Annotated in this window: 40 protein-coding genes, 4 tRNA genes and 1 pseudogene; 26 read left to right on the top strand and 19 right to left on the bottom strand. The window is 62.0% G+C overall.

From position 1 onward, the window contains the following. Nucleotides 1-122 precede the first annotated feature (122 nt). The 5 genes from IFT57_RS26620 to uvrB all read right to left on the bottom strand — a co-directional run bounded on the left by IFT57_RS26620 (nucleotide 123) and on the right by uvrB (nucleotide 4411). Nucleotides 123-198: transfer RNA gene (locus IFT57_RS26620), tRNA-Ala, on the bottom strand. Nucleotides 199-251: 53 nt separating this feature from the next. After that, a tRNA-Glu gene (locus tag IFT57_RS26615) sits at nucleotides 252-327 on the bottom strand. A 43-nt stretch (nucleotides 328-370) separates the two neighbouring features. After that, nucleotides 371-446: transfer RNA gene (locus IFT57_RS26610), tRNA-Ala, on the bottom strand. Between the two features lie 268 nt (nucleotides 447-714). After that, nucleotides 715-2193, bottom strand: coding sequence for a glutamate--tRNA ligase (gene gltX, locus IFT57_RS26605; protein WP_192153212.1), 1479 nt, complete (start codon nucleotides 2191-2193; stop codon nucleotides 715-717). 202 nt (nucleotides 2194-2395) lie between these two features. Next, nucleotides 2396-4411 (bottom strand): excinuclease ABC subunit UvrB, encoded by a 2016-nt coding sequence (gene uvrB / locus IFT57_RS26600; RefSeq protein WP_122479256.1) that lies wholly within the window; start codon nucleotides 4409-4411, stop codon nucleotides 2396-2398. Between the two features lie 287 nt (nucleotides 4412-4698). Here uvrB and IFT57_RS26595 point away from each other — a divergent pair, with 287 nt between their 5' ends. The 13 genes from IFT57_RS26595 to IFT57_RS26535 all read left to right on the top strand — a co-directional run bounded on the left by IFT57_RS26595 (nucleotide 4699) and on the right by IFT57_RS26535 (nucleotide 18668). After that, nucleotides 4699-5895: an amino acid aminotransferase gene (locus IFT57_RS26595; protein WP_192153211.1), complete on the top strand. Its 1197-nt coding sequence runs from the start codon at nucleotides 4699-4701 to the stop codon at nucleotides 5893-5895. Between the two features lie 60 nt (nucleotides 5896-5955). Next, a tRNA-Asn gene (locus tag IFT57_RS26590) sits at nucleotides 5956-6031 on the top strand. A 146-nt stretch (nucleotides 6032-6177) separates the two neighbouring features. Next, nucleotides 6178-7188 (top strand): ligase-associated DNA damage response exonuclease, encoded by a 1011-nt coding sequence (locus tag IFT57_RS26585; protein WP_192153210.1) that lies wholly within the window; start codon nucleotides 6178-6180, stop codon nucleotides 7186-7188. Further along, a complete protein-coding gene (locus tag IFT57_RS26580) occupies nucleotides 7185-8894 on the top strand; it encodes an ATP-dependent DNA ligase (protein ID WP_192153209.1) in 1710 nt (569 codons plus the stop codon). The genes IFT57_RS26585 and IFT57_RS26580 overlap by 4 nt, the downstream gene beginning before the upstream one ends. Nucleotides 8895-9150: 256 nt before the next feature. Beyond that, complete coding sequence (locus IFT57_RS26575) at nucleotides 9151-9933, top strand: transporter substrate-binding domain-containing protein (RefSeq protein WP_122713250.1); 783 nt, start codon at nucleotides 9151-9153, stop codon at nucleotides 9931-9933. A 69-nt stretch (nucleotides 9934-10002) separates the two neighbouring features. Then, nucleotides 10003-10731, top strand: coding sequence for an ABC transporter permease (locus IFT57_RS26570; protein ID WP_122479261.1), 729 nt, complete (start codon nucleotides 10003-10005; stop codon nucleotides 10729-10731). Next, nucleotides 10728-11438, top strand: coding sequence for an ABC transporter permease (locus IFT57_RS26565; protein WP_122479262.1), 711 nt, complete (start codon nucleotides 10728-10730; stop codon nucleotides 11436-11438). The genes IFT57_RS26570 and IFT57_RS26565 overlap by 4 nt, the downstream gene beginning before the upstream one ends. Before the next feature lie 9 nt (nucleotides 11439-11447). Then, complete coding sequence (locus IFT57_RS26560) at nucleotides 11448-12563, top strand: succinylglutamate desuccinylase/aspartoacylase family protein (RefSeq protein WP_192153208.1); 1116 nt, start codon at nucleotides 11448-11450, stop codon at nucleotides 12561-12563. 13 nt (nucleotides 12564-12576) lie between these two features. Beyond that, a complete protein-coding gene (locus tag IFT57_RS26555) occupies nucleotides 12577-13341 on the top strand; it encodes an ABC transporter ATP-binding protein (RefSeq protein ID WP_192049816.1) in 765 nt (254 codons plus the stop codon). Between the two features lie 171 nt (nucleotides 13342-13512). Further along, nucleotides 13513-15285: an N-acetylglutaminylglutamine amidotransferase gene (locus tag IFT57_RS26550; RefSeq protein WP_192153207.1), complete on the top strand. Its 1773-nt coding sequence runs from the start codon at nucleotides 13513-13515 to the stop codon at nucleotides 15283-15285. Nucleotides 15286-15288: 3 nt separating this feature from the next. Beyond that, nucleotides 15289-17031 carry an N-acetylglutaminylglutamine synthetase gene (gene ngg / locus IFT57_RS26545; protein ID WP_122713254.1) on the top strand — a complete coding sequence of 581 codons (1743 nt, stop codon included), beginning with the start codon at nucleotides 15289-15291 and terminating at the stop codon, nucleotides 17029-17031. Between the two features lie 107 nt (nucleotides 17032-17138). Next, the gene (locus IFT57_RS26540; RefSeq protein ID WP_122479267.1) at nucleotides 17139-18329 is read left to right on the top strand and encodes an osmoprotectant NAGGN system M42 family peptidase; all 1191 of its coding nucleotides are present in this window, start codon (nucleotides 17139-17141) and stop codon (nucleotides 18327-18329) included. A 111-nt stretch (nucleotides 18330-18440) separates the two neighbouring features. Continuing rightward, nucleotides 18441-18668 carry a YheU family protein gene (locus IFT57_RS26535; protein ID WP_192153206.1) on the top strand — a complete coding sequence of 76 codons (228 nt, stop codon included), beginning with the start codon at nucleotides 18441-18443 and terminating at the stop codon, nucleotides 18666-18668. A gap of 3 nt (nucleotides 18669-18671) precedes the next feature. Here the strand turns inward: IFT57_RS26535 and csrA are convergent, their stop codons facing one another. Beyond that, nucleotides 18672-18869 carry a carbon storage regulator CsrA gene (gene csrA, locus IFT57_RS26530; protein ID WP_043187251.1) on the bottom strand — a complete coding sequence of 66 codons (198 nt, stop codon included), beginning with the start codon at nucleotides 18867-18869 and terminating at the stop codon, nucleotides 18672-18674. Between the two features lie 218 nt (nucleotides 18870-19087). Further along, a complete protein-coding gene (locus tag IFT57_RS26525) occupies nucleotides 19088-19420 on the bottom strand; it encodes a YnfA family protein (RefSeq protein ID WP_122797270.1) in 333 nt (110 codons plus the stop codon). A gap of 168 nt (nucleotides 19421-19588) precedes the next feature. On the opposite strand from IFT57_RS26525, the gene IFT57_RS26520 reads away from it, so the two are divergent. Beyond that, complete coding sequence (locus tag IFT57_RS26520; RefSeq protein WP_122479270.1) at nucleotides 19589-19747, top strand: DUF3309 family protein; 159 nt, start codon at nucleotides 19589-19591, stop codon at nucleotides 19745-19747. A gap of 102 nt (nucleotides 19748-19849) precedes the next feature. On the opposite strand, the gene IFT57_RS26515 is transcribed toward IFT57_RS26520, so the two are convergent. The 5 genes from IFT57_RS26515 to IFT57_RS26495 form a co-directional block, all read right to left on the bottom strand. Beyond that, complete coding sequence (locus tag IFT57_RS26515; protein WP_122797269.1) at nucleotides 19850-21508, bottom strand: cation acetate symporter; 1659 nt, start codon at nucleotides 21506-21508, stop codon at nucleotides 19850-19852. Further along, complete coding sequence (locus IFT57_RS26510) at nucleotides 21505-21816, bottom strand: DUF485 domain-containing protein (RefSeq protein WP_122797268.1); 312 nt, start codon at nucleotides 21814-21816, stop codon at nucleotides 21505-21507. The genes IFT57_RS26515 and IFT57_RS26510 overlap by 4 nt, the downstream gene beginning before the upstream one ends. 252 nt (nucleotides 21817-22068) lie before the next feature. After that, nucleotides 22069-22923, bottom strand: coding sequence for a glycine betaine ABC transporter substrate-binding protein (locus IFT57_RS26505; protein ID WP_122797267.1), 855 nt, complete (start codon nucleotides 22921-22923; stop codon nucleotides 22069-22071). Between the two features lie 154 nt (nucleotides 22924-23077). After that, on the bottom strand, nucleotides 23078-23857 hold the full coding sequence (locus IFT57_RS26500; RefSeq protein WP_122713261.1) for an ABC transporter permease: 780 nt from the start codon (nucleotides 23855-23857) through the stop codon (nucleotides 23078-23080). After that, nucleotides 23854-24786 (bottom strand): ABC transporter ATP-binding protein, encoded by a 933-nt coding sequence (locus tag IFT57_RS26495; RefSeq protein ID WP_122713262.1) that lies wholly within the window; start codon nucleotides 24784-24786, stop codon nucleotides 23854-23856. Before IFT57_RS26495 ends, IFT57_RS26500 begins: the two co-directional genes overlap by 4 nt. A gap of 385 nt (nucleotides 24787-25171) precedes the next feature. Between IFT57_RS26495 and IFT57_RS26490 the strand changes: the two genes are divergently transcribed. Together IFT57_RS26490 and IFT57_RS26485 are read left to right on the top strand one after the other, a co-directional pair. Beyond that, nucleotides 25172-27619 carry an acyl-CoA dehydrogenase gene (locus tag IFT57_RS26490; protein WP_192153205.1) on the top strand — a complete coding sequence of 816 codons (2448 nt, stop codon included), beginning with the start codon at nucleotides 25172-25174 and terminating at the stop codon, nucleotides 27617-27619. 72 nt (nucleotides 27620-27691) lie between these two features. Then, nucleotides 27692-28102: a PA2817 family protein gene (locus IFT57_RS26485; RefSeq protein WP_192153204.1), complete on the top strand. Its 411-nt coding sequence runs from the start codon at nucleotides 27692-27694 to the stop codon at nucleotides 28100-28102. Between the two features lie 77 nt (nucleotides 28103-28179). On the opposite strand, the gene IFT57_RS26480 is transcribed toward IFT57_RS26485, so the two are convergent. Then, nucleotides 28180-32286, bottom strand: coding sequence for a Tc toxin subunit A-related protein (locus IFT57_RS26480; protein WP_192153203.1), 4107 nt, complete (start codon nucleotides 32284-32286; stop codon nucleotides 28180-28182). Between the two features lie 36 nt (nucleotides 32287-32322). After that, nucleotides 32323-37548 carry a Tc toxin subunit A gene (locus IFT57_RS26475; RefSeq protein WP_192153202.1) on the bottom strand — a complete coding sequence of 1742 codons (5226 nt, stop codon included), beginning with the start codon at nucleotides 37546-37548 and terminating at the stop codon, nucleotides 32323-32325. A 372-nt stretch (nucleotides 37549-37920) separates the two neighbouring features. On the opposite strand from IFT57_RS26475, the gene IFT57_RS26470 reads away from it, so the two are divergent. Further along, the gene (locus tag IFT57_RS26470) at nucleotides 37921-38886 is read left to right on the top strand and encodes an aliphatic sulfonate ABC transporter substrate-binding protein (protein ID WP_192153201.1); all 966 of its coding nucleotides are present in this window, start codon (nucleotides 37921-37923) and stop codon (nucleotides 38884-38886) included. A gap of 114 nt (nucleotides 38887-39000) precedes the next feature. On the opposite strand, the gene IFT57_RS26465 is transcribed toward IFT57_RS26470, so the two are convergent. From IFT57_RS26465 to IFT57_RS26445, 5 genes are all read right to left on the bottom strand, one after another. Further along, nucleotides 39001-39306 carry an addiction module antidote protein gene (locus IFT57_RS26465; protein WP_192153200.1) on the bottom strand — a complete coding sequence of 102 codons (306 nt, stop codon included), beginning with the start codon at nucleotides 39304-39306 and terminating at the stop codon, nucleotides 39001-39003. Further along, nucleotides 39303-39602 carry a type II toxin-antitoxin system RelE/ParE family toxin gene (locus tag IFT57_RS26460; RefSeq protein WP_192153199.1) on the bottom strand — a complete coding sequence of 100 codons (300 nt, stop codon included), beginning with the start codon at nucleotides 39600-39602 and terminating at the stop codon, nucleotides 39303-39305. Before IFT57_RS26460 ends, IFT57_RS26465 begins: the two co-directional genes overlap by 4 nt. Before the next feature lie 98 nt (nucleotides 39603-39700). Further along, nucleotides 39701-40267 carry a manganese efflux pump MntP gene (gene mntP / locus IFT57_RS26455; RefSeq protein WP_122797263.1) on the bottom strand — a complete coding sequence of 189 codons (567 nt, stop codon included), beginning with the start codon at nucleotides 40265-40267 and terminating at the stop codon, nucleotides 39701-39703. Between the two features lie 226 nt (nucleotides 40268-40493). Continuing rightward, nucleotides 40494-41618: an acyl-CoA dehydrogenase family protein gene (locus IFT57_RS26450; protein ID WP_192153198.1), complete on the bottom strand. Its 1125-nt coding sequence runs from the start codon at nucleotides 41616-41618 to the stop codon at nucleotides 40494-40496. A 159-nt stretch (nucleotides 41619-41777) separates the two neighbouring features. Continuing rightward, on the bottom strand, nucleotides 41778-42671 hold the full coding sequence (locus IFT57_RS26445) for a LysR family transcriptional regulator (RefSeq protein WP_122713268.1): 894 nt from the start codon (nucleotides 42669-42671) through the stop codon (nucleotides 41778-41780). Nucleotides 42672-42765: 94 nt separating this feature from the next. Between IFT57_RS26445 and IFT57_RS26440 the strand changes: the two genes are divergently transcribed. From IFT57_RS26440 to IFT57_RS26400, 9 genes and pseudogenes are all read left to right on the top strand, one after another. Next, nucleotides 42766-43389 (top strand): cysteine dioxygenase family protein, encoded by a 624-nt coding sequence (locus IFT57_RS26440; protein ID WP_122797260.1) that lies wholly within the window; start codon nucleotides 42766-42768, stop codon nucleotides 43387-43389. Further along, the gene (locus tag IFT57_RS26435) at nucleotides 43386-44969 is read left to right on the top strand and encodes a rhodanese-related sulfurtransferase (RefSeq protein WP_192153197.1); all 1584 of its coding nucleotides are present in this window, start codon (nucleotides 43386-43388) and stop codon (nucleotides 44967-44969) included. Before IFT57_RS26440 ends, IFT57_RS26435 begins: the two co-directional genes overlap by 4 nt. Before the next feature lie 114 nt (nucleotides 44970-45083). Beyond that, nucleotides 45084-45878, top strand: a complete 795-nt coding sequence (locus IFT57_RS26430) for a class II aldolase/adducin family protein (protein ID WP_192153196.1) — start codon at nucleotides 45084-45086, stop codon at nucleotides 45876-45878. A gap of 64 nt (nucleotides 45879-45942) precedes the next feature. Further along, nucleotides 45943-46716 (top strand): annotated as a pseudogene (locus tag IFT57_RS26425) (ABC transporter permease); the annotation flags it as partial. Between the two features lie 4 nt (nucleotides 46717-46720). After that, entirely contained in the window at nucleotides 46721-47512 is a 792-nt protein-coding gene (locus IFT57_RS26420; RefSeq protein ID WP_122797257.1) for an ABC transporter ATP-binding protein, read from the top strand. Nucleotides 47513-47590: 78 nt separating this feature from the next. Beyond that, nucleotides 47591-49243: an ABC transporter substrate-binding protein gene (locus IFT57_RS26415; RefSeq protein WP_192153194.1), complete on the top strand. Its 1653-nt coding sequence runs from the start codon at nucleotides 47591-47593 to the stop codon at nucleotides 49241-49243. Continuing rightward, the gene (locus IFT57_RS26410) at nucleotides 49240-50199 is read left to right on the top strand and encodes an ABC transporter permease (RefSeq protein WP_192153193.1); all 960 of its coding nucleotides are present in this window, start codon (nucleotides 49240-49242) and stop codon (nucleotides 50197-50199) included. The genes IFT57_RS26415 and IFT57_RS26410 overlap by 4 nt, the downstream gene beginning before the upstream one ends. Nucleotides 50200-50219: 20 nt before the next feature. Then, nucleotides 50220-51191 (top strand): ABC transporter permease, encoded by a 972-nt coding sequence (locus tag IFT57_RS26405; protein ID WP_192153192.1) that lies wholly within the window; start codon nucleotides 50220-50222, stop codon nucleotides 51189-51191. Continuing rightward, entirely contained in the window at nucleotides 51188-52807 is a 1620-nt protein-coding gene (locus IFT57_RS26400) for a dipeptide ABC transporter ATP-binding protein (RefSeq protein ID WP_192153191.1), read from the top strand. The genes IFT57_RS26405 and IFT57_RS26400 overlap by 4 nt, the downstream gene beginning before the upstream one ends. Nucleotides 52808-52879 lie beyond the last annotated feature (72 nt).

The following is a 52879-nucleotide window of genomic DNA, read 5'->3' as shown; positions in this document are numbered from 1 at the left end:
CCCCTGTTACCGCCGTGAAAGGGCGGTGTCCTAGGCCACTAGACGAAGGGGACATACCTTCTACCAAGATCAGTCTGGAACTGATCGGCTTGCTGTCAGCGCGTGACATCAAGCCTGGAATTTGGTGGAGCTAAACGGGATCGAACCGTTGACCTCTTGCATGCCATGCAAGCGCTCTCCCAGCTGAGCTATAGCCCCGAATTTATCGCCCTGCGGCGGAATGCCGACTTCACCCGGCATTTCTGTACAACTGGCGTCCCCTAGGGGACTCGAACCCCTGTTACCGCCGTGAAAGGGCGGTGTCCTAGGCCACTAGACGAAGGGGACGCAAAACCTTCAGTCAAGCCCGCTGATGCGGGCTCCGGCAAATTGGTGGAGCTAAACGGGATCGAACCGTTGACCTCTTGCATGCCATGCAAGCGCTCTCCCAGCTGAGCTATAGCCCCAAACAGTGTGTTGCTGTGTGGACGGGGCGCATATTAAGACGACCTCGCCAGGGTGTCAAACTTATTTTCAGAATTATTTGGAAGTTTTTTATCGCTATTACAGGGACTTACCGGATATGCGCGGTTTGAGCGAAGGGCGACGCGGCTTGCGCCGCTGCTACAGGGGGCGTGGGGTGTCTGATGGACGGGTGGTGTGGCCGGACGCGGCTTGCGCCGCTGCTACAGGGGTGTGATGTAGCAGCGCCGTTGGGGTGGCGGATAGCTGCGGTCAGGCGATTGCAGCCAGGAGCTTTTCCCATTCCTTGTTTTCTTTCTTGGAGACGCCGCCGAGCAGGTCGAGGGCTTGGCGCAGACGGAAGCGGGTCAGGTCCGGGCCGAGGATTTCCATCGCATCGAGGACGGACACCGAGCTGGCTTGCCCGGTGATCGCGGCGAACATCAGCGGCATGGCGTCGCGCAGTTTCAAGCCGAGCGACTCGACCACCGCTTGAATGGTTGCGGTGATGCGTTCCTTGTCCCACTGCCGCAGGCTTTCCAGCTTCCACAGGATCAACTGCATCAGTTGCCGCACCTGGTCCGCTGAGAGCTTCTTGCTTTCGAACAGGCGCGCATCCAATTGCAGGCCACCGGCGAAGAAGAAGCCGCCCAGCGGAACGATCTGACTGAAGGTTTCCACCCTGCCCTGCACATGCGGCGCGATCTTCATCATGTAGTCAGGGTTGAACGCCCACTGCTGCACCCGTGCGGCAAACTCCTGCACCGGCAATTCGCGCAGCCACTGGCCGTTGAGCCACGAGAGCTTCTCGATATCGAAGATCGGACCGCCCAGGGATACGCGGGAAAGATCGAAGTGCTCGACCATTTCAGCCAGGGAGAATTTTTCGCGCTCGTCGGGCATCGACCAGCCCATGCGCCCCAGGTAATTGAGCATGGCTTCCGGCATGAAGCCCATGCGCTCGTAGAAGGTGACCGAGGTCGGATTCTTGCGCTTGGACAGCTTGCTCTTGTCCGGATTGCGCAGCAGGGGCATGTAGCACAGTGCTGGTTGCTCCCAGCCGAAGTATTCGTAGAGCTTCATCAGCTTGGGCGCCGAGGGCAGCCATTCTTCACCGCGCAGCACGTGGGTGATGCCCATCAGGTGGTCATCGACCACGTTGGCCAGAAAGTAGGTGGGCAGACCGTCGGTTTTCATCAGGACCTGCATGTCCATGCGGTCCCACGGGATTTCGACGTCGCCGCGCAGCATGTCGGGGACCACGCAGACGCCTTCGGTGGGGACCTTCATGCGGATGACGTGGGGCTCGCCTGCCGCCAGGCGACGCTGGACTTCCTCGGCCGGCAGCAACAGGGCGCGACCGTCGTAGCGCGGGGTTTCGCCGCGAGCGGTTTGTTCGGCGCGCATCTGGTCGAGTTCTTCGGCCGTGCAGAAACAGGGGAATGCATGACCCATGTCGACCAGTTGCTGGGCGTACCGCTTGTAGATCTCGCCCCGCTCGCTCTGCCGGTACGGGCCGTGGGGCCCGCCTACGTCCGGGCCTTCGCTCCACTCGATGCCCAGCCAGCGCAGGGCGTCGAAGATCTGCTGCTCGGATTCGCGGGTCGAGCGCAACTGGTCGGTGTCTTCGATGCGCAGGATGAATTCGCCGCCATGCTGTTTGGCAAAGCAATAGTTGAACAGGGCGATGTAGGCCGTGCCGACATGAGGGTCGCCGGTGGGCGATGGGGCGATACGCGTACGAACGGTCATGGAGGGTCTCGAGCAGGTTGAATCGAAACGCCGATGTTAGCAGGGCTTGGGGGCAAGGCTCCAGAATCGTGTGGCGGTGGGGGTGAGTGCATGGCTTGAGGTCTGCGGTGCGGCCTTCGCGGCCGCCGACCGCTCCCACAGATCGCGTGGGTGCAGATCTGTTGTGGGAGTGGTCAGCGGCCGCGAAGGGAGCGACGCGGTGTCAGACCTTGAGCAGGCGTTCACGCAGCTTGCCGATTTCGTCGCGCATCTGTGCTGCCGCTTCGAACTCCAGGTCCCGCGCCAGCTGGTACATCTTCTCTTCCAGCTGCTTGATACGCTTGGTGATCTCGCTCGGCGAGCGCAGCTCGTTCTCGTAGCGTGCGTTCTCCTCGGCAGCCTTGGCCATGCCCTTGCGCTTCTTGCTGCGCGAACCCGGCACGGTGGCGCCTTCCATGATGTCGGCGACATCCTTGATCACGCCCTTGGGCACGATGCCATTGGCCTCGTTGAAGGCGATCTGCTTCTCGCGACGGCGCTCGGTTTCGCCGATGGCACGCTCCATCGAACCGGTCATGCGGTCGGCATACAAAATGGCACGCCCATTGAGATTTCGCGCGGCACGGCCAATGGTCTGGATCAGCGAGCGGTCGGAGCGCAGGAAACCTTCCTTGTCGGCATCCAGAATCGCCACCAGCGAGACCTCGGGCATGTCCAGGCCCTCGCGCAGCAGGTTGATCCCCACGATCACGTCGAACGCGCCCAGGCGCAAGTCGCGGATGATCTCGACCCGCTCCACGGTGTCGATGTCCGAGTGCAGGTAGCGCACCCGTACGTCATGGTCCGCCAGATAGTCGGTCAGATCCTCGGCCATGCGCTTGGTCAGCACGGTGACCAGAATGCGGTCGTCAGTGGCCACACGCTTGCGGATCTCGGACAGCAGGTCGTCGACCTGGGTCAGCGCGGGCCGCACTTCCACCTGGGGGTCGACCAGACCGGTCGGGCGCACCACCTGCTCGATGATGCGGCCCGCGTGCTCGGCCTCGTAGTTGCCGGGGGTAGCGGAGACGAAGATGGTCTGCGGGCTCACCCCTTCCCACTCGTCGAAACGCATGGGTCGGTTGTCCAGCGCCGACGGCAGACGAAAGCCGTACTCGACCAGGGTTTCCTTGCGCGAGCGGTCGCCCTTGTACATCGCACCCACCTGCGGGACGCTGACGTGGGACTCGTCGATGACCAGCAAGGCGTCGGCTGGCAAATAGTCGTACAACGTGGGCGGCGCGGCGCCTGAAGGGCGTCCGGAGAGGTAGCGCGAATAGTTTTCGATGCCGTTGCAATAGCCCAGCTCGAGGATCATTTCGAGATCGAAGCGGGTGCGTTGCTCCAGCCGCTGGGCTTCTACCAGCTTGTTCTTGTCGCGAAAGTAGTCAAGGCGCTCCTTGAGCTCCTCCTTGATGCCCTCCACGGCGCCGAGCAGGGTTTCGCGCGGGGTCACGTAGTGGCTCTTGGGATAAAAGGTGAAGCGCGGCAGTTTGCGCGTGACCTCGCCGGTCAGCGGGTCGAAGGCAGCAATGTTCTCGACTTCGTCATCGAACAGCTCGATACGGATGGCTTCAAGATCGGATTCGGCAGGGAACACGTCGATCACGTCGCCGCGTACACGGAACGTGGCGCGGGCGAAGTCCATCTCGTTGCGGGTGTATTGCAGGTCGGCCAGGCGACGCAGCAGTGCGCGCTGGTCGAGCTTGTCGCCACGGTCCACGTGCAGGACCATTTTCAGATAGGTTTCAGGGCTGCCCAGGCCGTAGATGCACGACACCGTGGTAACGATGATGGCGTCCTTGCGCTCGAGCAGCGCCTTGGTGGCGGACAGGCGCATCTGCTCGATGTGATCGTTGATCGAGGAATCCTTCTCGATGAAGGTGTCCGACGACGGCACATAGGCTTCGGGCTGATAGTAATCGTAATAGGAGACGAAATACTCGACGGCGTTGTTTGGAAAGAACGCCTTGAACTCGCCGTACAGCTGAGCTGCCAGGGTCTTGTTGGGCGCCAGCACCAGTGTCGGACGCTGCACCTGGGCAATCACGTTGGCAATGCTGAACGTCTTGCCCGACCCGGTTACCCCCAGCAATGTCTGGTGCGCCAGGCCCGCCTCGATACCCTCCACCATCAAGCGAATGGCTTCTGGCTGATCGCCAGCAGGTTCGAAACGGGTAACGAGTTGAAACTCGGACATGCCACACCTCATGAGTCGCGCCAGCCGGACATTTCCGACTGTATTTATAGACAGTACTTAACCCTAGTTTGCGCCTGTTCCTACGAGTTTCAAGGGCAAGGCCCAAGCCCCCCAGTAATCGCAGGACCAATTGTCAAAAATAAATCGGCAAAAACAGGTAAAACCAGGTGCAACCTGTCGCCCCGTCAGTCAAGCGTCTTTATACTGACTTCCCACTCGTGCACCGCTTCGCGCAGCATGGATGAAGCGTGCATCCTTTCTCACTCCCGATCAGAGCTACGGTAAAAATGAGCCTGTTTTCCGCTGTCGAATTGGCACCCCGCGATCCTATCCTGGGCCTCAACGAAGCATTCAACGCCGACACCCGCACCGACAAGGTGAACCTGGGCGTGGGCGTGTACTGCAACGAAGAGGGGCGAATTCCCCTGCTGCGCGCGGTGATCGAAGCCGAGACCCAGCGCGTTGCACAGCACGCCGCGCGTGGCTATCTGCCTATCGACGGCATCGCCGCCTACGACAAGGCCGTACAGACCCTGATGTTCGGTGCCCACTCGCCGCTGCTAACCGCAGGCCGCGTGGTCACCACGCAGGCCGTTGGCGGTACCGGCGCCCTGAAGATCGGTGCAGATTTCCTCAAGCAGCTGTCGCCCGATGCGGTCGTCGCGATCAGCGATCCGAGCTGGGAAAACCACCGTGCGCTGTTCGAAGCCGCAGGCTTCGGCGTCCGCAACTACCGTTACTATGATGCGACCAGCAACGACGTTAACCGTTCAGGCATGCTCGAAGACCTCGACGCCCTGCCCACTGGCTCCATCGTCGTGCTGCACGCGTGCTGCCACAACCCCACCGGGGTCGACCTCAACGCGGCGGACTGGGTCAACGTGCTGGATGTGGTCAAGCGCAAGGGCCATGTGCCGTTCCTCGACATGGCCTATCAGGGCTTCGGCGACGGCATCCAGGAAGACGCAGCGGCGGTGCGCCTGTTCGCCGAGTCGGGCTTGAGCTTCTTCGTCTCCAGTTCGTTTTCCAAGTCGTTCTCGCTGTATGGCGAGCGGGTCGGTGCGCTGTCGATCGTCACCCAGTCCAGCGATGAGAGCGCGCGCGTGCTGTCGCAGCTCAAGCGGGTCATTCGTACCAACTACTCGAACCCGCCGACCCATGGCGCAATGATCGTCGCCAACGTGCTCAACAGTCCCGAACTGCGAGCCATGTGGGAAGCCGAGCTGGGCGAGATGCGCCAGCGCATTCGCGGCATGCGCCTGCAAATGGTCGAAGGCCTGGCTGCACAGGGTGCCAACCGTGACTTCGCCTTCGTCGCCCGCCAGGCTGGCATGTTCTCGTATTCCGGGTTGAGCGCCGAGCAGGTCGGTCGCCTGCGCAGCGAGTTCGGCATTTACGCGCTGGATACCGGGCGCATCTGCGTAGCCGCCTTGAACCAGAGCAACATCGACGGCGTGATCAAGGCCATCGTCAAGGTGCTGTAGCATCCTTGCTAAGGGGAAGGCTTGACTTCCCCTTAGCAATCAGTAACATACGCAGCAGATTCCGCGATAGCTCAGTTGGTAGAGCAAATGACTGTTAATCATTGGGTCCCTGGTTCGAGTCCAGGTCGTGGAGCCAGACACTGAAAAACAAGCCCCTCATCGCAGGGGCTTTTTTTCGCCCGGACGCTGGCCTTCTCGCAGCAGTCGTCGAGGCGTTTGCCTTCGAACTTTCCCCCGCCCTACCCCCTCATAACAACACACCCATCACCTGGCCGACCTGCCATGGATCTTGTCGTCGCTCGTCCCGAAGGTCTGTATTGCACCGCCGGGGATTTCTATATCGATCCGTGGAAGCCCGTCGAGCGCGCGGTGATCACCCATGGTCACGGCGACCACGCGCACACGGGCAACGAACACTATCTGGCCGCAGCACCCGGCGAAGGCATCCTGCGCACCCGCCTAGGCCAGGACATAAATCTGCAATTGCTCGAGTACGGCGAAGTCCTGCAGCACAACGGGGTGACCTTGAGTTTCCATCCGGCCGGGCACGTACTGGGCTCGGCCCAGGTTCGCCTGGAATACAAAGGTGAGGTGTGGGTAGCCTCGGGCGACTACAAGGTCGAGCCAGACGGTACGTGCGCGCCCTTCGAGCCGGTGCGCTGTCACACCTTCATCACCGAATCGACCTTCGGCCTGCCGATCTATCGCTGGCAGCCGCAGGCCGAGATCTTCGCGGAAGTGAACCAGTGGTGGCGAGCCAACGCCGAGCAAGGCAAGGCCAGCGTGTTGTTCGCCTACGCCTTCGGCAAGGCCCAGCGCTTGCTGCATGGGATCGACGCGAGCATCGGACCGATTCTGGCCCACGGTTCGGTGGAGCCATTGAACCGGGTGTACCGAGATGCTGGCGTGTATATCCCGGAAACCCAATACGCCGGGGACTTCAAGAAAACCGACCCGGCGTTGCGCAATGCGTTGATCATCGCCCCGCCCTCGGCTGGGGGCAGCACTTGGATGCGCCGCTTTGGTGAGTACAGCGATGCCTTCGCCAGTGGCTGGATGCGCCTGCGCGGCACCCGCCGCCGGCGCGGTGTGGACCGTGGCTTCGTGCTGTCCGACCACGCCGACTGGCCCGGCCTGCTGTGGGCCATCGAGCAGACCGGGGCCGAGCGGGTCATGGTCACCCACGGCTCGGTAGAGGTGCTGGTGCGTTATCTGCGCGACATCGGTCTGGACGCTCAGGGGTTCACCACCGAGTACGGCAACGAAGAGGAACCCCAGGAGGCCGCGTCTTGAAAGCTTTCGCGCAGTTGTATGCCAATCTCGATGAAACCACCTCGACCAATGCCAAGCGCCAGTTCCTGGAGGATTACTTCCGTCAGGCGCAACCGGCAGATGCCGCCTGGGCAGTGTACTTTCTGTCCGGCGGCCGTCCTCGGCAACTGGTGCCGACCAAGATCCTGCGCGAGCTGGCGATCAAACTGGCGAACGTGCCCGAATGGCTGTTCGCAGAGAGCTATCAGGCCGTCGGTGACCTGGCCGAGACCTTCTCGCTGTTGTTGCCCGAAGCCGAGCAAAGCAGTGACGAAGGCCTGGCCTGGTGGCTGGAAAACGCCCTGTTGCCCCTGCGCGGGCTGCCACCCGAAGAGCTCCACACGCGCTTGCCGCCGTTGTGGGCGCAGTTGGATCGGGCCAGCCTGATGCTCTGCCTGAAGCTGATCACCGGCAGCTTTCGCGTCGGTGTGTCGAAGCTGTTGGTCACCCGCGCGCTGGCGCAGATGGCCGGTATCGACAGCAAGCGCGTGGCCCAGCGCCTGGTGGGCTACACCGATCTGTCGCACCGTCCGGTCGCCGAAAGCTACCTCAAGCTCATCGCCCAGGAATCGGCTGACGAACATGCCCAAAGGGGTGGCCAGCCCTACCCGTTTTTCCTCGCCCACTCTTTGCAGCAGCCGGTCGATCAGTTCGACACCTTGTTGGGCCCCAGCAGCGGTTGGCAGGTGGAATGGAAGTGGGATGGGATCCGCGCCCAGCTGGTCAAGCGCGACGGGCGTCTGTGGATCTGGTCGCGCGGCGAGGAACTGGTGTCGGATCGCTTCCCGGAACTGCACTCGCTGACCGCGAGCCTGCCCGATGGCACGGTCATCGACGGCGAGATCGTGGTCTGGAAGACGCCGCCACCGGCCGATGTGGCACCGGAAGATTTCAGCCTGGACGACGCATCGAGCGCGTCGGCCGATGCGCCCGCCGTGCAGCCGTTCGCCCTGCTGCAGCAGCGCATCGGCCGCAAAACCTTGAGCAAGAAGATCCTTGAAGAGATTCCGGTGGTGGTGCTCGCCTATGACCTGCTCGAATGGGCAGGGGAAGACTGGCGCAACCGCCCGCAGCACGAACGTCGCACCCAGATGGAACAGGTCATCGCGCAGGCCGCCGACCCCGTATTGCGTCCGTCGCCAGTCTTGACCGGCGACGATTGGCAAGACCTGGGTCGACAGCGTGAAGCGTCGCGTGCGCTGGGTGTGGAAGGCATGATGCTCAAGGCCCGCGACTCGCTGTACGGCGTTGGCCGCACCAAGGACATGGGCACTTGGTGGAAATGGAAGGTGGATCCGTTCAGCGTCGACGCGGTGTTGATCTATGCCCAGGCCGGCCATGGGCGTCGGGCGAGCCTGTACAGCGACTACACGTTCGCCGTGTGGGATGGCCCACCCGAAGCGTCCGAGCGAACGCTGGTGCCGTTCGCCAAGGCCTATTCCGGATTGACCGACGAAGAGATGCGCAAGGTCGACGCGATCGTTCGCAAGACCACCGTGGAAAAATTCGGCCCGGTACGCAGCGTGACCCCGACGCTGGTCTTCGAGTTGGGCTTCGAGGGCATTGCCCTGTCCAAGCGCCACAAAAGCGGTATTGCGGTGCGCTTCCCGCGCATGTTGCGCTGGCGTCACGACAAACCGGTGGCTGAAGCCGACAGCCTGGCGACCCTCCAGGACCTGTTGGCCTGACCGTTCTGAATGCACCGCCGAGGTGCATTTTTTTGCCGTGGATTATTTCAGGGCATTGCTGTACCAATGACGCGCGGCACGGACATCCACCCGGAGTCAGGCCCTGGCGAAACTTGCTGCCACGCGACACAACCTTGCTCAGAGCGGTCTGCACTGGGACTATGGTGCGGAAATTGCTATCAAAATGATGTCTGGCACTCGCCGGTAACGCACATCGCCCTCACCAACGCATTCAACTGGTTTTAAGGACTGCACGATGAAAAAAGCATTGCTGACCCTTTCTGCTCTGGCCCTGGCGTTTTCGGCCGGCAGCGCAATGGCCAAGGAATACAAGGAGTTGCGCTTCGGGGTCGATCCTTCCTACGCACCGTTCGAATCCAAGGCCGCCGACGGCAGTCTGGTGGGTTTCGACATCGATCTGGGCAATGCCATCTGCAAGGAACTGAAAGTGACCTGCAAGTGGGTCGAAAGCGATTTCGACGGCATGATTCCGGGCCTCAAGGCGAAGAAATTCGATGGCGTGATTTCCTCGATGACCGTCACCCCGGCGCGGGAAAAAGTCATCGACTTCTCCAACGAATTGTTCTCGGGCCCGACTTCGTTGGTGTTCAAGAAAGGTGCAGGCCTGAGCACAGACCTGGCCTCGCTCAAGGGCAAGACCGTGGGCTACGAGCAAGGCACCATTCAGGAAGCCTACGCCAAGGCCGTGCTCGACAAGGCTGGCGTTAAGACCCAGGCCTATCAGAATCAGGACCAGGTCTACGCCGACCTGATTTCAGGTCGTCTCGACGCGTCCATCCAGGACATGCTGCAGGCCGAGCTGGGCTTTCTGAAATCGCCACAAGGTGCTGGCTATGAAGTCAGCGAGCCGATCGACAGCGAATTGTTGCCGGCCAAGACGGCCGTGGGTATCGCCAAAGGTAACAAGGAACTCAAGGCGTTGATCGATAAAGGTATCAAAGCGTTACACGATGATGGCACCTACAGCGAAATCCAGAAGAAACACTTCGGTGAGCTGAACCTGTACAGCGGCAAGTAAACCGCCGCGGTGACAGCGCCCATTCCCACTCGGGGATGGGCGTTTTTTTGATCGGCAAAGGCCAGATTCATGTTCGATGACCTTTTGCAGTACCTCGGGTTGTCTGCGTTCAGCTTGAAGGGCTTCGGCCCGTTGCTGCTCGAGGGCACCTGGATGACCATCAAGCTGTCCCTGCTCTCGCTGCTGGTCAGCGTGGTGCTTGGCCTGATCGGCGCCAGCGCCAAGCTGTCCGGCGCGGCGGCGCTGCGCGTGCCGGCGCAGCTCTACACCACCCTGATCCGCGGCGTGCCCGACCTGGTGCTGATGCTGCTGATTTTCTACAGCCTGCAGACCTGGCTGACCGGTATTACCGAAGCGCTGGAATGGGACTACATCGAAATCGATCCTTTCGCCGCCGGGGTCATCACCCTGGGCTTCATCTACGGCGCCTATTTCACCGAAACCTTTCGCGGCGCCATGCTGGCAGTACCGCGCGGGCAACTCGAAGCGGCTACGGCCTATGGTCTCAAGCGCTCGCAGCGCTTTCGCTATGTGGTGTTTCCGCAGATGATGCGCTATGCCCTGCCCGGTATCGGCAATAACTGGATGGTCATGCTCAAGGCCACTGCGCTGGTGTCCATCATCGGCCTGGCCGATCTGGTCAAGGCCGCCCAGGACGCCGGCAAGAGCACCTATCAACTGTTCTACTTCCTGGTGCTCGCCGCGCTCATCTATCTGCTGATCACCAGTGCCTCCAATATCGCCCTGCGCTGGCTTGAACGACGCTACAGCGCGGGCACCCGAGAGGCCCTGCGATGATCGAGCTTCTTCAAGAATACTGGCGACCGTTCCTCTACTCCGACGGGCAGAACATCACCGGCCTGGCGATGACTCTGTGGCTGCTCACTGCCGCCCTGGTGATCGGCTTCGTGTTCTCGGTGCCGCTGTCGATCGCCCGGGTCTCGAATCGGCGCTGGGTACGCTGGCCGGTGCAGTTCTACACGTACCTGTTCCGCGGCACCCCGCTCTATATCCAGCTGCTGATCTGCTACACCGGCATCTACAGCCTGGAGGCGGTGCGCGGGCAGCCCCTGCTCAACGACTTCTTCCGCGACGCGATGAACTGCACGGTGCTGGCATTCGCGCTGAACACCTGCGCGTACACCACGGAAATCTTCGCCGGGGCCATCCGCAGCATGAACCATGGCGAGGTCGAGGCGGCCAAGGCCTACGGCCTCAGCGGCTGGAAGCTGTACGCCTATGTGATCATGCCGTCGGCCTTGCGCCGGTCGTTACCCTACTACAGCAACGAAGTGATCCTCATGCTGCACTCGACCACGGTGGCTTTCACTGCCACCATTCCGGACATTCTCAAGGTCGCGCGTGATGCCAATTCGGCGACCTTCCTGACCTTCCAATCCTTCGGCATCGCCGCGCTGATCTACCTGACCGTCACCTTCGCTCTGGTCGGACTGTTTCGCCTGGCCGAACGCCGCTGGCTGGCCTTTCTCGGCCCGACGCACTAGGACCTGAACATGCAACACGACATTCATGAACTGCTGGCCCCGCTGCCGGGCACCGCGCGCCAGATCCACAGCTTCAGCTACGGCCCGACCGGTGCCGGCAAGGTCTACATCCAGGCCTCGCTGCATGCCGACGAGCTGCCGGGCATGCTCGTCGCCTGGCACCTGCGCCAGCGTCTGGCGGAACTGGAAAGCGCCGGGCAACTGCGCTGGCAGGTCGTGGTGGTGCCCATCGCCAACCCGGCCGGGCTCGACCAGATCGTCATGGACACCCCCATGGGCCGCTACGAGCTGGAAACCGGCGAGAACTTCAATCGTCGTTTCGTCGACTTGGCCGATCAGGTCGGTTGCGCCGTCGAGAGCCTGCTGGGCGATGACGTTGCGCGCAATACCGCGCTGATCCGCACGCACCTGCGCGATGGGTTGAACCGGCTGCAGCCTGCCACCGCCCTGCAGTCGCAGCGCCTGACCCTGCAGCGCCTGGCGTGCGACGCCGACATGGTGCTGGACCTGCACTGCGACTTCGAAGCAGTGCAGCATCTGTACACCACGCCCGAGGCCTGGCCGCAGGTGGAGCCGCTGGCGCGCTATCTGGGCGCCCAGGCCAGCCTGTTGGCCACCGATTCGGGCGGGCAGTCGTTCGACGAGTGCTTCAGCCTGTTGTGGTGGCAGTTGCAGCAACGCTTTGGCGAGCGTTTCCCGATCGCCATGGGCAGCTTTTCGGTCACTGTCGAGTTGCGCGGCCAGGGCGACGTCAACCATCCGATGGCCAGCGGCGACTGCCAGGCCATCCTCGACTACCTGGCCAGCGTCGGTGCCATCGACCGCCAGCCGGCCGCGCTGCCGACGTTGCTCGCCGCGGCAACGCCGCTGGCTGCCGTAGAACCAGTTACAGCGCCAGTGGGTGGGCTGCTGGTGTACAGCGCGGTGCCCGGACAGTACCTGGAAGCCGACCAGTTGATCGCCGAGATTATCGATCCGCTGACCAATACGGTCACCCCGGTGCGCAACCGTCAGCCGGGCCTGATGTACGCCCGCTCGCTGCGCCGCATGGCCACCACCGGCATGCTGGTGGCCCATGTCGCGGGTACCCAGGCCTGCCGCAGCGGCTATCTACTCCAACCTTGAGGACGTGTTGCGCATGTACAAACTGACCATCGACGGCCTGCACAAGAGCTATGGCGACAACAAGGTACTCAAGGGCGTCTCGCTCAAGGCCAGCACGGGTGACGTGATCAGCCTGATCGGCGCCAGTGGCTCGGGCAAGAGCACCTTCCTGCGCTGCATCAATTTTCTCGAGCAGCCCGACGACGGCGCCATGAGCCTGGATGGCAAGCCGATCCAGATGATCAGCGACCACGGCGGCATGCGGGTCGCCGACGCCGACGAATTGCAGCGCCTGCGCACGCGTCTGGCGATGGTGTTCCAGCACTTCAACCTGTGGAGCCACATGACCGTGCTCGACAACATCACCATGGCGCCGCGCCGGGTGCTGGGCATCGACAAGGACGAAGCGCGGGCGCGGGCGTTGCGCTACCTGGACAAGGTCGGCTTGCCCGAGCGGGTTGCCAGCCAGTATCCAGCCTTCCTCTCCGGTGGCCAGCAGCAACGCGTGGCCATCGCCCGCGCCCTGGCCATGGAACCGGAAGTGATGCTGTTCGATGAACCGACCTCGGCCCTGGACCCGGAGCTGGTGGGTGAGGTGTTGAAGGTGATCAAGGGCCTGGCCGAGGAAGGCCGTACCATGATCATGGTCACTCACGAAATGAGCTTCGCCCGCGAAGTCTCGAGCCAGGTGCTGTTCCTGCATCAGGGGCTGGTCGAGGAAGAAGGCCCGCCTGCACAAGTGCTGGGAAGCCCGAAAAGCGAGCGCCTGCGGCAGTTTCTCAGCGGAAATCTGAAGTAGTTGCTGTGCATTGCATTCATATGGGAGCGGGTTCTACCCGCGACTGCGTCTTCGGACACATCTCCTCCTTATAACCGATCGTTCTAAAACTCTCGCTACCCGCTCCGGTCAGTTTCATACCTGGCCGAACTTAACTCGGCCGTTCCCCAACGGAAAAACCGGTAAGGACTTATGTGCGGATTAGCTGGTGAGTTGCGCTTCGACTTTCAACCTGCGGACCTTGCGGCCGTGGAACGCATTACCCATGAACTGGCCCCACGCGGGCCGGACGCCTGGGGTTTTCAGGCGCAAGGGCCGATTGCCCTGGGCCATCGCCGCCTGAAGATCATGGACTTGTCGGACGGCTCCGCGCAGCCGATGACCGACGCCCAGCTGGGCCTGAGCCTGGCGTTCAACGGTGCCATCTACAACTTTCCCGAACTGCGCAGCGAGCTGGAGGCCCTGGGCTACAGCTTCTATTCCGGTGGCGACACCGAGGTGCTGCTCAAGGGCTACCATGCCTGGGGCGAAAAACTGCTGCCTAAGCTCAACGGCATGTTCGCCTTCGCCATCTGGGAGCGCGACACGCAACGTCTGTTCATTGCCCGTGACCGTCTGGGCGTCAAGCCTTTGTACCTGTCGCGCACCGACAAGCGCCTGCGCTTCGCTTCGTCCTTGCCGGCGCTGCTCAAGGGTGGCGACATCAGCCCGATGCTCGACCCCGTGGCGTTGAACCACTACCTGAACTTCCACGCCGTGGTGCCTGCGCCACGGACGTTGATCGCGGGCATCGAAAAGCTGCCGCCAGCGACCTGGATGCGCATCGATGCCAACGGCAAGACCGAACAGCAGACGTGGTGGACCTTGCCCTACGGGCCGCATGCCGACGAAGCCAACCTGACCCTGGAAGACTGGCGCGACCGTGTGCTGGAAAGCACCCGCGAAGCGGTTGCCATTCGCCAGCGCGCCGCCGTGGATGTGGGCGTGCTGCTGTCCGGTGGCGTCGATTCGAGCATGCTGGTAGGTCTGTTGCGCGAAGTGGGCGTGAAGGATCTGTCGACCTTCTCCATCGGCTTCCAGGACGCGGGCGGCGAACGTGGCGACGAGTTTCAGTATTCCGACCTGATCGCCAAGCATTACGGCACGCAGCATCACCAGTTGCGCATCCAGGAGCGGGAGATCATCGAGCAACTGCCCGCCGCGTTCCGCGCGATGAGCGAGCCAATGGTCAGCCACGACTGCATCGCTTTCTACCTGCTGTCGCGGGAAGTTGCCAAGCATTGCAAGGTGGTGCAGAGCGGCCAGGGCGCCGACGAACTGTTCGCCGGGTACCACTGGTACCCACAAGTGGACGGCGCCAGCGATCCCTATCAGGCCTATCGCGATGCGTTCTTCGACCGCAGCTACGACGACTACGCCGCAACCGTCGCGCCCAAGTGGTTGACCGCCAACGATGCGGCGGGTGACTTCGTGCGCGAGCACTTCGCCATGCCTGGCGCCGATGCAGCGGTGGACAAGGCCTTGCGTCTGGACAGCACGGTGATGCTGGTCGACGACCCGGTCAAACGCGTCGACAACATGACCATGGCCTGGGGCCTGGAAGCGCGCACGCCGTTCCTGGACTATCGCCTGGTCGAGCTCTCCGCGCGGGTTCCGGGCAAGTTCAAGCTGCCCGATGGTGGCAAGCAAGTGCTCAAGGAAGCGGCGCGCCTGGTGATTCCGAGCGAAGTCATCGACCGCAAGAAAGGCTATTTCCCAGTGCCCGGCCTCAAGCATCTCGAAGGCGACACACTCAACTGGGTGCGCGACTTGCTGCTGGACCCCAGCCAGGACCGCGGCCTGTTCAACCCGACCATGCTCGACCGTCTGCTGACCGATCCGCAAGGCCAGCTCACGCCGCTGCGCGGCTCCAAGCTCTGGCAGCTGGCGGCGTTGAACCTGTGGCTCAGCGAACAAGGACTCTGATCGATGAAAGCTCATGCCACGGCATTCAACCAGCGCTTGCAGCGCGGCCAGTCGCCGTCCTACGAGCGCTTGCAGGCGCGGCTCGCCGAAGAAGGCCATAGCGACGACCTGCAACAACGACCGTTGCACTGCGGCTGGGGCCGTGTGCTGATCGGGCATACCTACCCCGATCCGCAAGCGCTGGCCGCCGAACTGCTCAACGAACAACCGGGTGAGCGCGACATTGCCCTGTACGTTGCCGCGCCGCAGCAGGTCTTGGCCCATGCGCCGCAGCAGCTGTTTCTCGATCCGTCCGATACGCTGCGGCTGTGGTTCAGCGATTACCGACCCGCGCAGCGGGTGTTCCGCGGGTTCCGGATTCGCCGGGCGCAAAGCGATGGCGATTGGCAGGCCATCAACCAGCTTTACCTCAAGCGCAAGATGCTGCCCATCGACCAGAGTCTGCTGACCCCGCGTCACCAGGGCGGGCCGGTGTACTGGCTTGCCGAAGACGAAGACACCGGCCAGGTGATTGGCAGTGTCATGGGCCTCAACCATGCCAAGGCCTTTCGCGATCCGGAAAAAGGCAGCAGCTTGTGGTGCCTGGCCGTCGACCCACGTTGCACACGCCCAGGTGTGGGCGAAGTGCTGGTGCGTCATCTGGTCGAGCACTTCATGAGCCGTGGCTTGGCCTACCTTGATCTGTCCGTGATGCACGACAACCGTCTGGCCAAGAACCTCTACGCCAAGCTGGGCTTTCGCAACCTGCCCACCTTCGCCATCAAGCGCAAGAACGGCATCAACCAGAAACTGTTCCTGGGCCCCGGTCCGCAGGCCGATTTCAATCCCTACGCGCGGATCATCGTCGACGAAGCGTTTCGCCGAGGTATCGATGTGCAGGTGGACGATGCCGAGGCCGGTCTGTTCACCCTGGTGCACGGTGGCAGGCGCATTCGTTGCCGCGAATCACTGTGCGACCTGACCAGCTCGGTGAGCATGACCCTTTGCCAGGACAAGAGCCTGACCCACAAGGTGCTCAGGGCCGCTGGCCTGAGCCTGCCGGCGCAACAGCTGGCGGGCAGTGCCGACGACAATCAGGATTTCCTCGACGAACATGGCCGAGTGGTGGTCAAGCCGCTCGACGGTGAGCAAGGCAACGGTGTGGCCGTGGACCTGAGCACACTCGACGAGGTGCAGCAGGCCATCGAGCACGCTCGCCAGTTCGACAGCCGGGTTTTGCTCGAAAGCTTCCATGAAGGGGTTGACCTGCGCATCGTGGTCATCGGCTACGAAGTGGTTGCGGCAGCGATTCGCCGGCCGGCGCAGATCATTGGTGACGGGCACACCGACATCGGCACGCTGATCGATGTGCAGAGCCGCCGTCGCCAGGCAGCGACTGGCGGAGAGAGCCGGATTCCGCTGGACCAGGAAACCCTGCGCACCGTGCAGGCCGCCGGTTTCGACATGCACAGCATTCTGCCCAGCGGCCAGACGCTGACGGTGCGCAAGGCGGCCAACCTGCACACCGGCGGGCATCTGGAGGACGTCACGCAGATTCTCCACCCGGTACTGGCCGACGCAGCGGTACGTGCCGCTCGCGCGCTGGACATACCGGTGGTGGGGCTGGACCTGCTGGTGCCGGCCGCCGACCAGCCGGAGTACGTGTTCATCGAAGCCAACGAGCGCGTGGGCTTGGCCAACCACGAACCGCAACCGACGGCAGAGCGCTTCGTCGATCTGCTGTTCCCCCACAGCCGCCCCAGGTAAAAGCCTGCATGAAGCCTGCCGGGGTGACCTGTGCAGGCTCGGCGCTGAAACGCTACCGGGATCGTGACGAAGCGGTCCCCATATCCCTATCCACCTCAGGAGTTTCCATGACAGCCAAAATTCCCGAACCGGATATCCAGTACTTGCAGAAAGTGCTGCTGGAAATGCTCGCCATTCCCAGCCCTACCGGGTTCACCGATACCATCGTGCGCTACGTCGCCGAACGTCTCGAAGAGCTGGGCATTCCCTTTGAAATGACACGCCGCGGTACCATTCGCGCGACTCTCAAAGGTAAGCAGAATTCACCGGACCGCGCCGTGTCTGCGCACTTGGACACCATTGGCGCCAGCGTACGGGCGGTGCAGGACAACGGTCGCCTGTCGCTCGCACCTGTGGGCTGCTGGTCGAGCCGCTTTGCCGAGGGCAGCCGGGTGAGCGTTTTCACCGACAGCGGCGTGATCCGCGGCAGCGTGCTGCCACTGATGGCCTCCGGGCATGCCTTCAATACCGCCGTCGACCAGATGCCGGTGACCTGGGACCATGTCGAGTTGCGCCTGGATGCCTATTGCGCGACGCGTGCCGACTGCGAATCGCTGGGGGTGAACATCGGCGACTATGTGGCGTTCGATCCCCTGCCTGAATTCACCGACAGTGGCCACATCAGTGCCCGCCATCTGGACGACAAGGCAGGTGTTGCCGCACTGCTGGCATCGCTCAAGGCCATCGTCGAGAGTGACTACGAGCCTCTGATCGATTGCCATCCATTGTTCACCATCACCGAGGAGACCGGCTCTGGTGCCGCGGCGGCTTTGCCGTGGGACGTCAGCGAGTTCGTCGGCATCGACATCGCACCCGTTGCACCCGGCCAGCACTCGAGCGAGCACGCCGTGAGCGTGGCCATGATGGACTCCGGTGGGCCCTACGATTATCACCTGTCGCGGCATCTGTTGCGGCTGGCCGATGAAAACGAACTGCCGGTGCGGCGTGACCTGTTTCGTTATTACTTCAGTGACGCCCACTCGGCCGTCACGGCCGGACACGACATCCGCACCGCGCTACTGGCGTTCGGCTGCGACGCGACCCATGGCTATGAACGCACCCACATCGACAGCCTGAGCGCGCTGAGCCGCATTCTCACGGCCTACATGTTGAGCCCGCCGGTGTTCGCCAGCGATGCCAAGCCGAACAACGGCTCGCTCGAGCGTTTCAGTCATCAGCTGGAGCACGACGCGCAGATGGAATCGGATACCCGCGTTCCGGCGGTCGAAGACGTGCTGGGACAGAAATCCAGTCACTGACCGGCCTGATACAACCAGAGCACGGCCGCCCTGCCCCTTGCCACTACAGGCTCGGGGCCTTGGGCACGCGCGACGCTGTTACAATGCCGGCCTACCCTGCGAGCGCCGAACATGCTGATTCCCTACGACCACCTCGAAGCCGACACCCTGACCCGCCTCATCGAAGATTTCGTGACCCGCGACGGAACCGACAACGGCGATGAAACACCGTTGCAGACGCGGGTCGAACGCGTGCGTCATGCGCTGGGCAAGAAACAGGCGTTCATCGTTTTCGATCCGGAAAACCAGCAGTGCACGCTGATGCTCAAGCACGACATAGCCCCCGAGCTGTTCGACTGAGCATCACACCACCGGCACCTCCTTGGCATGCTTGCCATGTTTCTCCTGGATTCGCCGATAGACCTCGGCACGGTGCACTTCCACGTCCTTGGGCGCCTGGATGCCGAAGCGCACGGTGTTGCCCCGCACGTCCAGCACCTTGATCCAGACGTCATCGCCGATCGAGATCAGCTCGCCTACATGTCGCGTCAATACCAGCATGGCTTTGTTCCCTCAAATGAATGCTTCTTGAGGGTGGACCCTGTTTTCGAGCATCACAAGGCAAGCGGAGCAATACAGTTTAGGCCTACGAAAGTTAGTAAATTCCCTGTCAGATATTTCGCACTTGTAGTGGGCAAGCCGTCAGTTAGTTGTACCGATCCATACACTTTCATCCATCGTTGTATGGATATTTACATGCTTGTCCACATTGACCAGCCCTATCCCTGCTGCAGCTTCGGCCCCCACAGAATGAGGCTCGCCCCCAGCACGCACAACGTTGCGCCGAGCCAGTCGAAGGTCTGCGGCCGAACTTTCTCGACCACAGCCAGCCATCCCAGCGAAGCGACGATGTAGATGCCACCGTAGGCCGCATACGCACGGCCGGCATAGGCGGCTTCCACGCGCGTGAGCAGCAGCGCGAAACAGGTCAGGCTCAGCACGCCTGCCAATGCCCACAGCGCGCTCTTGCCCATTCGCAGCCAGAGGTAGAAGGCATAGCAACCGGCGATTTCAAACAGGGCGGCCAGCAGGAACCACGCATAATTGAGCACTTGAACTCTCCAGAGCCAATATCAGCCCGCGAGAATACGCCAGCCCAGACCCAGCTCGGAAACATTTTTAAATCTTTGGGACTTTTTACGGCAGGTCATAGTCCGAGCTATTAGGCGGACGAGTGCTACTGGCTCGCTGACGAATCATCTCATTGTCCAAATAAGGAAATCGCCATGGGCACCATACTGATCATCGTTCTGATTCTGCTGTTGATTGGCGGATTGCCAGTATTCCCGCACTCCAGAAGTTGGGGCTATGGCCCGTCGGGTATCATCGGTACTGTACTGGTCATCCTGCTGATTCTGGTATTGCTCGGCAAGATATAGTCCTGCAGGTGCGCAGCCTGCACCGGGCCGCGCAGCAGAAATGAAAAAATCCGATGCCCTTGCGGGCATCGGATTTTTTTTGCTTGCAGCGTGGTGCAGGTATCAGTGGGAGACTGCCCCACTGGAACCCAGACCGGTTTGCGAACGGACGAACTGCGGGTAGAACAGCGCACGCTCTTCGTCAGCCGCCGCCGACTTGTCGGTGATCGAGAAGAACCAGATACCGATGAAGGCGATGGCCATCGAGAACAGTGCTGGGTACTCGTATGGATAGATCGGTTTGTCGTGATGCAGAATCTGCACCCAGATGGTCGGGCCGAGGATCATCAGCGTCACTGCGCTGATCAAGCCCATCCAGCCACCGATCATGGCGCCGCGGGTGGTCAGGTTCTTCCAGTACATCGAGAGCAACAGGACCGGGAAGTTGCAGCTGGCCGCGATCGAGAACGCCAGGCCCACCATGAAGGCGATGTTCTGGCTTTCGAACGCGATACCCAGGCCGATCGCCAGGACACCGAGGCAGACGGTGGTGATCTTGGAAACGCGGATCTCGTCCTTGTCGTTGGTCTTGCCTTTCTTGATGACGCTGGCGTACAGGTCGTGGGACACCGCCGAAGCACCGGCCAGGGTCAGGCCGGCCACCACAGCCAGGATGGTGGCGAACGCCACGGCCGAGATGAAGCCGAGGAAGATGCTGCCACCGACCGCATCGGCAAGGTGCACCGCGGCCATGTTGTTACCGCCGAGCAAGGCACCGGCTGCGTCCTTGAACGCCGGATTGGTGCTGACCAGCAGAATCGCGCCGAAGCCGATGATGAAGGTCAGGATGTAGAAGTAGCCGATGAAACCCGTTGCGTAGAGCACCGACTTGCGGGCTTCCTTGGCATCGGAAACGGTGAAGAAGCGCATGAGAATGTGCGGCAGGCCGGCCGTACCGAACATCAGCGCCAGGCCCAGCGAGAAGGCCGAGATCGGATCCTTCACCAGCCCACCGGGACGCATGATGGCCTCGCCCTTGGCATGCACCTTGATGGCTTCGGAGAACAGCACGTTGAAGTCGAAGTTGACGTGTTTCATGACCATCAGGGCCATGAAGGATGCACCGGACAACAGCAGGACCGCCTTGATGATCTGTACCCAGGTGGTCGCCAGCATGCCGCCGAAAAGCACGTACAAGCACATCAGGATACCCACCAGAACCACGGCGACGGCGTAGTCGAGGCCGAACAGCAGCTGGATCAGCTTGCCGGCACCTACCATCTGCGCGATCAGGTAGAACGCCACCACCACCAGCGAACCACAGGCCGACAGGGTGCGAATTTCCTTCTGTTTCAAGCGGTAGGACGCCACGTCGGCAAAGGTGTACTTGCCCAGGTTGCGCAGACGCTCGGCGATCAGGAACAGGATGATCGGCCAGCCCACGAGGAAGCCGATGGAGTAGATCAGGCCATCATAGCCGGAGGTGAACACCAGCGCGGAAATACCCAGGAAGGACGCCGCCGACATGTAGTCGCCGGCAATTGCCAGGCCGTTCTGGAAACCGGTGATCTTGCCGCCGGCAGCGTAGTAGTCCGCCGCCGACTTGTTGCGCTTGGACGCCCAGTAAGTGATGCACAGGGTAGCGCCCACGAACAGCACGAACATGATGATCGCCGCCACGTTGAGCGGCTGCTTCTGCACCGCGCCGGTCAGTGCGTCGGCCGCCATCACGCTTGGAGCCAGGGCGAATGCGCCCACTGTTGCCAATAGACGCCGCATCATTGCTTGGCCTCCTGCAGAATCAGGCGATTCAGGTCATCGAACTCGCCATTGGCGCGCTTGACGTAGATACCGGTCAACACGAAGGCGGAGAGAATCAGGCCGACACCGATGGGAATGCCCCAGGTGATCGACGATTCAGGGCTGAGCTTGGCGCCCAGGATGTGCGGGCCGTAGGCAATCAAGAGGATGAAGGCCGAATACAGTCCAAGCATGATCGCCGAAAGTATCCAGGCAAACTTCTCCCTTTTTCTCACCAGCTCCTTGAAGCGTGGGCTGTTTTGAATCGAGAGGTAAATGCTGTCGTTCATTGTTTTTGTCCTCGCAGCATAGATGGATAGAACGTATTCCACTTTAGGCTGCTCTGGGACGCACTCCAGACGACCTTAGTAGTAGATCGGGGCGCGGAAATGAAAAAAGGTCGCCCATGGGCGACCTTTTCACAATTCGACGTAGGAGCGGTCCGTGGCCGCGAAGGCTGTACCGCGGTGCACCGCAGCGCTGGATTCGCGGCCGATGACCGCTCCTACGGGCGGCCCGCGTGCAAGGCAGCCCCTTTGGGGTTATTTGCCAACCCACTCGGCGACACGGTCAGGGTGTTTGGCGACCCAGGCCTTGGCAGCGGCATCAGGCTTGGCACCGTCCTGGATGGCCAGCATGACTTCGCCGATCTCGTCCTTGGACGACCACTGGAATTTCTTCAGGAAGGCAGCCACCTCGGGCGCTTTCTTGTCCAGGCCCTTGCTGCCGATGCTGTTGACGGTTTCGGCCGCGCCGTACACACCTTTCGGGTCTTCCAGGAAGCGCAGTTTCCACTTGGCGAACATCCAGTGCGGCACCCAACCGGTCACGGCAATGGATTGCTGGGCGTTTTCGGCCCGGGTCAGTTCCGCGATCATGCCGGCACCGGAACTGGCCTGCAGTTTGTAGTTCGACAGCCCGTAGTCCTTGATCGCCTGTTCGGTCTTGAGCATCACGCCCGAGCCCGCGTCGATGCCCACGATGCGGTTCTTGAAGGTGTCGTCGGTCTTGAGGTCGTCGATGGTCTTGGCCTTGACGTATTCAGGCACGATCAGGCCGATCTTGGCGTCCTTGAAGTTGGGGCCGTAGTCGACCACCTTGTCGTTGTTCTTGGCCCAGTACTCGCCGTGGGTCACCGGCAGCCAGGCAGAAAGCATTGCATCGAGTTTGCCGGTGGCCACACCTTGCCACATGATCCCGGTGGCCACTGCCTGCAGCTTCACGTCATAGCCCAGTTTCTGCTTGATGACTTCGGCGGCGACATGGGTGGTGGCGACGCTGTCCGACCATCCGTCGACGTAGCCGATGGTGACTTCCTTGGCGGCAGCGCTGGCCCAGCTACATCCCATGGCCAGAACCAGAGCAGCACTGGCTCCGAGAACTTTCTTCATGTTCATTCTGCTTCCCCGATAAGGCTGCGCGCGACGAATGCCGCACGGCATATGTTGGCGTCCTGATCATCGACTTCGCCCGCCGATGATCATGCTCCACCTACGACCTTGAACCGTCGAGAAACGACATGGCCGGGCCTTGCGGTCCGGCCGGGGGAACTCAGCTGCGCATGCCGCGACCACTGACCAGCAATTTCACGCAGGCGAAGTACAGCACCACCGTGGCCACCAGCATGAATGCCACCGCTACGCCGATGCTGATGTCCGAGACGCCAAGGATGCCGTAGCGGAAGGCGTTGACCATGTGCAGCACCGGATTGGCCAGGGATACGGTCTGCCAGAACGGCGGCAACAGGCTGATCGAATAGAACACCCCACCCAGGTAGGTCAAAGGCGTAAGGACGAATGTCGGTACGATGGAGATGTCGTCGAAGTTGCGCGCGAACACCGCGTTGATGAAACCCAGCATGGAAAAGATCGTGGCGGTCAGCAGCACCACCAGCACTGTGATGCCCAGGTGATGCACCTGCAGATCGGTGAAGAACAGCGACAGCGCGGTGACGATGACCCCTACCATCAAGCCCCGCAACACCCCACCTGCAACATAGCCGATCAGAATGGTGTGCGGTGACAATGGCGAGACCATCAGTTCCTCGATGGAGCGCTGGAACTTGGCGCCGAAGAAACTCGAGACCACGTTGCCGTAGGAGTTGGTGATCACCGACATCATGATCAGCCCCGGCACGATGTACTCCATGTAGCTGAAGCCACCCATGCCACCGATCTGCTTGCCGATCAGGTTACCGAAGATGACGAAGTACAGCACCATGGTGATGGCTGGCGGCAGCAGGGTCTGCGGCCAGATCCGCGTGAAGCGCCGCACTTCGCGGTAGACGATGGTGTTGAGAGCGACCACATTGGCCTGGAATTCGGAACTCATACCGCGACCTTCCTCAGATTTTTCTCCACCAGAGACACGAACAGCTCCTCCAGGCGATTGGTCTTGTTGCGCAGGCTCAACACCGGAATGTTCAACAGCGCCAGCTGGCCGAACAGCGAGGTGATGCCGATTTCCTTGTCGACCTGCACTTCCAGCGTCTGCGGATTGACCAGCGTGCAGGGGTAGCCTTGCAGCTGCGGCGCTGCGTTCAGCGGCTGGCCCAGATCGAGCAGAAAGGTCTCCACGTGCAGGGTGCCGAGCAGTTCACGCATGCTGGTGTTCTGGACGATGGTGCCGTGGTCGATGATGCCGATGTTGCGGCACAGCTGTTCGGCCTCTTCCAGGTAATGGGTGGTGAGGATGATGGTGATGCCTTTTTCGTTCAGCTCGGTGAGGAAGCCCCACATCGAGCGCCGCAGTTCGATATCGACGCCGGCGGTGGGCTCGTCGAGAATCAGCAGGCGTGGCTCGTGGATCAGCGCCCGTGCGATCATCAGGCGCCGCTTCATGCCCCCCGACAGCGACCGCGACGGCGTATCGCGCTTGTCCCACAAACCCAGTTGGGTCAGATACTGTTCGGCACGCTGCTTGGCGATCTTCGCTGGAATGCCGTAATAGCCGGCCTGGGTCACGACGATGTCGAAGGTCTTTTCGAACTGGTTGAAGTTGAACTCCTGAGGCACTACGCCGATGCTGCGCTTGAGCGCAGCCGGCTGGCGGTCCAGGTCGTTGCCGAAGATGTTGACGGTGCCGCTGGTCTTGTTGACCAGCGTGGAAAGAATCCCGATGGTGGTCGATTTGCCTGCGCCGTTGGGGCCCAGCAGTGCGAAGAAGTCGCCTTCCGCTACGTCGAGATCAATGCCGCTGAGGGCCTGAAACCCGTTGCCGTAGGTCTTGGTCAACTGTCGAATGGACAGAGCAGAACTCATAAGGGGTCTATACGCCGTGTTGAGAGTGGTGATGAAGTAAGGGCGACTGCGATGATTTGCAACCAGATGTGTAACAACTGACACCATGATGGGCGCGGTGACCGCCCTCGTAAAGTGACTGCTGTCGATAGTGGACATCAGTCCCACGCGTGCCGCGACCGCCCATGCAGATAGGGCCACAGTGGCCAGCGAACGTTCCGGGCAACTGCCTCTGGCACTCGGCGCCGCGAACTCCCCTACCCTGCAACGGTCACTATCCAGGCAAGTCCCGGATCTGTCCCACACCGAAGCTTACGTGCCTGGCCACCGTTTTCCCGTCTGCCGCCGCTGTATCGACGGCAACCGCAGGTGGTTCGTCCCGCCTGGCTTTCACGGAGAAAACCCTATGCTGTTGTTGTGGATCGTCGCCCTCGTGGTCGGCATCGCCTGGCTGGCCCATCGCCGCATCGCCGCCCTGCCCGCCATGGGTATCGTCGCCGTGTTTCTTGTGATCATGGGCGCGGCCAGTCACGCGCCTGGCTGGCTGCTGACGCTGTTCTGGCTGTTGCTGATTGCCAGTGCGCTGCCATTGCTGCTGCCGGAGCTGCGCCGCAAGCATTTCAGCGCACCCTTGTTTCGCTGGTTCAAGAAGACCCTGCCGCCAATGTCCGACACCGAGCGCGATGCCATCGACGCCGGCACGGTCTGGTGGGACGGCGAGTTGTTCAGCGGCCGGCCCGACTGGAACACGTTGCTCGCCTACCCCAAGGTGCAGTTGAGCGCAGAAGAACAAGCGTTCATTGACGGCCCGACCGAGCAGCTCTGCGCCATGGTCAGTGACTGGCAGATTGGCCAGGACATGGACCTCCCTCCAGCAGCCTGGACTCACATAAAAGAACACGGCTTTTTCGCCCTGATCATTCCAAAGGAATATGGCGGCAAGGGTTTTTCCGCCTATGCCCACTCCCAGGTGGCGATGAAACTGGCCACCCGCAGCGGCGACCTGGCCTCCACGGTCATGGTGCCAAACTCACTGGGCCCCGCCGAACTGCTGCTGCACTACGGCACCGACGAACAGCGCAATCACTACCTGCCTCGCCTGGCACGCGGCGACGACATTCCCTGCTTCGCCCTGACCGGCCCCCTGGCAGGCTCGGATGCCGGCGCGATGCCTGATGTCGGTGTCATCTGCAAAGGCCAGTGGCAAGGTGAGGAAGTCATCGGCATCCGCCTGACCTGGGAAAAGCGCTACATCACCCTGGGTCCGATCGCGACCCTGCTTGGTCTGGCCTTCAAGGCCCACGACCCCGAGCACTTGCTGGGCGACAAGGAAAACCTGGGCATCAGCCTCGCGCTGATTCCAACCGACACGCCGGGCGTGGAAATCGGTCGTCGCCATTTGCCACTCGGCGCTGCGTTCATGAACGGGCCGAACTCGGGCAAGGACGTGTTCATCCCCCTCGACTACCTCATCGGCGGCCAGCCGATGCTGGGCAAGGGCTGGATGATGCTGATGAATTGCCTGTCGGTGGGTCGCTCGATCTCCTTGCCGGCAGTCGGTACCGGTGCCGCCAAGTACACCAGCTTGGTCACAGGCCAATACGCGCAGATTCGCGAGCAGTTCAACGTCCCGCTGGCGGCTTTCGAAGGTATCCAGGAATCCCTCGCCAGGATTGGTGGCAACGCCTGGCTGATGGACAGCGCTCGCATGTTGACGGCCAATGCGGTGGACCTGGGGGAAAAACCCTCGGTGCTTTCGGCCATCCTCAAGTATCACCTGACCGAGCGTGGCCGCGATTGCATCACTCATGCCATGGATGTCCACGGTGGCAAGGGCATCATCATGGGCCCCAACAACTACCTGGGGCGCAACTGGCAGGGTGCACCGATCTTCATCACCGTGGAGGGCGCGAACATCCTGTCGCGCAACTTGATGATCTTCGGCCAGGGTGCCATCCGCTGCCATCCGTTCGTGCTCAAGGAGATGGCCCTGGCTGGCCGCGAAGACCAGGCTCAGGCACTGCTGGAGTTCGATGCGCTGCTGCTCAAGCACATCGGCTTCGCCGTCGGAAACGCGGCCAGTACCTTTGTCTTGAACCTGGGCCTTGGCCACTTCGAACAAGCGCCGGGCGACCGTCTTGCCCAAGGCTATTTCCGGGCCTTGAACCGGCAGGCAGCCGCGTTTGCCCTGCTGGCGGACCTGAGCATGATGCTGCTCGGTGGCGAGCTGAAGCGTCGCGAGCGGCTGTCGGCGCGCCTGGGCGATGTGCTCAGCTACCTGTACCTGAGTTCTGCAGCGCTCAAGCGCTATCACGACCAGAACTCGCCCGAGCACCTGCGGCCCCTGCTGTGCTGGGCCATGGAAGAAAGCCTGGGCCAGGCCGAGCACGCGCTGGATGGAATCCTGAAGAACTTCCCCAGCAAGGCACTCGGGTATCTGTTGCGTGGCATAGTCTTCCCGTTCGGTCGTCGACACACCGGGCCTTGCGACAAGCTGGAAGCCGAAGTGGCTGCCATCACCGGCCGCCACAAGGGTGACCCAGCACTGGAAGAGCTGCTCGCTGGCTGCTACCGCCCACAAGGCGCGGACGATCCGGTCGGCGCGCTGCAGGTTGCCTTCGACCTGCTGCGTGACAGCCAGCCGCTGCACAGGAAGCTGCAACAGGCCTACAAGGCGCGCCAGTTCAGCGCCACGCCCGGGCAATCGCTGATCGACGCAGCCTTGGAAGCTGGCGTCTTGCAACCCGCCGAGGCGCAGACGTTGCAACAGGCTGAAGCGGCGCGACGCAAGGTGATCGACGTCGACGACTTCGGCAAGGAAGAGCTGCTGCCCACCGCGGACAAGGTCCGCTGAGCATCTGCGAAAAGACAGCGGGCGCGCGGAGCTTTATACTCCCGCGCCCGTTTCGCTCAAGAGGACCCCACCATGGCCATTAACCATCTCGAACACCACCTTGTCCTGCTCGACCATCTGCGCAGCATCCTCGTGGCTCTGGGCGAGGCGGAGCAGGTCCCTGAGGAAAGCCACGCGCTGTTTCTGGAGCGTTTCGATGAGCTGCGGGCGCAACTGCCGAACGACCCGGTAGAAAGCCAGTACCTGGGTCAGGACATCATGTGCCAGGTCATCACCCGCTACCCGCAGATCGCCCACCTGGTGCCGCGCGACCTGCTGTGGTTCTTTGCCGGCGACTGCCTGCACTACATGCCCGACGAAGAGATCGCGCTGTATCAGGCGCTTGAAGAGCGCCGTTTCGAAGCCGAGGAGAACGACGAACCGTTCGACTGGAATCAGGAGAAGCAGTTGATGGCGATGTCAGGGCAGGAAGCTCGCCACTGACTGGACGCCGGATGCATAACGACAAAGGGGTCGCTCATCGAGCGACCCCTTTGTCGTTTCAGCCAGGTAGGATCAGATCACATCTGATCCAGCAGACCCTCCACTTGACTGGCGAACCCTAGCCCACCATCCACTGCGGTGTAGCGCAGGTTGACAATGATGTCAGTCAAGGTATCGAGCATTTCGCTTTGAGGCGCACGATTGTGGCGAGGGAATTTCAGCTGCCAGCTGGAAACCGCACCCGTCCCCTCGAACGGCAGGTAGCGCTCGTCATTGAAGTCGAGCATGAACAGGCCATCATCGTCCATGCCACTGGACAGCGCGATGCTTTGGCTGGCACGGGGGTTGAACAGGATATGCTGGGTGTTCGCATCCGGCAGGCCGTACAGCGAATTCATCGCCCGCAGGTCGGCCTTGGTCACGGTCTTGCTGGACACTTGGGTCAACACGCCATGGATCTGCTGATAGGGCCCGACCACAACCGGCAGTGATACCGAGACGCTGACCAACTGCCGCAGGTAATGCCCCGGGTAATCGCCATCGAACAACGAGCAGTGAAGGTCGAACGTCAGTTCCCCGCGCTCCTTGAGCTGGGTCAGCGCCATCTCCCAGCGCTCTTCGCTGCCTATCTTCTCGAACAGAGACTTGAGGGAAACGGTCTTGGTCAGCTCCAGACGCCGTTCATTGCGTTTCAGGTAGGCCGCCTCCATGCGCAGCAGTTGCAGCTTCAGCGCGTCGCCGGCGGTGAGGCCGAAGTAGTTTTCGAACCACACGTTGGGCTGGATGAATCGAGTCTGGAAATCACCCAGCTCATACTGCCAGCAGGCTTCCAGATTCAGGCTCAGCGCGACAACCGCATCGTACGCCTGGAAGTAAAAGGTCGACAGCTGACTGAGCAGCCATTGGTACAGGCCGGCATTGGTGCTGCGGGTTTTCAGAAATGCATAGTAGTCCTGCGACTGCTGTTCGCTGCGTACGGCATGGGCCAGTTGCTCACGAGCGGATTCTATCTGCAGCTTCTGGGCATTGATCTGCTTGTCCACCGCCGACAGCTCAGCCGACGCCTGGTCGCGCTGAAACTCCCACTCGACCAGGCGGCGCCGGTATTGCTCGTTGATGGCAAGCATCTCGCCATCGATACGCATGGAATCGGCCGCAATTCCGGCGATCACGGCCACCGCCTGAACGGCGGAACCTGCGCGGGTGTGTCCACCGCCCACAGCCGTGACGATCACCGAGCCCATATTCACCGCGCCGGCGACACGTTCCAGGGCCTGAGTGCCTGCGCTGGCGATGGCGGACTTCAAGTTCAGGTCCTTGGCCCGCTCCTCTGCCGACGAAACGTTCTCTTCGGCCAGCTTTGAGTAGTAGTCGAAGCGCTGCCTGATGACCTGGCGACTGCTGGTCAATGCCACCAGACCTGCGTCAGCTTGGTCGATCGCCAATTCCTGCAGCTTGATCCCGAACTGCGACAGCTCCAGGACGTGGGACTGTTGCAGTTCTTCCTGCTCGGCACGATCCTTGAGCTCACGGTAAGTGCGTACCTGCTCGCCGAAACGAATCAGGGTCTCCACCGCATTCTGCACCCGCGGCAGCAGCGCGCGGAAGCGATACGGCGGAATCGGCGCCATGCCACCGACACTGCGCTGTACCAGCCCACTGGCGCTGTTCTGCGCGCGCAGCAGCATTTTCGGGTCCACCGGCGGAGCATAGAGCGGCAACAGCAGCGGCTTGCCGTCGATGGTCAGATTGTTGCGCAGGTTCTCGAGTCGCCGCGCAATGTCGTCCCAGATATCCAGCAGCTGGGTGTTGACCGGCAGGCGGAAACGTTCGGAGTCGAGCAGTTCGAACCACGGCCGATCCTCACCCTGTATGGCGGGTAGCGAGCGTGCGCTCAGTGGATGTTCGTACCGTGCGAACGTTTGCCCGTTCATTTCAGCAGCCACGCCCAGGCTGACAGGTTCCCAGCGACCGACCATGCGGTTGTCCGGTTTGTTACCCATCAACGACAGCGCGCGCACGTACATCAGCTTCGCCTCGTTCAAACTGTCGCGGGTCAAGCGACGGTACTGGGAATCGCCATATGCCATGAGGTTGCGCACATACAAGGTAAAGATCGCCTTGCGGTAGTGCTCTGGATGCGAATAGCAGATCGCGTCGGGATCGCTGATACCGACCACTTCATAATCACCGCTGCTGACCTCCTCCAGCGGGCGCACCGACCAGTACAAGGGGCTGGGCGGTTGGGTGGGCTTGATCTTGGCTTGCGGGTTGAAAATGTAGTGGAGCCACTCTTCGGCACCGAAGAAATCGAACTCGTTGTGCAGACGGTGGGCGACCGCATGGGGCACATGGAAAAACAGCTCCCAGAAATATCGCCCGTTGGCGCCATGGAAGTCCATGTATCGCACCTCAGTGCTGCCAGGAAGCGGCGGTTCCTGCATATGCTGGGTGGACCAGTTGAGTACGGCATCTACCGACACGCTTGCCTTGGCAACCAGGTCTCTGGCAAACAGCGTATTGAGGCGGACGTATTGCAGTCCATTCAGCCGCAGCGCGGTCAAGTCGAGAAACTGCCCTCCAGTCGCCTCGTAACGCAGTTTGGGACGAGCCTCGGGCAAAGCATCGAGCGTGACCACATAATGGTCCCGCGAAGGTGCGCTCGCTATGTCGCCAAAGCTGATGTCGATGGTGGACGGAATGTCCCCGGGTTGTGCGCCAAACACACACATGACATCCGGCGTCCAGGCATTACCGTTCAGAGCGATGTTGCTGAAGTCTGCCCCTGCCTTTCGTACCCCGTTGACATAACAGTTCAAAATCAAATGGCCATTGTGCGGGCGTCCTGTCGTGGAGTTGATGACGGTCTTGGTAACTTGACCACGAACCCGCAGGCAGTAGCGCCCTTGATTGTCGATGCAGAACCACACCACCAACCGCATCCATCCACTCAGTGCACCAACGCTGTGATAAGCCTCTTCATAGCCTTGAGTCACTGCAGGGTGGGTCCAGCGGTCGCTGGCCAGTGGATGTTGCAATGAATTGTCTGCGTTGGAGAAATGCTGCAGGGCATTGAGCATTTTTCCCAGATAACCGCTGACGCCAGTGTGATCCACGACATCGTGAAACAGCACATTGAACCGGGCATCGAAAATCAACCCTTCATAATCCGGCTTGTCTGCATTGGTAACGCCATAGGCAAAGACAATCTTCTTGTCGTCCGGATCGGCTTCGCTGACGAAGGCCACGAAATAGTCGGCGTCTGGATTGTATTTACGCTTATCCTTGAGCACCGTGACCATGGCCGGCGACCAACTGTCATCGATCATTCGGTAGGCAATGTTCAGGCTGTAACTTGGCACGGACTCGTGGGTACCTACCACGTCGTCGCCATCGGGGCGTTCGCGCATCTTTTCCTGCTGACTGATCCACGCGACATACAAACGGCCGTCCAGCAGTAGCGGCCTGATGTGCAGGATTTCGCTGCCCGAGGGGATGTTAACCGGCAACCACTCGCTCCAGGCAGTGGGGCTCAGGTAATCGTCACCTTCGGCCTGGCCGGTGGCCTCGCCAAAACGTACCTGGGCCTTGCGCCAGAAATACTGATAGGGCTCGACGTTCTGCCGCCCCAGAAAGTAGTAATCGGCATTACGAAAGTCCACCCCATCAATATAGCCGGACACTACGTTCAGATTGCTCAGGTGTTCGAATTTGTTCAAATAGTGCCGCAGAGCATTCTGCACGGACTCTTTGGACGGGCGACTCTGATTGATGTCGTTGGTGAACTCCGTGAATGCCTGCGTCTGATTCAGACGTAGTGTGGGTTCGATGTAGTTCTCGGGGTAATCCTGCAACATCTGATTACCCGCCCAGATAGCGTACTCACTCTTGCTTTCGCGCCAGAGTTGCTGCGCCTGCTTGTCGAAAATTCCACGATAGCCAGGCTCCATCCCATTGTAGATGGCATGAATATATTGCTGCAGACTGGCCATACCCATGGCGATACGACTGGTATCGACAGCGGCATTGACCTGGTTATCGATAAGCAGGTATTCGTACAAGTCCTCAGGGGTTTCCAGACGGCGAGCGCCGGGCACAGGGTGTTCAGGAACAATTTGACCCAAGTAGTAACCGACCAGGGCGTCGCGGTGGGATAATAGTAATTCAGGTGTATAGACAGTCATGATAAAGCCTTCAGCTATAATTACAGGAACAGCAGATTAGTTAATTCGGTCAACATCAGTCACATTGAACAGATGACTACCAGTACGATGCTTATCACCGATAGCTCCTGATTGCCTGTTGCCAATGTTGACGATCACCGTCATCCGGCCGTTATCGTCGGTTCTTTCCCGCGCCTTACGGATGACTTGTAACCTGCTATCGCCTATGCATTCCAGCCCCGCAACGGGTACCTCTCCATACAGCACCCTGTACCCCAACGTAATATCTTCCATGGCAGGTATCCAAACGCTCCGCCCCTCGATACGCACTCGGCTGTCGGGGCTAGTGACGATTGTCCTGAAATCCGGACGCCGGTCTTTTTCGTCAAGTGGGATGTGATGGATTAGCGTATCGACGGCACTCATACCGTTCTCAAACATTATCAACGTATCTGGATGCGCTGTAATCGTCACAGTTCCAGCGTCATTTCTGATGTAGTCACCGCTGCTGCTAGCGCCCTGTTCATTAAGTGAAAGCGGCGATTCTGAACCTCCTCCTATCATCACGTTCCCGTCCACAAGTGGGCGCCCACTTCGAGCGTAGAACTGGCATGTTAATACGTCTTTTCCTACCGGAGACCAACTCTGCAGCTTTGCCTCAACCAACTCTCTTACACATAAGCTGATAGACGCTGTCACACTCAGGTTCGTCGTGACGTCCAGTCTGAATGAATTGCTATCTGCACCGCCGGCCAGGAATTCAGCCGCCAGCCCATCTAGATGCAGTTGAATGCAGCCGTGCTCATCGGCATATATTTTTTGACCACGTGCCGGCGTTATAGAAATGCCGTGCAGGTCAGCTTTATCTTCAGCTATCGACCATTGCATCCAGGCAGCGTCATCGCCGATATCTCCGCGCACCGCGCGGATATTTAGGGTTCCCTGCCCACCGCGCGGGATGACGAACGAACTGCCATCAAAATGTTTCAACAGGTCGCTCGTTTCAACTTGCAAAGATTCATGAGCACGCATTACCGCAACAGAGAAATGAGCCTCATTGCCCTGCCCTACTCCCCGCGCGGTCACTATTTTATCGCCATGATCACTGCCCACAAAACGATGCTCGAATATGGCCCATCCTTGACTGTCGGTGTAGCTGGTTCCGAGCTCTCGATCGTCTTGATGCCATGTCACCGGTTGGCGGCTCAATGCTGGCTCCAGGCGTACACGGAACTGCGCTGGGCGTGACTGGCCGATGCCGAAAATCTGCTCCAATGGCGCATGTTCGACCAGACTTGGCAGCTCGAAGATAGGCGTCGCGGCACTGGCGAGGGGGCGCAATTGGGTGTCCGACACAGTGGCATCAACGCTCACTATCACGGACCCTGCCTGGGCTGCGGTGAAATTGATGCGGGCAATACCCTGCCCATCGGTGATGCTCGTAGCTTGCTGATCAAAGCCGCCGACGGTGCAACCCCAAGTCACTGTGGCGCCGATTACAGGCGTTTCATCCAGGTTGATAATGCGGCAAGTGACCTCTACCGGCTGGGTCGCCGCGATGGCGCTCGCGAAGCGTATGTATTGAAAGTAAGGCTGTTCCAGGAACCTGACGGGTTGAAACGCGTGCTCGTTACCGTTGAACTCGAACACCGCTAACACGCTGGCCGGACCCGACGGCTGGCTGTGCAACGTCGCATACGCCAGGCCTTCGCTATCGGTGCGCGTCTGCGGACGCAGGAATTGACCCAGGTCCGTCTCCCACTGCACCACACGATCGCGACCCACGTTGCCATGCATATCCACGAGTTCCACCGCAAACTCGATTTCTTCACGGTCGCCCGCCAGCGCCTCGGCAGGATTGGGGTAATGGGGTACCTCGATGAAGTCAAGGGTGCTTTCATCGCAATCGATCCGCACCAGCGGCGCCTGGATCTGCCGGTCCAGACCGTAGGTGGCGGTGACCTGAGCGGTGCCCATCTCATCGCCAGCCATCAGGGTCACGGTCATTTCGCCATTGGCGTCGGTTTCCGTCATCGCGGGTAATTGCAGTTCGCCCAGGCTGGTACGCCAGGCGACTCGAATACCACCCATCGGCTGGCCCAGGAAGTTTCTGACGGTAATGGTGAAGCGTGCGACCTCGTCGGTCCTGGCCACCAACAGCTCACGGTCGACAATGATCCATGAAGACTCGCTTTGCCCCAGTTCACCTTCCACTTGTTTGCCTTCACCTGACAGGCTGGCGGTCAAGCTGGCCAAGGCACCCTCGCCAGCGGCCCGGTAGTCGTTGCGCGAACTGTCGCTGCGCAGCCGACTCAAGTCGACCACTGCCGTGGTGCCCAATTGCAGCTCGTTACAGAACTCGCGAATACGGATCAGGTGATCCAGTTCCAGCACCGTCAGCAGAATCCCGTTGTCAGTCAACAGCGCGGCTGTTTGCAGAATGTCGCGAGTGCCGAAGCCGATAAATCCGGCGATCTTGCCCGCAGCATCTTCGCGTACAAGTTCGGCATCGGCATCGCTGAGCTCTTCGGGCAGGCTGTTCACCAGCTGTAGGTAGTCGAGCAACTCCTGCTCACCGCGACGGCTGAATTTCACCACTCGCTGGTACTGCACCAGGCTGTAGAGGTCTGCAAAGCCGATGTCGTCGATCAACCAGGTGGCGGATCTTGTTCGGCGAACTTGCGCCGGGCGGCCGAACCACTCAGGGTTACGCACAAAACTGCGCAAGGCCATGGCGCTGACGTTCAGCTGTTGCGCGATCGCTGCCCGGCGGGCCAGACGTGCCAGGATGGTCAGCACTTCATCGCCCACGGGCACCGCTACACCGGCGCCCCCCTCGATGGCGAACACCCGCAGTACTTCGGCAAGCAACTGATAGGTCGTGCCACGCGCCCACAGCAGCAGCTCGCGGCACTGCTCGGCAGTCACCTTCAAGGTGCTGGCCAGGCATTCCCAAACCAGGCTCTGCTGAGCGGCACGTGCGTCCATCACCACACTGAACAGTTTGATGCGCAGGTCGGAGATCGCTGTGACGCCATGGCGGCTCATCACGCGATCGATCAGCTCCAGCAGCCGCTCGGTATAGTAGGCTTCGTCCTCGTACTCGGGGGCCATGATGCTGCGATCAATGATCAGGCCGTCACCGGAAACGAACGCTTCGAATTCAGCCAGCCAGTCAATCGCAGTTGGCGCATCACCCGCTGAATACTGCGGTGCACCTGCTTCGACGAAGGTCGCCTGGCTGACCAATACCGCTCCCATACGTGATTGAATCTGCTTGAGCAGATCGATCTCGTGCTCGGTCGCTGCCGCAACGGGAGTCAGTGGCATGACTTGCTGATACAGCCAGTTGACAGACAACTGATGCGTGTTGCACCACTTGATCACATCGCCCAACGACTGAATCACGCTCAAGGTGTCAGTCATTTCCGAGTGCTGATACACGGCGAGTCGAGGCTGCGCCAGTCGGCTCACGTACTGGTTGGCGCTCTGGTTGATCAATTGCAGCAAGGCAATCGCCTCGATACTGGAGATGCCCAGGCAGCGTGGCAGCTTCACCAAACGGTAGAACGCCGAGACCACAGCGTGGGACCAGCGCAAGCTGTTGACGTCAGCGTCGGCCTGGCTTTCGCTGTTTTGGCGGTGAAGCCCTTGGGCGATGTAGCGAGCAACGTAAACGTAGGTTTCGAAACTGATACCCAGCGCGCTGCAGAGATGATCGACCTTGCGGTACTGATTGTCCGTCGCCGGGACGATTGGAAATACGCTGTCGTCCAGACACAGCGGCGTTTCAAACAGACCGCTGGCGTTGAAAATGCGGTCGAACTGCGGAATATCGCTGCCGCACGCATACAGGCCTACGCCATGAACCAGCGCCGCGAAGTCTTCCGCGGTCACCTTGAAATCGCGTTGCAGTTGTCGAAACAGCCCCAGCATGCGCAGGGTGTTTTCAGTGATTTGAAAACCATGCGGGTTCTCCCCGCACTCGCTCTTGAAGGCCGCCGACAACAGCAGGTCGGTGTCGGCAAAGCTCAGCTCCATCCACCGCGACAGGCGGATGACGCGTTGCAGGCGGTCGAAATGGCCGTCAGTGTGGCCGGTGAAACGGTGCATCGACCCACCTTCACTGACCACGCCCAAGGTCGGCGCGATGCCCGCGTTGACGTAGCTGGAACCGAACACCGCGGGCGATGCCGGCGCCAAGCCGGCCACATTGGGCGAGGCTACCGGTGCACGCGTTTCGATGGACAACAGGTCTTCCAGTTGCGTCTGGTTGATGCCTGTGCGCTTGCAGAAGGTAACAATATCCACCAGGGGCTCAGCATCGGCAACACCGTAGTGACGGTTGTAGAAGCCGGCCTGAGCCACGGCCATGGCTGCCTGGCGCTGGAGGCCTGGGGCCTTGCGGGCGAGGTTGGTCAGCTGAAAATAAGGCGCCTCCATCAGCAGTGCACGCTGCTCGGGGCCGAACGCGGCGTCCAGTTGCAGGGCATCGTCGGAGGCCGCCGAATGCAGGCCTTGCTCTTTGAAATAGGGAAACTTGGGGTCGAGTTGTCGAACCGCATCGCCCAACTGGTAGCGCTTGCGCTGCAGCACATGATTGATCTGCGCCTGATACCGCTCATATGGCAACTGGAACGGATAGCGAGTGGTCAGCAGTGCATCGTCTACCGCCTCATCGCTGCGGTTACGGCTGTCGAGAAACTCGCGCGCGGCGCGCTCGAGAATCTCGTTGACCACGACTACGGTGGGCTCGACGCGCTCCAGGCTCACCGGATCCAAAGTCAGGTCAACCAGATCGGGACGACGCTGGGCCAGCGTGATGGCTTCGCCTTCGATGGCCAGAGGCTCGACTGTCTGGGTAGCCAAACGGTACAGGCTGGTCAGATAAGCCGCAGGCGAGGTGGTTGCCTCGATAGCACCAGGCATGCAGTTGCTGGACCAACTGGGGGTGAACTGGCTTTCGAAGCTGGGGCCGTCGACCAGCGCACGGACACCGCTGCGGGCCATGGCAGCCGAAGCCGGCTCGCTGGCCTTGAGGCGTTGTTCGCGCATCTGTCGCGCTGCGAGCACGGCCACCGAGCTTGCGCGCTGATGCAAGGTCTGCGCTTGATCTACGTCAAAACCCTTGCCGAGCTCGATCAGGTCCTCGACGCTGCCTTGAGCGATCTGCATTGCCGTGCAGTCTTGAACCTTGGACAGGATGTCGAGCTGTTCGGCATTGACGGCGATATGCTTCATATGTGCGGACAGGGTGTTTTCCGCCGGTGTTTCATCTTTCATGGCTGTCTACCTTTGCTGTTCGGCGCAGGCCCGCGAACGGACTGCGCAGTAAAGCCGCCACACTAGGTAATGTTTCCCTAGGCGTCGCCTGACAGAAGTGATAGGTAGATCCATGTTTTGAAAGAAGAAATGTGTATATTCGTAGATGACACGCTTCGACCGAGAGCCTTTCGCATCGATGAGAGTCCGGCGGATGAAGTGCAGTGCGAATCAGTGTCTCCGATCAGGCTGCATAAGCTGATAACCAAACGCCATTACCCTCCCCCCTTGTCGTTCTTCTATAGTCGCCTCACCGGATCACCGGGCATGCCCTTCCCTGTTCTCTTCGGGCCGACCGCGCCAAGCGGATGCGTCGAAGACGAGACTCACATCATGTCCACCCTCTTCACCTCACCACACCTGCTCGCCGCCAGCCTCAGCGTTGCGCTCGGCTTGTCTTTCAGCGTCGCGGCCCACGCCGAAACCCAGCTGCGCATCGGTTACCAGAAGTCCTCGACGCTGATGGTGCTGCTCAAGCAGCAAGGTACGCTGGAGAAACAACTGGCCGGTAAAGGCGTGCGCGTCAGCTGGCACGAGTTCGCCAGTGGCCAGCCGCTGCTCGAAGCGCTCAACGTCGGCAACGTCGACCTGTCGGCAGATGTCGCCGACACGGTGCCGGTGTTCGCTCAAGCTGCCGGCGGCAAGCTCACCTACTACGCGTCCGAATCGGCTTCGCCGCAGGCCCAGGCGATTCTGGTTCGGCAGGACTCGCCGCTCAAATCCTTGGCAGACCTGCGTGGCCATACCGTTGCGGTCACCAAGGCGGCCGGGGCTCACTACCTGCTGCTGGCGGCCTTACGCAAGGGTGATCTGAACTTCACTGACATCAAGCCGGCCTACCTGACCATCGCCGACGGCCGCGCCGCTTTCGAAAACCAGAAGGTGGATGCCTGGGTGGCGTGGGAACCGTTCCTCAGTGCCGCGCAGCAGCACCAACCTACCCGCGTACTGGCGGGCAGCGAAGGCCTGGCGGCGTACAAGCGCTATTACCTGGCAGGCACGCCTTATGCGAAGGCCAACCCGGCGATCCTGAAAACGGTGTTCGACGACTTGGCCGAAACTGGCAAATGGGTCAAGGCGAACCCGGCCGACGCCGCCGCGATTCTGGGTCCGCTCTGGGGCAATCTCGACCCGGCAGTGGTGCAGCAGGCGAACGCCCGCCGCAGCTACGATGTGCAGCACGTCACCCGCGAAGGATTGGCCGAGCAGCAGAAGATCGCCGATGCTTTTCATGAAGAAAAGCTGATCCCCAAGCGGATCGATGCAGTGAACGTGGAGGTGTGGGCGCCGGGCAGGTAGCGGGAGTGGTCAGGTTAGCTCCAAGCTCAATAAGCTTGATTGAAATACCTTGATAGATCGTATCGTCGGGTGGACCGGTGCACATACCCGACGGTCCGCCCGGCTCGACTTATTTCAAATGGACGCTTCTGATTGCACATGCGCTCTGGCAGTCAAATCAACGCCCAGCGCGCGCATCACTACCAGCATGGTTTTCAAAGTAGGATTCCCTCGCTCGCTAAACGACTTATAAAGCTGCTCTCTGGCCAATCCCGTTTCCTTGGCCAGTTCGGTCATTCCTTTCGCACGGGCAACCACACCCATGGCCTTGGCAATATAGGCAGCGTCTCCAGTGTCAAACGCGTCCGCCATGAACACCGCTATCGCCTCTGGGCCGTCAAGCGCCTGCGCAGGATCGTAGTCATAGATTGGCTCGGTCATTGTGGACTCCACTCGTTCGCCAGGCGTTTTGCCGTTTCAATGTCTTTGGTCTGGCTGCTCTTGTCTCCACCACACAGCAGGATGACGATTTCATTCCCACGCTGCTGGAAGTAAACCCGATAACCTGGGCCATGATGAATTCTCAGCTCGCTGACACCTTGGCCGACGGGTGATACGTCACCCGCCAGACCATTCGCCAGCCGAAAGATGCGAGCGGCAATTGCAGCTTTTGCTCGCTGATCTTTCAGCTTGCTTTCCCAAATCATGAACGTGGCAGTCTGCTTGATTTCAACCATGGCTTGATTGTAGTTTATAGATCACAGTCAATCAATGAGGTTCATTACGGCGGGCAACCTTGGGAAAGGATCCGCCATTGCAGAACCTCTCCCCCCGATTACGCCGCAGACAGATGCTCGTAGAGAATCACCGCACCGACCAACATCAACACGATGCCGCCGACGATTTCCGCACGTTTGCCGACGACGACGCCCAGTACCCGACCCAGCATCACGCCGATCGTGACCATGACCGTGGTCGCCACGCCGATGGCGGCGGCGGCGATCCAGATGTTCACGTCGACGAACGCCAACCCTACGCCGACCGCCAGGGCATCGATGCTGGTGGCAAAGGCAGTGACGGCCAGAATAGCGAAGGAATGCTGTTGGGGCTTGTCTTCTTCCGGGGCTTCAGCTTTGACGCCGTTGTAGATCATGTGCAGCCCAAGTCCCACCAACAGCACGAAGGCGATCCAATGGTCGAAGTCCTGAACGTACTGTGTAGCCGCCTGACCTATGAACCACCCTATCAACGGGGTAATGGTTTCTATCGCGCCAAAGATGACACCGGTACGAAGTGCCTCGGCGAATCGCGGCTTGTGAAGGGTAGCGCCTTTGCCGATGGCCGCTGCGAAGGCGTCGGTGGACATGGCCAAAGCGACGAAAATAATGGAGATGGGGTTCACGGTCGAACATCCAGCCGGGCTATGAGTCAACGACGCAAACACACGCCCGGCTTTAGGCATGGATGCATCGTTGGTCTCACCAACCCGAAGGTGTTCGTGCCACGGCTGACCGCCGAGAATGTTGACACGAACGCGCTGAACCGAGGTCCAGAGCAGGCTACTCCCCAACAAGGGACGCCACTGTAAGCAGCGGCACATGAAAATTTCGTGAGCCCGTCTATAGGGGTCAGAGCGACAGCGCCTGACGGCCTATTGCGACCAGTGCGCTGTCATCCTGAGGCGTGTGAATGCGCGCGCAAAGCACGTTGCGGTAGTGCCGTTCCAGCGCGTTGCGACGGTCCAGTGCCGGGTTGCCGCCGGCTTCGATGGCCAGGGTCACGGCGCGGATGGCCTGATTGCACACCAGGTACTTGATGGCGGGCCAGCGCTCGGCGGGCAGGCGGCCTTCGGCGGCCGATTGCAACAGGGCCTGGTTGGCCAGCAGCAGGCTGTCGATCTCGCCGACCCGCTCCTGAAAGCGCGGCAGCGTCGCCAGGGCGGCACCGAGATTGGCCGGCACGCGGTGCTGCAGCCAAGCAATGAACGAATCCCGAGCGGCTTGGGCGACACCGTCGTAGACACTGGACATCAGCACCGCCATCCACAGCAGGCCTTCGCCGTCCAGTTCCGCCTGCGGCGTGCTGGCCGGACTCACGATGACCGCTTGGTCGAACGGTACCAGCACGTCTTCGAAGACCACGTCGTGGCTGCACGTGGCACGCATGCCCAAATGGTCCCAAGTGTCTTCGATGGTGATTCCAGGAGTGTCTCGATGCACCAGCCAGGAACCCACCAACGGATCGTCATCGTCGCTGCGCGCCCACACCAGCAGCCAGGTCAGGCCGTGGCTGCCGGTGGAATAGATCTTGCGGCCGCCCAGTCGCCAGCCCTCGGCGGTACGTCGCGCCACGGTATTGGGCAGGCCGCCGCGGGCCGGCGTGCCCAGTTCGGGCTCGACCCGCAGCGAGTTGATCAGCGCCCCGCTTTCCACGGCGTCCAGCGCCAGGCGCTGCTTCCACCCCTGAGGCCAACGCTCGCTTTGATGCAAGCGGGCTTGCTGCAGGTACTGCATGACCAGAATCAACGCCGTGGCCGGCTCGCCCTTGGCGACTGCGGTCACCACTTTCTGCGCCGTGGCCAGGTCGGCCCCGCCGCCACCATAGGCCGTGGGCACAGTCAGCGCGAGCAGGCCGAGGCTGTGCAGGTGGTCGATGTTGTCATGGGGAAACTCGCCACTGCGGTCGTAGCGCTCGGCGTGCAGAGCCATCCGCTCGGTAAGCGCGGCCAGGGCGATGGGGTCGAGTGGGGTCATGGGAAAACTCCGTCGTGCAGTTCGATAACGGCAGGCCGCCGACGGCACGACTCACCGCACGGCAGATTGATTCGGGCCAATCTACCTAATCGCCGTTACATGAGTAAAGCTCATTTTAGGCATATCCTAATATGCGAACAGCGCACATAGCTCGCCACATCAGTCCGTGTTCATCCCGCGCGCCACGGTTTCCCCGAACAAGCGAATCGCGCCTTGCAGGTTGCCAACGAAAGCCGCATGCACCAGCCACAGATCGACCATGGGTTTGAAATCCGACACCTGCAGAACCTGCAGTTCGTCGCGGTGGCGGCTGTGCTGCAACAGCGGTGCCGGGACCAGACCCAGGCCCATGCCGCTGGCCGCCAGCCCCAGTTGCAGGTCGGTGCCGAAAGTCTCCAGATTGAGTTTCAGGCTCAGGCCTTGCTCGGCCAAGGCGTGCGAGAGGCCAGCGCGAAAGCCGCAGCCATCGGGATTGAGCACCCAACCCTCGCCTTGGCAGTCGGCCAGCCTGCAGCGTTTGCCGAAGTCCAGGCCCTTGGCCCCGACCACCAGCAGCGGCATGCGTGCCAGCGAGTGGCCCACCACGCCGTCGGGGAACACCTTGCCTGCCGGGAACAACGCCGCCGCCGCGTCCAGCTCACGGTGCTGGATACGCTGGACCAGCTGTCCACCCCAGCCGTGGGCGACCTGCACGTGCAAATCGACGAAGCGCTGCTTCAAGGCGTGCAGAGCATCGAGCAGCACGGCGTCGCCGACCGTCTGCGGTACGCCCAGGCGCAGAGTGCCGGAGGGCGCTGCGTCTTCGGCCACCAGCTCGTGCAGCGAATCGACCTCGCGCATCACGCCCTGGCAGCGTTCGTACACGCGCAAGCCGATAGCGGTGGGTTTCATCGGCTTGGTGTGCCGGTCGAGCAGAATCGCGCCCAGCGACTCTTCAAGACTTTGCAGACGCCGGGTGACGGCGGACTGGGTCAGCTGCAGAGATTCGGCGGCCACGCTCAGTGACTGCAGGCGCACCACTGCCAGGAACGCTTGGATGTCATCTATCTTCATTCGCTTTTCGCATATTAGCTTATGAACAAATTGAATTTCGGGAAGCTTAATCCCTTTGCTAGGGTAATAACGAATCTGTTCGAGGGCTACTGAAATGACTCATCCACTGCGCTATGACCGCTTTCGCCAGTTCGTCGGCGACCTGGCCGAGCTGCTCGATCGCGACTCGAGCGAGCCTGCGGTGCTGGAACAGGGCGCGGTGTTGCTGCAGCAACTGGTCAGCCACGACGACTGGCTGCCGGCCATCGCGGCCCAGCCCGATCCGCAGCGCTATCAACAATTCCTGCTGCACGCCGATGCGCGCCAGCGCTTTTCGGTGGTGAGCTTCATCTGGGGCCCAGGCCAGAGCACACCGATCCACGACCATCGCGTCTGGGGATTGATCGGCATGTTGCGCGGCGCCGAATACTCCCAGGGGTTCAGCCGTGCCAGCGATGGTCGCCTGTTGCCCGACGGCGCGCCGATCCGCCTGGGGCCAGGCCAGGTCGAAGCGGTATCGCCCAGCATCGGCGACATCCATCAGGTGAGCAATGCCTTCGACGACCGTGTGTCCATCAGCATTCATGTCTACGGCGCCAATATCGGCGCCGTAGCGCGCGCCGTGTACAGCGAAAGCGGCGAAGAAAAGCCCTTCATTTCCGGTTATTCCAATGCGGGCATTCCCAACTTCTGGGACTTGTCCAAAGAGAGCCCGCCAAAAGAGAGTTCACCCGCATGAGCCAGATTGCCGTACGCCCCTACTCCACCCTGCGCCAGGCACTGCTGGACGGTCAGGAAGTGGCATTGATCGATGTACGCGAAGAGGCGCCTTTCGCCGAGGCTCACCCACTGTTCGCCGCCAACATCCCGCTGTCCCGGCTGGAACTGGACATCTACGCGCGGGTACCGCGCCGCGATACGGCCATCACCGTCTATGACGACGGCGAGGGCCTTGCCGCCGTGGCCGCGCAACGCTTGCAAGCGCTCGGCTATACCGACGTGGCGCTGCTGCAAGGCGGGCTTGGCGGTTGGCGCGATGCGGGCGGCGAGCTGTTTCGCGACGTCAACGTGCCGAGCAAGGCTTTCGGCGAACTGGTCGAAAGCCTGCGACATACGCCTTCACTGACCGCCGAGCAAGTACAGGCACTGCTCGATAGCCGGGCCGATGTGGTGGTGGTCGACGCACGCCGTTTCGACGAATACCAGACCATGAGCATTCCGGGCGGCATCAGTGTGCCGGGCGCCGAGCTGGTGCTGCGCATCCGCGAACTGGCGCCCGATCCGCAAACCCGGGTAATCGTCAACTGCGCCGGTCGCACCCGTAGCATCATCGGCACGCAGTCGCTGGTCAATGCGGGCATTCCCAACCCGGTGTCGGCGCTGCGCAACGGCACCATCGGCTGGACACTGGCAGGTCAGACACTGGAGCACGGCCAACAGCGTCGCTTCGGCGAAGTGGCCGAGCACACCCGCGCGGCAGCGGCGCAGTCAGCACGCCTCGTGGCAGACAGGGCCGGCGTGCAACGCGCGACGCTTGCCGTGCTGGCCAGTTGGCAGGCCGAACAGGGCCGCACCACCTACGTGTTCGACGTGCGCACCCCGGAAGAATACGCGGCCGGGCACCTGCCCGCGGCGCGCTCCACACCGGGCGGTCAGCTGGTGCAGGAGACCGATCATTTCGCCAGCGTGCGCGGTGCACGGCTGGTGCTGGTGGACGACGACGGCGTGCGCGCCAACATGAGCGCCTCGTGGCTGGCCCAGATGGGCTGGGACGTCTACGTGCTGGACGATGCGCAATCCAGCGATTTCACGGCCACCGGCGCCTGGCAACCACCGCTGCCGACCCTGCCCGATGCCGAGACGGTCAGCCCGGCAACACTTGCCCAGTGGCAAGCTGAAGGTGATACCCAGGTATTCGATTTCACCAGCAGCGCCAACCATGTGCAGCGCCATATTGCCGGTGCCCACTGGGCCCTGCGCGCGCAGTTGCCCCAGGCCCTGGAAAACGTGCCTGTGGCCGAACGCTACGTGGTGACCTGCGGCAGCGGGCTGCTGGCGCGCTTCGCCGTGGCCGATCTGCAGGCGTTGACCGGCAAGCCGGTATTTCTTCTCGAAGGTGGCAATGCCGCCTGGGTGGAGCAAGGCCTGCCGGTGGAAACAGGCGAGCGCCATCTGGCCGTGCCCCGCAGCGACCGCTACCGGCGGCCCTACGAGGGCACCGACAACCCCCGCCAGGCCATGCAAGGCTATTTGGATTGGGAGTTCGGTCTGGTCGAACAACTGGCCAACGACGGCACCCACGGTTTCAAGGTGATCTGACACCGCCGTACCCCTTACCTCACTGGCTGCTCGGGACCTGATGAAACCGGACCGAGCGGCGATCGCACTCATGTGCCGTCGCCGCCGGTCTGCACGTTTTTCAGGAGAGACCCGATGACTTCGTTGTCCGTTCTGCACGATTCCACGCCCACGCTGCGCCAGCGTGTCACGCCGCAGGAATGGGAGGTGCGCGTCAAGCTTGCGGCTGCCTATCGCATCGCCGCGCAGTTGCGCTGGACCGATCATATCTATACGCATTTCTCGGCCCGCGTGCCGGGCGATCAGGAACACTTCCTGATCAACGCCTTCGGCCTGCTGTTCGATGAAATCACCGCATCCAATCTGGTCAAGGTGGATATCGACGGTGAGCTGATCGACGATCCGCTGGGTCTGGGCATCAACCACGCAGGCTACGTGATCCACAGCGCCATCCACCGCGCACGTCCCGACCTCAAAGCGGTGCTGCACACCCATACCCGCGATGGTGCGGCAGTGTCGGCCCAGCGCAACGGCTTGCTGCCACTGTCCCAGCACGCGCTGCTCTACTACAGCCGCGTGGCCTACCACGGTTATGAAGGCATAGCGCTGGATCTGGACGAACAGACGCGCCTGGTCCGCAACCTGGGCAACAGCAACATCCTCATCCTGCGCAACCACGGCCTGCTGACCGGAGGCGTCAGTGTCGAGCACGCCTTCCGCGAACTGCATGGGCTGGAACGCGCCTGCAACATCCAGATCGCCGCCCAGGCCGGCGGCAATGCCGACCTGCTGCTGGCGCCGCAGGCGGCCATCGACAAGGTGCACCAGCAGTCCGCCAGTGCAGCCAGCGGCGACAACCCCAAGATCCAACTGCACTGGGACGCCTTGATCCGTCAACTGGACCGCGAGGGCCAAGACTATGCCACCTGAAATCGCCTCCGGGCCGATCGCCAGAGCGCCCATCCACATGCTCGAAGTCACCCCCAGCGCACCCCGCCGCGGCGTGCGCGTGCCGGGCTTCGTGCTCAGGCTGCTGAGCCCGCTGGCGATCCTGGTGCTGTGGGAGCTGGCTTCCCGGGCCGGGCTGATTCCACCGCGCATCATCGCCGCGCCTTCGAGCATTGCCGTGACCTTCTGGGCCCTGACGGTCAGCGGCGAACTGCCCATGCACCTGCTGATCTCCCTGCAGCGGGCGGTGTCGGGGCTGGCCATCGGGGTGGTCATCGGCACCGTCGCCGCGCTGTTCACCGGGTTGTCGCGACGTGGCGAAGTGCTGCTCGATTCGCCCATGCAGATGCTGCGCACCGTACCGTCGCTGGCGCTGGTGCCACTGTTCATTCTGTGGTTCGGCATCGGCGAATTCACCAAGGTCGCGCTGATCGTCATGGGCACCACCTTTCCGGTGTACCTGAACCTGTTCGCCGGCATCCGCAGCATCGACCCCAAGCTGATCGAAGCCGGCAACACCCTGGGGCTGAACCGTCGCGAACTGGTGTGGCACGTGATACTGCCCGGCGCGCTGCCTTCGTTCTTCGTCGGCCTGCGCTATTCGCTGGCGATCTCCTGGCTGGCGTTGGTGTTCGTCGAGCAGATCAACGCCACCTCCGGCATCGGCTTCCTGGCCAGCGACGCACGCGACTTCATGCGCACCGACATCATCGTCATCTGCCTGCTGGTGTACAGCCTGCTGGGGCTGGTGATCGACGGCATCATCCGCGCCCTGGAGCACTATGCCCTGGCCTGGCGCCCCTCCTTCGTGAAGAGCTGACCCCATGACCGCACACACCCTGACCCGCCCATTGCACCCTCAACCCGCCGTCAGCCTGCAGAACGTGGTGCGCCAGTTCGGCACCAACCGTGTCATCGACGGCCTGGACCTGGACATCGCACCCGGCGAGTTCGTTGCCCTGCTGGGCGCCAGCGGCTCGGGCAAGACTACCCTGCTGCGCTCGCTGGCCGGGCTCGACCCGATCGAGGGCGGCCGCCTGCTGGTGCCCGCGGCACGCTCGGCGGTGTTTCAAGAACCGCGCCTGATGCCGTGGAAGCGCGTGTGGAAGAACGTGACCCTCGGCGTGCGCGACCCCCAGGCTCGCGAGCGTGCGGTCAAGGCGCTGACCGAAGTGGGCCTGGCGCACCGGTTGGACGCCTTTCCCGCCACCTTGTCCGGCGGTGAAGCCCAGCGCGTGGCATTGGCCCGCAGCCTGGTGCGCGAGCCTCGCCTGCTGTTGCTCGACGAACCCTTCGCGGCCCTCGATGCCCTTACCCGCATTCGCATGCATCAGCTGATCATCGATCTGTGGCGTGCCCACGGGCCTGCGGTGCTGCTGGTCACCCACGATGTCGAGGAAGCGATCCTGCTGGCCGATCGCATCATCGTGCTCAAGCAGGGACGGATTGCCGAAGCACTGCCCATTGGGCTGGATCGCCCTCGAGAAAAAGGTACCCCGGCCTTCAATGCCATTCGCCGACGCCTGCTGGGGCTGCTGGGCGTGGAAGCCGGCCCGCCTCAGGTGGCCGATGGGCCCTTGCCGCTGGCCAGCAGACCAAGAGCGCTCGCGACCTGAATCGGGGTGAGCCCTCTGCCCGCGAAGGCCCCCACCCCAAACCCAAGCCGATCACAGCACTGAAAAGGACCCTCACCCATGCACCACCCAGCCCCCTCATCGGCTTCGAACCCACCTACACGCCCCCGCCTGCTGGCGCTCGGCGTACTGCTCGCAACGCTTGTGGGCTGCTCGCCCTCGGCCCCCGAGCAGGCCGACAAGACCCTGAAGATCGCCTTCTTCGGCGACAACACCACCCTGGTCAGCGTCGACCCGTTCCAGGTCTATTGGCTCGAACATCGCGTGCTGCTGCGCAACGTCGCCGAATCCCTGACCGACCAGGACCCGGACAGCGGCAAGATCATTCCCTGGTTGGCCAAGAGCTGGGACATCAGCGACGACGCCCTGAGCTACACCTTCCAGCTGCGTGACGACGTCACCTTCAGCAATGGCGAGCGCTTCGACGCCCACGCCGTGAAGGCCGCCTTCGACAGCGACAAGGCATTCGCCAAGGAGCTGCCGGCGACCTTCGGTGCGACCTACCTGGCGGGCTACGACCACGCCGAAGTGCTCGACGACTTCACCGTCAAACTGGTGCTGTCGCGACCCAACGCCGGTTTCCTGCAGGCCACCTCTACCACCAACCTGGCGATCCTCGCGCCGGCCTCCTACCAGTTGACGGCCAAGCAGCGCTCGCTTGGCCAGATCATCGGTACCGGTCCGTTCGTGCTCGATCACTACACGCCGGAGAGCGGCGCCCGACTGACCCGTCGACCGGGCTACCACTGGGCGTCGGCGAACATGAAGAACAAGACCGAGGCCCATCTGGATGCCGTGGAAATCAGCTACATCGCCGAGGAAAGCGTGCGCAATGGTCTGTTCCTGCAAGGCAAGGTCGATGTGCTGTGGCCGCGCAATCCGTTCTCCGAAGTCGACCTCAAGCTCTACCAGAGCAAGGGCGCGACCATCCAGAGCCGCGCCTTGCCCGGCCCCGCGCTGAACCTGTACCCCAACACCCGCAACGGCCGTGTACTGGCCGACAGGAAAGTGCGCCAGGCGCTGCTCAAGGCCATCGACCGCAAGAGCTACGCCAGCACCGTGTACAACGCCGATTTCCCCGTCGTCAACGGTGTGTACGACAGCACCACGCCGTACTTCAAGGCCCAGGGCGCCAAGCTTGGCTACGACGCTGTCGGCGCCACACGCCTGCTGGACGAGGCAGGCTGGGCACCGGCTGCCGATGGCTATCGACACAAGGACGGCAAGCGCCTGAGCCTGGCCTACAACATCAACGGCAGTGAGACGGCCGGCGATGTGCTGGTGCAGGATCAACTGCGCAAGGTCGGTATTGACCTGAAACTCAACGTGGTGACCCGCGCCGAATGGACCGCCGCCAATGCCCAGGGCAACTACGACCTGACGTCCACCTACATGACCCGCGCCGACCCGATCATCCTGCAGACCATTCTCGATCCGCGCAGCGCCAACAGCTCGACCCTGGCCACCAATACCTACGAGCCGGCGACCCTGAACCGGGCCACCGCGCTGTTCGACGCTGGCATCACTGCGACTGCGGCCGAGCAGCGGGCCAAGGCGTACGGCGACCTGCAGGACTTGCTGGTAGACGAGGCCTCGGCCATCCCGATCTACGAGCGTGTCTGGCAGGCGGCCACGGCTGCTCGGGTGAAGAACTTCCACTGGACTGCAGAGGGCTTCGCCTTCCTCGGTGACATCGAGGTCGGCACGCCATGAACCGTTACCTGCTGGGGCGTGTCGGCCAGGCGCTGCTAGTGCTGTGGGGCGCCTATACCATCACCTACTTCATCCTCTACCTGCTGCCCGGCGACACGCTGTCGATCATGCTCAGCGCCTCGGGCCTGGAAGTCGATGCGCTGTCATCGGCGGACCTGGCCAAGGCGCGTGCCTACTACGGGCTGGATCGTGGGCTGTTCGAGCAGTACGTGCATCTGCTCTGGCAGGCCCTGCACGGTGACTTCGGCCAGTCGCTGTCGCTCAACCGCCCGGTGACTGCGCTGCTGGCCGAGCGCCTGCCACAGACTCTGACCCTGGCGGGCACCGCCATCGTGCTGTCGTTGATCGGCGGCATCGGCCTGGCCTACCTGACCGCCTACGTGCGCTGGCAACCCCTCCAATCAGCCATGGCGCGCCTGCCGTCGCTGGGGTTCTCGGTGCCGGTGTTCTGGCTGGGCCTGCTGCTGATCCAGGTGTTCGCCTTCGGCCTGGGCTGGTTCCCCGCCACCGGCAGTCAGGGCCTGGACAGCCTGGTGCTGCCGGCCATCACCCTGGCGATCCCCAGCGCAGCGGTGTATGCCCAGGTGCTGCAACGCGGATTTCAGCACGTGTGGCGCGAGCCCTACATCACCACGGCCTACGCCAAAGGTCTGAGCCGCGCCCAGGTGCAGTACCGCCACGGCCTGAAGAACGCGGCGCTGCCGATTCTCACGCTGTTCGGCCTGCAGGTCGGCAACACCGTGTCGGGTGCGGTGCTGGTGGAAACCATCTTCAGCCGCAACGGTGTCGGGCGCCTGGCCCAGGAAGCCGTACTGCGCCAGGACATTCCAGTGGTGCTGGCAATCGTCGCGATCTCGGCGGCCGCTTTCGTGGTGGTGAACCTGCTGGTAGACCTGCTCTACCCGCTGCTCGACCCCCGTATCACCCACGCGCCCCGTGCGCCCAGTGCGGCCTAGGCCTGCAAAGGATTCCGCTCATGCCTTCATCCAACGCCGTGCGCAACCTCGACCGTCGGTTCAGCTCGCCGTCGATACAACGCATACCGGCTACCACGCCAACCGCGCCATCCGCCCCATTGCCAGCCGCGACCGCGACCGCGACGCCATGGCGACGGCGCAATCGCTGGTCACGCCTGCTCAGCGCTTCACGTCCTCTGTTGCGCCGGCCCGGCTTCATGCTGGCCGCACTGCTAGTCGCGTTCGCCTTGCTGGCTGCGCTGGCACCAGGTGTGCTGAGCGGGTTCGATCCCAATGCCACGGCGCCGCTGGCCAAGCTCACCGCGCCCAACGCCACCCATTGGTTCGGCACCGACGAACTGGGCCGCGACCTCTATACCCGCGTGATCCACGGCGCCAGCCTGTCGATTCAGGCAGCGCTGCTGGCGGTTGGCCTGGCCCTGCTCGGCGGCCTGAGCCTGGGCGTGCTGTCGGGGTTCGCCGGGGGCCATGTGGATGCGCTGATCATGCGAGTCATCGACGTACTGCTGGCCCTGCCCGGCTTGCTGCTGGCACTGGCCATCGTCACCGCCATCGGCTTCGGCACCTTGCCGGTAGCCCTTGCCGTGGGTGTGGGGATCATTCCCGGTTTTGCCCGGACCACCCGCGCCGAGGTGCTGCGCGTGAAGACCTTGCCCTACGTGGAAGCCGCCCGCTTGGGCGGCGCGAGCTGGTTGCAGACGTTGTGGCGGCACATCCTGCCCAACGCCTGGGGGCCAGTCGCCGTGCTCGCCACGCTGGACTTCGGCGCGGCCATTCTGGCCACCGCAGGCCTCAGTTTCCTGGGTTTCGGCGCCGCGCCACCGGCGCCGGAATGGGGCACGCTGATCGCCACCGGCCGGCATTTTCTGATCACCGCGCCGTGGGTAGCGCTGTTGCCCGGCGCCTTTGTCGTGGCGGTGGTGTTCAGCCTCAATCACCTGGCCCGCACCCTTGAAGAGATCAAGCGATGAACGCGCTCATTGAAGTCCACAACCTGGGCATCGCCTACCGCCAGGGTGCGCAGCAAACCCAAGCGGTGACCGATGTATCGTTCAGCCTGGCCCAGGGCGAGACCCTGGCCATCGTCGGAGAATCAGGCTCGGGCAAGACCACTGTGGCCAACGCTATCCTCGGCTTGCTGCCCGACAGCGCCGTGCTGACCGCCGGTCGGCTGGTGGTGGCCGGTCAGGATCTGAGCCAGGCCAGCGAACGTGCCAAACGCCAACTGCGCGGCCGCACCATCGGTCTGGTACCACAAGACCCGATGGTCAGCCTCAACCCCACCCAACGCATCGGCGGGCAGATCGCCGAAGCACTGGTGCTGGCCAGAGGTGGGCGCTACCGGGGGGTAGACAACGATGTCAGCGAGCTGCTCGCCCAGGTCGGTCTGGACAACCCGACGCTGCGCGCCCGGCAGTACCCTCACGAGCTGTCCGGCGGCATGCGCCAGCGCGTGCTGATCGCCATCGCACTGGCCGGCAACCCGCGACTGATCATCGCCGATGAGCCGACCAGTGCGCTGGATGTGACCGTGCAGCAGCGGATTCTCGATCATCTCGAGGGGCTGGTGCGCGAGCGTGGCATCTCGTTGCTGATCATCACCCATGACCTGGGTGTTGCCGCCGACCGCGCCGACCGGGTGCTGGTGATGAAGTCCGGGAAGCTGGTCGAGCACGGCACGCCACACCAGGTGCTGGCCAATCCGACCCAGCCTTACACCCGCGCTTTGATCGCCGCCGCGCCGGCCTTCGCCGAGCCCCGCGCACCGCGGACTGCGGCTGCGCCAGGGCAACCGCCGCTGCTGGCGCTGACTGCGGTGAACAAGCATTACCGGCTGCCGCGGATGCGTGGCCAGGCCGACAGCTTCCAGGCGCTGGCCGATGTCAGCTTCAAGGTCTGCGCCGGGCAGACCCTGGGCATCGTCGGCGAATCGGGCTCGGGCAAGAGCACGGCGTTGCGTATTGCCTTGGGGTTGGAGAAGGCCGACAGCGGCCGCATCGAGTTTGCCGAGCAAGACGTGACCGACTTCGGCTGGCGTCAATTCCGACCGTTGCGTCGGCGTATGCAACTGGTGCAGCAGAACCCGTTCGCAGCGCTGGACCCGCGCCTGTCGATCTTCGACAGCATCGTCGAACCTCTGGTGTCGTTCGGCCTGGCCCGAGGGGCGGAGCTCGATCGGGCTGCGCGTGAATTGATCGAACGAGTGCATCTGCCGGCCCACTTCCTCGACCGCTTGCCCAGGGAGCTGTCCGGCGGCCAGCGCCAGCGGGTGGCCATCGCCCGGGCCTTGGCGCTGCAGCCCGATCTTCTGCTGCTGGACGAGCCGGTGTCGGCGCTGGACGTCTCGGTGCAGCGGCAGATCCTCGATCTGCTCGACGAGCTGCAACGCGAGCTGGGCATCGCCTACGTCATCGTCTCCCATGACCTGGCAGTGATCGCCAATGTGGCCGATGAGGTGCTGGTGATGCGCCAGGGCCGCATCGTCGACCAAGGCCCCACTGCGCAGCTGTTCAATCATCCGGGGAATGCCTACACCCAAGCGCTGCTGGACGCCGTCCCCGGCAAGCGTCAACGCGCCCTGGCCTGACCCACGCATCTCAGTCCCCGTAGGAGCGGTCATCGGCCGCGAAGAAGACATCGCGGTCTGCCTGACTCACCA

The sequence above is a fragment of the Pseudomonas sp. CFBP 13719 genome (assembly GCF_014842095.1).
Classification (GTDB): Bacteria; Pseudomonadota; Gammaproteobacteria; order Pseudomonadales; family Pseudomonadaceae; genus Aquipseudomonas.
This window is presented reverse-complemented; position numbering and strand designations above follow the sequence as displayed.

What these genes read in the sequence shown, in the direction of transcription:
- IFT57_RS26565 (WP_122479262.1), top strand. Translation starts at nt 10,728, where the DNA reads ATGATCGAGCTTCTTCAAGAATACTGGCGACCGTTCCTCTACTCCGAC.
- IFT57_RS26550 (WP_192153207.1), top strand. Translation starts at nt 13,513, where the DNA reads ATGTGCGGATTAGCTGGTGAGTTGCGCTTCGACTTTCAACCTGCGGAC.
- IFT57_RS26480 (WP_192153203.1), bottom strand. Translation starts at nt 32,286, where the DNA reads ATGACTGTCTATACACCTGAATTACTATTATCCCACCGCGACGCCCTG.
- IFT57_RS26410 (WP_192153193.1), top strand. Translation starts at nt 49,240, where the DNA reads ATGAACCGTTACCTGCTGGGGCGTGTCGGCCAGGCGCTGCTAGTGCTG.
- IFT57_RS26585 (WP_192153210.1), top strand. Translation starts at nt 6,178, where the DNA reads ATGGATCTTGTCGTCGCTCGTCCCGAAGGTCTGTATTGCACCGCCGGG.
- IFT57_RS26575 (WP_122713250.1), top strand. Translation starts at nt 9,151, where the DNA reads ATGAAAAAAGCATTGCTGACCCTTTCTGCTCTGGCCCTGGCGTTTTCG.
- IFT57_RS26555 (WP_192049816.1), top strand. Translation starts at nt 12,577, where the DNA reads ATGTACAAACTGACCATCGACGGCCTGCACAAGAGCTATGGCGACAAC.
- IFT57_RS26475 (WP_192153202.1), bottom strand. Translation starts at nt 37,548, where the DNA reads ATGAAAGATGAAACACCGGCGGAAAACACCCTGTCCGCACATATGAAG.
- IFT57_RS26570 (WP_122479261.1), top strand. Translation starts at nt 10,003, where the DNA reads ATGTTCGATGACCTTTTGCAGTACCTCGGGTTGTCTGCGTTCAGCTTG.
- IFT57_RS26400 (WP_192153191.1), top strand. Translation starts at nt 51,188, where the DNA reads ATGAACGCGCTCATTGAAGTCCACAACCTGGGCATCGCCTACCGCCAG.
- IFT57_RS26450 (WP_192153198.1), bottom strand. Translation starts at nt 41,618, where the DNA reads ATGACCCCACTCGACCCCATCGCCCTGGCCGCGCTTACCGAGCGGATG.
- IFT57_RS26515 (WP_122797269.1), bottom strand. Translation starts at nt 21,508, where the DNA reads ATGATGCGGCGTCTATTGGCAACAGTGGGCGCATTCGCCCTGGCTCCA.
- IFT57_RS26510 (WP_122797268.1), bottom strand. Translation starts at nt 21,816, where the DNA reads ATGAACGACAGCATTTACCTCTCGATTCAAAACAGCCCACGCTTCAAG.
- IFT57_RS26485 (WP_192153204.1), top strand. Translation starts at nt 27,692, where the DNA reads ATGGCCATTAACCATCTCGAACACCACCTTGTCCTGCTCGACCATCTG.
- IFT57_RS26430 (WP_192153196.1), top strand. Translation starts at nt 45,084, where the DNA reads ATGACTTCGTTGTCCGTTCTGCACGATTCCACGCCCACGCTGCGCCAG.
- IFT57_RS26465 (WP_192153200.1), bottom strand. Translation starts at nt 39,306, where the DNA reads ATGACCGAGCCAATCTATGACTACGATCCTGCGCAGGCGCTTGACGGC.
- IFT57_RS26500 (WP_122713261.1), bottom strand. Translation starts at nt 23,857, where the DNA reads ATGAGTTCCGAATTCCAGGCCAATGTGGTCGCTCTCAACACCATCGTC.
- IFT57_RS26405 (WP_192153192.1), top strand. Translation starts at nt 50,220, where the DNA reads ATGCCTTCATCCAACGCCGTGCGCAACCTCGACCGTCGGTTCAGCTCG.
- IFT57_RS26470 (WP_192153201.1), top strand. Translation starts at nt 37,921, where the DNA reads ATGTCCACCCTCTTCACCTCACCACACCTGCTCGCCGCCAGCCTCAGC.
- IFT57_RS26420 (WP_122797257.1), top strand. Translation starts at nt 46,721, where the DNA reads ATGACCGCACACACCCTGACCCGCCCATTGCACCCTCAACCCGCCGTC.
- IFT57_RS26595 (WP_192153211.1), top strand. Translation starts at nt 4,699, where the DNA reads ATGAGCCTGTTTTCCGCTGTCGAATTGGCACCCCGCGATCCTATCCTG.
- IFT57_RS26540 (WP_122479267.1), top strand. Translation starts at nt 17,139, where the DNA reads ATGACAGCCAAAATTCCCGAACCGGATATCCAGTACTTGCAGAAAGTG.
- IFT57_RS26495 (WP_122713262.1), bottom strand. Translation starts at nt 24,786, where the DNA reads ATGAGTTCTGCTCTGTCCATTCGACAGTTGACCAAGACCTACGGCAAC.
- uvrB (WP_122479256.1), bottom strand. Translation starts at nt 4,411, where the DNA reads ATGTCCGAGTTTCAACTCGTTACCCGTTTCGAACCTGCTGGCGATCAG.
- IFT57_RS26460 (WP_192153199.1), bottom strand. Translation starts at nt 39,602, where the DNA reads ATGGTTGAAATCAAGCAGACTGCCACGTTCATGATTTGGGAAAGCAAG.
- ngg (WP_122713254.1), top strand. Translation starts at nt 15,289, where the DNA reads ATGAAAGCTCATGCCACGGCATTCAACCAGCGCTTGCAGCGCGGCCAG.
- IFT57_RS26435 (WP_192153197.1), top strand. Translation starts at nt 43,386, where the DNA reads ATGAGCCAGATTGCCGTACGCCCCTACTCCACCCTGCGCCAGGCACTG.
- IFT57_RS26440 (WP_122797260.1), top strand. Translation starts at nt 42,766, where the DNA reads ATGACTCATCCACTGCGCTATGACCGCTTTCGCCAGTTCGTCGGCGAC.
- IFT57_RS26445 (WP_122713268.1), bottom strand. Translation starts at nt 42,671, where the DNA reads ATGAAGATAGATGACATCCAAGCGTTCCTGGCAGTGGTGCGCCTGCAG.
- gltX (WP_192153212.1), bottom strand. Translation starts at nt 2,193, where the DNA reads ATGACCGTTCGTACGCGTATCGCCCCATCGCCCACCGGCGACCCTCAT.
- IFT57_RS26535 (WP_192153206.1), top strand. Translation starts at nt 18,441, where the DNA reads ATGCTGATTCCCTACGACCACCTCGAAGCCGACACCCTGACCCGCCTC.
- IFT57_RS26415 (WP_192153194.1), top strand. Translation starts at nt 47,591, where the DNA reads ATGCACCACCCAGCCCCCTCATCGGCTTCGAACCCACCTACACGCCCC.
- csrA (WP_043187251.1), bottom strand. Translation starts at nt 18,869, where the DNA reads ATGCTGGTATTGACGCGACATGTAGGCGAGCTGATCTCGATCGGCGAT.
- IFT57_RS26505 (WP_122797267.1), bottom strand. Translation starts at nt 22,923, where the DNA reads ATGAACATGAAGAAAGTTCTCGGAGCCAGTGCTGCTCTGGTTCTGGCC.
- IFT57_RS26560 (WP_192153208.1), top strand. Translation starts at nt 11,448, where the DNA reads ATGCAACACGACATTCATGAACTGCTGGCCCCGCTGCCGGGCACCGCG.
- IFT57_RS26490 (WP_192153205.1), top strand. Translation starts at nt 25,172, where the DNA reads ATGCTGTTGTTGTGGATCGTCGCCCTCGTGGTCGGCATCGCCTGGCTG.